We start from the raw sequence: 57,671 nt of genomic DNA on the forward strand, positions 1-57,671 counted from the left end.
AATGCCCTTGTCGAGCAACGAGGCGAACTCGCCGTCATCGGTCTGGCCGTTCCGGTTCACGTCCAGCCAGATGCCCAGCGCGGCAAAGGCCGGATCGGAGGCATCCAGCTTGCCATCGTGGTTGATATCGAGCCACTGCAGGCTGTTGCGCGCATTCGCTGCAGCCGCGTCAGGGTCATTGGTCAGGATCTCACTCTGGCCGATGATTCCATCGCCGTTGACATCGATGGACAGAATGCCCTGGTTGGCCTGGACCCAGTCCGTCTGCTCGATGTAGCCGTCCAGATCGACGTTCTTTCCGATGCGGCCGGTTCCGACGCCCGGCGGCAGTTCTATCTCCACGGTCAACGCCGTGAAATGCTGGCGGATGCCGTCCGCGTCCTGCTCAGGCATCCCGGCTTCGGCAGCAGGACTCTGCCATTCCTGGTTGGACAGTTGCTGCGCGACGCGCGCGCGGTTCTCGTCAACCGATCCGCTCGCCGGCCACGTCAACGCATCAGTCTCGTTCATGGCGGCAAGGATGGTTTCGGCTTCCCAGGCCGGCACCACCGCCTCAAACGCATGCACCAGGAACTCCTGCATCAGCGTCGCTTGCCCCGCTTGCCCCCGATTGCCCGCCCCGTCGAAGTAGCGGGTCTGCTCCCGGCCATTCTCGTCAATCCATTTCAAGTACAAATGACCGGGGGCGCCGTCAAAGCTTGCGACATTGCCCAGGTAGCTATCTGGATGGTAGGCGTAGCCGATGGTCGGCAGGCGCTGGGGGATGATCGCGTAGACCGGGTTGCCATTGGCATCCACTTGGGCGGACAGCGACTTCTGCAGTTCATCTACCAGGCTCTGAAGCATCCTGGTGGGCGTGCCACCGCCTTGCTCGGTATCGACCGTGGTCAGCACATGGATGCTGCGATCCGGATTCCATACCGCAGTGGCCTCTCCTTCCAGCGTCGGGATATCGTCGTCGGTGAACGCCGCGCCAATCATCGCCACGGCAACCGCAGCGAAGGCCAGCGGCGGGCAGTAAGACGTGTATCCAGCAACCGCAAATCCAGCGGCAGCGGTACTCAGCGCCGCGCTGGCAATCTGATAGCCATTCCCATCCTCGATCGCCATTACCAGCGACACGATGCTCGCCACAAGGGCAAGTCCGCCTGCCACCTGTCCCATGGTGCCGGCCGACTCCATCAGGCTGTTGCCCGCGGTGGTCGCACCGGCCTGGTAGGCCGCAATGCCCTCGTCCTTGAGCATATTGGCGTAGATGGTCGCCGCCTGGCTACCCAGGTTCAGGCTGGACGCCGCAATACGCAGTCCATCGCCGTCCTGGATGGCATTGAACAGGTTAATGCCTGCCGCCAGCGCATTCAAACCAACTCCGACGCCATCCGACAGCAGCGTTCCGCCACCAGTTCGATCCAGGTTGGCCAGCATGGCCGCGCTGGCCGCCACGATAGCCTTGGTATCTCCCGATTCGATCGCCTGGACCAGCGACAGCATGCTTTGGATGCTGCCGAGGGTGTCCACGGGGGAAACTGACTCCGACGCCGCTGTGACTGATGCCTCCTGCTGCATCGCGTGCCCATCGAATGGCAAACCACCGATAGTTGGTTCAGTCACCGCCAGTTCACCACGCGCCCCAACTGAGACCACTTCTCCATGCAAACCAATCAGGCGAACATCGCCGTCGTCGGTTGCTACTGTGGCGAGCACGTTGCGCTGCCCATCCACCAGCGTCCTTGTTCCATCGCCTAGGGTATAGATGGAGACATCCTTACCGTAGAGGCGCTCAATAGTTCCCTGCCATTGGGCGGCACGCTCAACAAAAGCCTGTTGCTGAGCGGCAAGTGCCTCCCCTGCGCCGGAATGGGTTCCGCCGATGTCCGCAAGAGAAACGCGTTCTCCCCCAAGCCTTGCTAGCGCGTTGCCGACTCCTGTAATACCGCTGGCGTCCGAGAATGGCAGCTTGTCGAGCAATTGCTTGAATTGATCCTGGACATGACTGCCAGTTTCGCGCAGGGCATTGGCCGCGTCCACTCCCATGGATTCAAAGAAGCCTGCCTTGTCAATTCCGGCGATGGCATCAACAAGATTCAGTAATTCCTTTCCAGACGAGACGCCCGGTGCCTTTTGCAGCCAATCATTGGCCATTGCCCGGACCGACGGATTGGACGAGGTGGAAGCGCCGTACATGAACGCCAGGGTGGCGGTATTTGCCGCGAGAGCGTCGACGTAGCCACCGCCCGTGTCGCGCAGCATATTCCAGAACTGCTCGACTTGCGCAGGGCCGCCCATCTTTTCCATGAGGCGGAAGGGGGTATCAAGGGTCCAAGCCTGAGGGGGGAGGCCATTGTCCTCAAAGACCTTGCTGTGAAAACTCCACACCTCGCGACTATCAATATCGCGCGTGACGGGCAGACTACCATCGTTCGTTTGTTGGTACAGCGCGTCGAGATAGCCTTTCGCCATGTCTAACTTAATCTGCTCAACCTGTGCCCCGGTTAGCGGCTTGCCTAACTCCTTGGCGGTATTTTGCATGTAAGTCAGCGCCGACGCCCCAGCGATGGTGTTAGCATCAGCCACACCGCGGGCCCATCCGGCGTATCTATAGCCATGCCCTTCAAGCTGACTATAGACCTGAGACGGCGTAATCTTGCCTGCGTTGAGTTGAAATCTAATTTCGCTCAACGATTGAGCCGAGATGGACTTAGGCATGGATGAAAGTCTTTATTGTTGTTGAAGCGCAGGTATGGCGGTTGCATTGCCAGGCTGCACGCGGAAGCTCAAAATCAACTCGCGTGCCTTGCGTTCGTACTCCATCCACTGGCCTAGCGTGCGGGCGTCATACTGGAGAGATACTTCAGCTTTTATTGATGGGTACAGAGAAAACCGGTGCGTGCAAACATTGCGACGGCTTCCTTCGAACGGCTCTCCATTAGCGTTGCATTCAATAAATGTCGCGTCCTTGCCATAGCTATTGAAAAAGAATAGTCGCTCCCTCTTCACAACAGGGCCACTCGGATAATGCACAATTTCATCGGATCTGTACTCCACCAGTCCATAGAGCTTCTCAGCTTGCCGCTCATATCGCTTATTACGGAACTTGGACAGTCCATCAATTCTCTTCTTCTGATCGTATGGGTTTCCCCGTACCAAGTTATCCTCATGTAAATAAAATGACCGACCGGCACTCACCCCGATGTGCAGCCACTCAACCGGCTCCTCGACCGATTTTTTCGCCCGGTAATAGCTTGCCTCGTTCTCGGGCGTCTTTGGTAAAAAATCGGGCAAATGCACCATCAGAGGCAGAGAGTTGATCTTCGATGCAAAAGTACGCGTCGGGGCCTTCCAGTTCCGGCGCTCTGGATCAAACACACTCGGATCACCGTCGTACTCGGTTATCAGATGCGTGTAGTTGAGCGGCACCGATACCGGCACGCCACCGAGATCACCAATGATCGGATCGGCGCCCCGAGGCAGCCCAAAGGGGCTGCCCTGAAGCTGCTTCGCTTTCTCATGGCCGGGCGGCGGCAAGTCGTGCCGCTCCTGTGCATAGACGTAGAGGCCCGCCCCGCCTAACGCTATAAATGTCAGCGCTACCGCCACTGACATACAGACCGTCCCTAATCGTTTTGCCATGTGGCTCCCTTGCATTCGAACATTCCGGCAAGACGCTTCGCTCTCTGCTGGCAGCCCGCCGCAAACAATGACGTTTGGTGCTTCTCATATTGCCGTGAGGGCTGAAAGCCTCGTGAAAGGCCGAGGCTATGACATTTTCTCTACGGCCACAACCTGCTCGGGGTCACGAAAGCAACCTCAGTTTTTCGATTTTGACAATGCGCAATGAAAGGCCGCGATAGTGAGAACTGACGCCATCGGGATATCGGACAGAAAGACGAAGAACTGCAGTTGCCGGGCCAACGACCAGCCAAGCCATCAATGCGGCATGCTGACCCGGAGGTAGGCACTCACATCCCAGGAGGTCTACATTCAAGTCGCACCCTTCAAGCAGGACCTGCATGTAGGCGAACAGTCCTTGCAGGAGTCAGAAGAGACGAATCACGCGTTATCGCCTCTTTGGTCATCGCACCACAAGACGGTACCCGTTGACACGTAGCAGGTCGCTCAATTGATCCGCGACACAAGATTCGCTCTTGTCACTCGGGGAAGACCAAATCTTCTCAAAAAAAATCTAATTGAATCAACGGCTTATCCTGAATAACGACTTGATATCGCTCAGAATTCGCCCTCCCCCTACCCAGGAACCGTTGCTAACCCGTTGATTCTGTTAGTACCACCGAAGTATCAAGTTCCGCCGTCATTCCCGCGCATACCCAAAGGGCACGTGGGCGGGACAATGCGCGGATACGCATTGGACGTCTGGAGGACGGCCCGAAGGGTGAGCGACAGCGAGCAATCCAGCGTCTTTGAAGTCCCCCGAAGGGGGACAAAGCGCCACTGGGTCCCCGTCTGCGCGGCGACGACAACCGACGGTTACTGGAAGGCAAGCCGGCACGTGCAAGCGTGCGATGGTCTCTCCTCGAGGGAGAGGGAAGAAAACCCGCCTGCCATCAGGCCGCCAGCCTGAACGTCGCCACCGCCTCCTTCAACCGCTGCGCCTGCTCCTCCAGCGAACCCGCCGCCGCGGCCGCCTCTTCCACCAGCGCGGCGTTCTGCTGCGTGACCGTATCCATCTGCGTCACCGCCTGGTTCACCTGCTCGATCCCCGAGCTCTGCTCCGCCGACGCCGCGCTGATCTCGCCCATGATGTCGGTCACGCGCTTGACCGCCGCGACGATCTCTTCCATGGTCTGGCCCGACTGCGTCACCAGCATGGAGCCCTTCTCGACGCGATCGACCGAATCCCCGATCAACGCCTTGATCTCCTTGGCCGCGGTCGCGCTGCGCTGCGCCAGGCTGCGCACTTCGCCCGCCACCACGGCAAAGCCCCGGCCCTGCTCGCCGGCGCGCGCCGCTTCCACCGCCGCGTTCAGCGCCAGGATATTGGTCTGGAAGGCAATGCCCTCGATCACGGCGATGATGTCGACCACCTTCTTCGACGCGCCGTTGATCTCTTCCATGGTCTCCGCCACCTTGCCCGCGACTTCGCCGCCCTTCTCGGCGATATCCGAGGCATTGACCGCCAGCGTGCTGGCCTGGCGCGCATTGTCCGCGTTCTGGCGCACGATGCTGGTCAGTTCTTCCATGCTGGCCGCGGTCTGCTGCAGCGACGAGGCCTGTTCCTCGGTACGCTGCGACAGGTCTGTGTTGCCGGCCGCGATCTGGCTGGTGCCCGACACGATCGACTCGGTGCCCGCGCGCACCTGGCGCACGATGCGCAGGATATTGGCGTTCATGTCGGCCAATGCCTGCAGCAACTGGCCGGTCTCGTCGCGGCTGTCGACATCGATGCGGCTGGTGAGGTCGCCGGAAGCCACGGTGCGGGCCACCGCCACGGCGCGATGCAGCGGGCGCGTGATGCCGCTGGTCAGCCAGACCGAGAACGCAATGCCGATCCCCAGCACCACCACGCCCAGCCCGATCAGGCTGTTGCGCGCATTGACATAGATGCTGTTGATCTCACGCGCGGTGGCATCGATGCTGGTGCGCTGGATGTCGAGCAGCTTCTGGATCTCGGCCAGGTAGGCGTCGCCGGCGGGGACGAACTCCTTCTCCAGTACCTGATTGGCTTCTTCGGTCAGGCCTTCCTGCTTGAGCCTGGTGATCTTGTCGCGGCCGTTGTTGTACGGGTCGCGCACGCTCAGTATTTTCTGGAACGCGGCCTTTTCCTGCTCGGAACTGAGCATCGGCTGCAGCTTGTCGCGCAGCTGCGCAATGCCTTCGATCGATGCCTTGGTCTCGGCGGCAAAGAACTGGCCCAGCGACGGGTCGGCGCTGCGCGCCACCGCGGTGGTGCGGCGCACGCTGGTGTGCATGAGCCGGTACCAGTCGCTGACCAGCCGTTCCTTGGTCAGCGGCTGCTGCATCATCGCATGGGTGCGCTCGGCCACCTGCTGCAGGCGCAGCATGCCGAATACCGTCATGAGCGCCGACAGCAGCAATACCACCCCAAAACCGATGCCGAGGCGTACCCCGATACCTAGATTCTTCATGTCTTCTACCTGATTAGGATTGGTCATGGCGAAGTGCCGGCGCTGGTGGGCGCAAGCGTTCTCCGCTCTCGTCGTCCGCGGGCGGGCCCGATGGGCCGGCGCACGTGCGGGCTATGGATGGCAACGGCATGGGGGGCCGAAACTTTAGGGTCTTCCTCGATTGACGGCTAGAAGCGTGCGGATTCCGGCTATAGTGGAGTGGAATCCGGCGCAGGGCCGTCCCGCGGCCCGCTCCACCCCTGCTCACCCTTCCCCCACCAGGAGATCCAGCATGGCTACGCCTCCCAATCCTTTCGCCGATTTCACCAAGCTGATGGAACAGTTCCGCGTGCCGGGCCTCGACATGAACGCCGTGATCGAGGCACGCCGCAAGGATATCGAGGCCCTGACCGAGGCCAACAAGCTGGCCTACGAGGGCATGCAGGCCGTGATGCAGAAGCAGCAGGAAATCTTCATGCAGACCATGCAGCAACTGCAGGCCGCGGCGCAGCAGTACGGCACCCCTGGCAACCCGGCCGAGGCCATGGCCAAGCATGGCGAGCTGGTGCAGCAGGCGCTGCAGCGGGCGTTCGAAAACATGCGCGAGCTGGCCGAGACCGCGCAGAAGGCACAGGCCGAGGCGCTGACAGTGATCGGCAAGCGCGCCGAGCAGAACGTCAAGGAGGCCGGCGAACTGTTCCAGCAGCCGGGGAAAAAGGGCTAGCGGCCGGCCGTGGTGTCGGACGGCCTGCCGGAGCGACCCCGAAACCTGCTGCGCGCCACGCTGGCGCGCCTGATGCGAGGCGCCGCCGAGCTGCTGCATGACCGCCGCACCGATTTCGGCGTGGACCTGCAGGCCGGCGTGTCGGTGGCCGCGGTCAGCCTGCCGATCAGCGTGGCCTATGCCCAGCTTGCCGGCTTCAGCCCGGTAGTGGGCCTGTACAGCGTGGTATTGCCGATGCTGGCTTATGCGCTGTTCGGTTCGTCCCGCCAGATGATCGTCGGGCCCGACGCTGCCACCTGCGCCATGATCGCGGCGACGCTGTCGCCGCTGGCGCTGCCCGACAGCGAGGCCTACCGCGCGCTGTCGGTTTCGCTGACCTCCTGAGGGTCGCGCCGGCGGCCGGCATTGCACCGGCCGCGTCCGGGCCAGATCGTCAGATCACCCCTTGCGCCAGCATGGCATCCGCCACCTTGACGAAGCCGGCGATATTCGCGCCTTCCACGTAGTTGATATACCCGCCCGCCTTCTGCCCGTGGTGGATGCAGTTCTGGTGGATGTCCTTCATGATCGCGTGCAGCTTCTCGTCGACCTCGGCGTGGTGCCACGACAGGCGCATCGCATTCTGCGACATCTCCAGGCCGGAGGTCGCCACGCCGCCGGCGTTGCTGGCCTTGCCCGGCGCATAAAGGATCCTGGCGTCGACGAAGCGGTCGACGGCTTCCAGCGTCGACGGCATGTTGGCGCCTTCGGCCACGCAGATCACCCCGTTGCCGAGCAGGGTTTCGGCATCGTTGCCGTCGAGCTCGTTCTGCGTTGCGCACGGCAGCGCGACGTCGGCGGGCACGTGCCAGGGGGTGCGGCCAGCTTCGAAGGCCATGTCGTGGCGGGCGGCGAAGTCGGCCAGGCGGCCGCGCTCTTCGTTCTTGAAGGCCATGACTTCAGCCAGCTGCCCGGTGGTCATGCCTTGCGGGTAGTGCAGCACGCCGCCGGAGTCCGACAGGGTCAGCACCTTGGCGCCCAGTTCGATGGCCTTCTCGGCCGCGTACTGCGCCACGTTGCCCGAGCCGGAGAGCAGCACGCGCAGGCCGTCGAACTCGCGGCCGCGGCGGTGCAGCATTTCCTGTGCGAAGTAGACGGTGCCGTAGCCGGTGGCTTCCGGCCGCATCAGGCTGCCACCGTAGGCCAGGCCCTTGCCGGTAAAGACGCAGGCGGACTGGTTCGACAGCTTCTTCATCATGCCGGCCATGAAGCCCACTTCGCGCGCGCCCACGCCGATGTCGCCGGCCGGGATATCGGTGTCCGGGCCCAGGTGACGGTACAGCTCGGTCACCAGCGCCTGGCAGAAGCGCATCACTTCGGCGTCGGACTTGCCCTTGGGGTCGAAGTCCGAGCCGCCCTTGCCGCCGCCCATGGGCAGCGTGGTCAGCGCGTTCTTGAAGGTCTGCTCGAAGCCCAGGAACTTCAGCACCGACAGGTTCACGGTCGGGTGGAAGCGCATGCCGCCCTTGTACGGGCCGATCGCCGAGCTGTGCTGCACGCGGAAGGCGCGGTTGACCTGCACCTGGTTGCGGTCATCGGTCCAGGCCACGCGGAACTGGATCACGCGCTCGGGCTCGACCAGCCGCTCGAGCAGGGCCTGGTCGGCATAGCGCGGATTGCGCTCGACGAACGGCCAGAGCGTCATCATCACTTCCTTCACGGCCTGGAGGAATTCAGGTTGATTGGGGTCGCGGCGGGCGACCCCCGCCAGGAATGCGTCGAGGGAAGGAGCGTTCACGATGTCTCTGCTGTGCTGGTGCTGTGTCTGGATCTGACGGCCCTGCCGGCTGGTGCCGGTCTCTGGAGCCGCCTGGCGTTGCGCCGAGGGGAAGGTGGGTGGCCTCCGGTTGTCCAGACAGGCACGGCATGCCGCGCCTGTCTGGCAACCCGAAACTTTAGCACCAGCATGGGGCATGGGGCAGTCAAAACACCTGTGACTGCCATGTAAAGGCTACATTTTGGTGCGAACAGCGGGGACTTTCGTGCGATCAGCGCACAAATGCGCCGAAAATCCGACTTGTCGGCGCGGCTAGGCGATCAGCAGCTTGGCTCCGCGTTCCTTGAGCGCCGCGCCCAGTTCCGGCTCGGGCGCCATGTCCGTGATCAGCCAGGCGGCCAGGTCGAAATGCTTGATGGTCACCCCGGTGTTGCGGCCGAACTTGGTGTGGTCCGCCACGACGCAGGCGGTGTCGGCGGCCATCAGCATGCGGCTGCGCAGCTCGGCCGCCGAGCGCGAGAAGTCGCAGATCTCGCCGCGCGGGGTGACGCCACCGATGCCGATAAAGGCAAAGTCGGTGTGGTAGCGCGACAGCTGCTCGATGGTGTCCCAGCCGTGGGTTGCGTCCTCGTTGTCCTGCAGTTCGCCCCCGAGCACGATCACGCGGTTGCCGTTGCGCCGGCCCAGCAGCTGGGCAATGGCGAGGTCGTTGGTGTAGACCAGCAGGTTGTGGTGGCCGTGCAGCGCCTGCGCCACCGCGTGGGTGGTGGTGCCGTAATCCAGGATCAGCGATGCCCCGTCGCGCACCAGTTCCGCGGCGCGCACGCCGATGGCGCGCTTGCCTTCGGCATTGACCGCGGCGCGGGTCTGGGTGTCGGGTTCGGTGCGGTCGGAGGCCAGCGCCCCGCCGTGCGTCAGCACCAGCAGGCCGCGGCCCGCGAGCGTGTTCAGGTCGCGCCGGATGGTCTCGCGCGAGACGTCGAGCTCGGCCACCAGTTCGCTGATGGCCAGCGCGCCGGTGGCGGAGAGCTGGTCGAGGATGTATTTCTGCCGTTGTTCGGCGAGCACGGGGACTCCGGGAGCGTGGGGGGATGGGCGGTGATTCTAGCGCAGCGGGGTCGCCCCCGCCCTTCCGATGACCGACTGGGTGCTCCCTCTCCCGCGCGCGGGAGAGGGGAGCAAACCAGCGGTCAAATCAGCTCTCCTGGTACCTCACGCCCACGGCAACGTCACCGTCTTCAGATTGGTAAAGCTCTTGGCCGCCTCCTGCACGCCTTCCTTGTAGCCCAGCCCCGAATCCTTGATGCCGCCGAACGGCGTCAGCTCGATGCGGTAGCCCGGCACTTCCCACAGGTTCACCGTGCCCACATGCAGCGAGTTGGCGATCTTCGTGAACGCCTCGATATCGTTGGTGCAGACCCCCGACGACAAGCCGAACGCCGTGCCGTTGGAAATCCGGATCGCATCATGGACATCGCGGAACGTGATGATGGGCGACACCGGCCCGAAGGTCTCCTCGCGCACCACCGTCATCGCCGGGTCGACGCGGTCGATCACCGTAGGCGCATAGCTGGCGCCGTTGCGCTGGTTGCCGGCCAGCAGCCGCGCGCCCTGTGCCACCGCCTCGTTGACGCGCGCCTCGAACAGCATGGCGGCCTCTTCGTCGATTACCGTGCCCATGTCGACGCCACGGTCCATCGGGTCGCCATACTTCCACGCGCGGGTCTTCTCGACCACCAGCTCGGTGAAGTGCGCGGCGACGGCCTCGTGCACCAGCATGCGCTTGACCGCGGTGCAGCGCTGGCCCGAGTTCTTGTACGAGCCCTGCACCGCGAGGTCGGAGGCGCGATCCAGGTCGGCGTCGGCCAGCACGATCAGCGGGTCATTGCCACCCAGCTCCAGCACCACGCGCTTGTAGCCGGCCTTGCTGGCGATGTACTTGCCGATGGCCACGCCGCCGGTGAAGGTGACGAGGTCGACCGCGGGATGGGTGATCAGCTCGTCTGCGATCTCGCGCGGGTCGCCCGTGACGACCTGCAGCATCTGCGGCGGCAGCCCGGCCTCGTACAGCAGGTCGGCAAGGAAGTACGCCGACAGCGGGACCTTCTCCGATGGCTTGAGCACCATGCGGTTGTTGGTAGCGATCGACGGCGCCACCTTGTGCGCCACCTGGTTCATCGGGTGGTTGAACGGCGTGATGGCGCAGATCACGCCCAGCAGCGGCTCGCGTTGCGTCATCACGCGGCGCTTCTTGCCATGCGGAGTCAGGTCGCAGGAGAACAGCTGGCCGTCGTCGCGCAGCGCCTCGGTGGCGGCGAAGCCGAGCACGTCGGCCACGCGGCCGATCTCGTACAGCGAGTCCTTCTTCGACAGGCCGGACTCCAGCGTGATCAGGTCCGACGCTTCCTCGGTACGCTCGCGCAGCAGCGCGGCGGCGCGGTTCAGGATGGCGGCGCGCTCGTAGCGCGTCAGCGTGGCACGGTACGCCCGCGCCACGTCGAAGGCGCGGCGCACGTCGTCGAGCGTGGCCTTGGGCACGGTGCCCACCAGCGTGCCGTCATACGGGTTGCGCACCTCGATCACGCGCTCGCGCACGATCTTCTGGCCATCGATGCGCAGGGCCTCGGCGCGAAAGTGCGGGCTGACGGTGCCTGCAGGGAATTGGGGGGCGTTCATGGGATTCCTCCGGTCAGTACAGGTGCGGCGGCTCGTTGCCGGGTGTCAGTGCAGGTGTCAGTGCAGGTGTCAGTGCAGGTGATTCAGCGCCACGTCGAAGATGTCGAAATTGCGCATCACGGGCTTGCCCGGGATGCCGGCGGTCGGGCGGTTGAACAACAGCGGCACGGTCTGCTCCGACACGCCGCCGTGCGAGCGCAGCGGCGCATCGAGCCCCGACAGGTCATGGCGGCTGCGGCTGGTGCCAAGCGCCACGTGCTTGTCCCCGGTCACCACCAGGTCGCCCACGCGGTCGGACGGCAGCTCGAAGCGCGCGCAGGCTTCGGCGTTGTCCAGCACGCTTTCCACGCCCTGCAGGCCGGACAGCCGTGCCCTGAGCGCGTCGCGGTCGGCATCTTCCGGCAGGTAGACGGTGGCGTACGAGCCGAGCGCGCCGTGGTGGACCACATAGGGATCGGTAATCGGCAGGATCACGCGCGCCCCGCCCTCTTCCACGCCGCGGCCAAGCCATGCATCCAGGTGGTCCTGCAGGTAGATCACGTTGGGCGCCTTGGTGGCATCGTCGTGCTTGGCGTTCATGCCGTGGTCGGCGGTCAGCGCCACCACGCAGCCAAGCTCGTCCAGGCGCGCCAGGTATTTGTCCATCATCGCGTAGAAGGCGTTGGCGCCGTCCGAGCCCGGCGCGAACTTGTGCTGGATGTAGTCGGTGGTGGACAGGTACATCAGGTCGGGGCGGCGCGTTTCCATCAGCCGTACGCCGGCGGCGAAGACGAATTCGGACAGCTCGGCGCTGTAGACGTCGGGCACCGGCATGCCGACCAGTTCCAGCACGCCGTCGATGCCGTTCTCCGCCACCGTGGCCTGGTCGGCCTTCTCGGACGAGAAACAGATGCCGCGCATGCCGTGGCCGAGCAGGCGGCGCAGCTTGTCCTTGGCGGTCACGACCGCGACGCTGGCGCCGGCGTCGGCAAACGCAGCCAGGATGGTGCCCGCGCGCAGGTACTTGGGGTCGTTCATCATCACTTCCTCGCCGCGGCCCTCATTGGCACTGCGGTCGAAGAAATAGTTGCCGCAGATGCCGTGCACCGCCGGCGGCGCGCCGGTGACGATGGAAAGGTTGTTCGGGTTGGTGAAGGTGGGTACCACGCACGCGCCGCGGAACGACGAGCCGCTGGCGAGCAGCTGCCTGAGATAAGGCGCGCGGCCGCTGGCGGCGGCGGCTTCGAGGTAGTCGAACTCGCAGCCGTCGACACAGACCACCACGACGGGCTGCTGCATCCAGCGGTAGCTGCGCTGGTTGACGGTAATGGTGCGGGCGGGATCGTTGGTATCGGGCATGGTGGCGGTCCGGTGTGCGGGGTTCGGGAATCGATGGTTGTAGGTCAGGCGGCCGCGCCGGTGCCGGCGTTGCCGGGATCGACTGCGGCATGCATGCGCGCGCGCCCGCGCTCGACGTGTTCGCGCATCAGCCGCGCCGCCAGCTCGCCGTCGCGCGCGGCGATGGCCGAGACGATGGCGCGATGCTCGCGGGTGGAATCGGGCATGGCCGCGTTGCTGCCGGACAGCGCCTCGCGCCGGAACAGCGTCAGCTCCTTGACCAGGCGCCGGTAGGTGTCGAGCAGCTTGCCGTTGCCGGCCAGCTCGACCATGCGGTCGTGGAAGGCGAAGTTCAGGCGTGCGTATTCGTCCAGGTCGCGGGCAGCGCTGGCGGCGCCCAGCGCCTCGACCAGCGCGCGCAGTTCGCGCAACCCTTCCGCCGTGATGCGGGCCGCCAGTTGCCGGCCGACGAATTCATCGAGCACCGCGCGCAGTTCATAGATTTCGTCGGCTTCCTGCACCGAGATGGCACGCACGAAGACGCCGCGGTTCTTTTCGGTGCGCAGCAGGCCCGCTTGCTCCAGCGCGCGGAACGCTTCACGCACCGGGCCGCGCGAGACCTTGAGCTGGCCCGCGACTTCGATCTCGTTGAGCTTGGCGCCCGGCGGCAGTTCGCCGGACATGATCCGCAGCTCCAGTTCGCGCTGTACCAGCGTGGTCAGCGACTGGCTCTGCAGGATGGTGATTTCGCTCGCCAGCGGCGCTTGGCGTGACATGAAAACTCCCATTTGTGACGGATTCAGCAACATCGAAAAACCTTATTGCGATTAAAGCAAGTGGTTTGTATATTGTCAACAATCAAGACATCAGCGGCGCTGACAGGGTGACGCAAGAACCATCAAAAACAGGGCATATGTCTTGCAAGTGTTGTAGTACAAGGGTTTCAAGGTGATTCGATGTTGTGCAACGCAGCGCCACACGTTGCCACATATTCACCAGATTGACACATATCTCCACCTACAATGCCGGAAAACGGAGGCCCCATGAAACTGTCCATCCAGTCCACCCTGCAAACCGCCGCCGCCCTGCTCGCACTGGGCGCCGCCAGCACCGCGCTGGCCCAGAAAACCACCCTCACGGTCTACACCGCGTGGGAGATCGAAACGCTGAAGCCATACGCCGAAGGCTTCGCCAAGGTCGCGCCCGACATCGAACTGAAGTACGTGCGCGACTCCACCGGCGTCATCACCGCCAAGGCGCTCGCCGAAAAAGCCAACCCCCAGGCAGACGTGATCGCCGGCCTGGCCGCATCCAGCCTGGAGGTGCTCAAGCAGGAAGGCATGCTGACGCCCTACACTCCCAAGGGCTTCGAAAAGCTGACGCGCCACTACAGCGACAAGGCCACGCCGCCGTCGTGGGTGGGCCTGGATGTCTGGGGCGCCACCGTCTGCTTCAACACGGTCGAAGCCAGGAAGCGCAACCTGCCCCGCCCCGAGAGCTGGAAGGACCTGGCCAAGCCGGTCTACAAGGGCGCCATCGTGATGCCCAGCCCGGCGTCGTCCGGCACCGGCTTCCTCGACGTGACCGCGTGGCTGCAACTGTTCGGCGAGCAGGAAGGCTGGAAGTACATGGACGCGCTGCACGAGAACATCGCCCAGTACACGCACAGCGGCTCCAAGCCGTGCAAGCAGGCGGGCGCGGGCGAGTTCCCGATCGGCATCTCGTTCGAGCTGCGCGCGCACAAGACGCTGGCCTCGGGCGCGCCGATCGAGATGATCTTCCCCAAGGAAGGCCTGGGCTATGACATCGAGGCCGCCGGCATCGTCAAGGGAACGAAGAAGCAGGAGGCCGCGCAGCGCTACATGGACTGGCTGGCGAGCAAGGAAGCGGCGCAGCTGTTCGCCAGGGACTGGGCCATCGTGACCTACCCGGGCGTGGCCCGCAAGGTCGACACCATCCCCGCCAACTACGAGCAGATGCTGGTCAAGAACGATTTCAGTTACATCGCCAGGAACCGCGAGCGCGTGCTGAACGAGTGGCAGAAGCGGTACGCCGGCAAGTCGGAAAAGCAGTAGCCCGGGAACGCGCCGGCCCGGGGCGCAAGCACCAGGCCGGCACCACGACAACTTCGCCGAGGACCCCACGCCATGCAATCCTCCACTTCCACGGCCGAGACCTATCTCAGCCTGAAAGGCATCCACAAGCGCTTTGGCACGGGCGCAAGCCCTTTCGTCGCGCTGCATCACATCGACCTCGAGGTGCGCCGGGGCGAGCTGCTGTGCTTCCTGGGACCGTCAGGCTGCGGCAAGACCACGCTGCTGCGCATCATCGCCGGGCTGGAATCGCAGAACGCCGGCACCATCCACCAGGGCGGGCGCGATATCTCCACGCTGCCGCCGATGGAGCGCGACTACGGCATCGTGTTCCAGTCCTATGCCTTGTTCCCCAACCTGACGGTGGCGGACAACGTCGCCTACGGCCTGGTCAACCGGCGCATGCCGCGCGAACAGCGCCGCGCGCGCGTGGATGAACTGCTGACGCTGGTGGGCCTGCCCGACCGCGGCAACCAGTACCCCGCGCAGCTCTCCGGCGGCCAGCAGCAGCGCGTCGCCATCGCGCGCGCGCTGGCGACTTCGCCCGGCCTGCTGCTGCTGGACGAGCCCCTGTCAGCGCTCGACGCACGCGTGCGCGTGCGGCTGCGCAGCGAGATCCGCGCGCTGCAGCAGCGGCTCAATATCACCACCATCCTGGTCACGCACGACCAGGAAGAGGCACTGTCGATGGCCGACCGCATCGTGGTCATGAACCAGGGAGTGATCGAGCAGGTGGGCACGCCGGCGCAGGTCTACCAGCGTCCGGCGACTCCGTTTGCCGCGGACTTTGTCGGCAAGACCAATATGCTGGGTGCGCGCGTGGGCAGCGACGGCGCGCTGCATCTGGGCGGCGTGCGCATGCACTGCAACGCACCGGCCGGCTGCGGCGTGGAGGAAGCCGTGCAGGTGTTCTTCCGGCCCGAAGACGTCTGCGTGCGCGGCATCGAGCAGCACGGGCCCAATGTGCTGGAGGCCACCGTGGACAAGATCGAGTTCCTGGGCGCGTTCTCGCGCCTGACACTGCGGCTGCCCGATGCCGCGTCGGGCACGCTGTGCGCCGACCTCTCGCTCAATGACCTGCACGAGCTCCGCCCGAACACCGGCGACCGCCTGCGCCTGGCCATTCCCGCTGACCGCCTCCGTATCTTCCGCCACGCATGCGCCTGAGCCTCTCGACGGCGCCGGCCACTGCGCCGGCTACCGATACCGCCCCGGGCGCCGTGCCGGCCGGGATCCCCGGTTCCGGCACGAAGCCTTCCCTGCCGGCGCCACCCGCGCTCGTTGCCACTTCGGTGCGCGCGCACTGGACCGACAGGCTCGCGCACCTGCTGCTGGCACTGGCCGCGATTGCCCTGCTCTGCTTCGTGCTGGCCCCGATCGCGATGATCCTGGCCAAGAGCGTGCAGAACCGCGACGGCACGCTGGCCGGCATTGCGCACTTCCGGGCGTACTTTGAATCGCCGGCGCTGCTGCGCTCGGTGTGGAACAGCCTGTGGGTCTCCGCGCTGGCCACCTGCATCACCGTGCCGATGGCCTTTACCTTTGCCTACGCGCTGACGCGCAGCCGCATCGCCTGCAAGGGGCTGCTGCGCAACCTCGCGTTGATCCCGCTGCTGGCGCCGTCGCTGCTGGCCGCCATTTCCTTTATCTTCTGGTTCGGCAACCAGGGACTGTTCAAGCCGTGGATGGGCGGCACGCAGATCTACGGGCCGCTGGGGATCGTCGCCTCGCTGGTGTTCGCCACGTTCCCGCATGCGCTGATGATCCTGGTCACGGCGCTGTCGCTGACCGACGCGCGGCTGTACGAGGCGGCCGATGCGCTGGGCACCTCCACGACCCGCAAGTTCTTCACCATCACCTTGCCGGGGGCGCGCTATGGCCTGGTCAGCGCGGCGATGGTGGTGTTCACCTATGCGATCTCCGACTTCGGCATCCCCAAGGTGATCGGCGGCAACTTCCACATGCTGGCCACCGACATCTACAAGCTGGTGATCGGCATGCAGGACTTCTCGCAGGGCGCGGTGGTGTCGCTGATGCTGCTGGTGCCGGTGGCGGTCACCTACTGCGTCGACGCGCGCGTGCAGAAGCGCCAGATGGCGCTGATGTCGGCGCGCTCGGTGCCGTACGTGCCGCGCCGCAGCCGCCGCTTCGACCTCGCCATGGCGGCGTTCTGCTGGCTGATGGCGGCGCTGATGGTGGCGGTGATGGGCATGGCGATCTACGCGTCGTTCGTCAAGCTGTGGCCCTACAACTTCTCGCTGTCGCTGAATCACTACCGCGTCGGCCTGGTCGAGGGCGGCGTGGTCGACTCCTACCTGAACAGCCTGCGCATGGCCGCGCTGGCCGCCGTGATCGGCCCGGTGTTCATCTTTGCCACCGCCTACCTGCTGGAGAAAACGCGCGGGCTGGACTGGCTGCGCGGCTTCGTGCGGCTGATGGCGGTGCTGCCGATGGGCGTGCCGGGGCTGGTGCTGGGGCTGGGCTACATCTTCTTCTTCGTGCCGCAGGCCAACCCGCTGCACGGCCTGTACCAGACGCTGGGCATCCTGGTCCTGGTGACGATCGTCCATTACTACGCGTCGTGCCACCTGACCGCGGTGACCGCGCTCAAGCAGCTCGACAGCGAGTTCGAGGCCGTGTCCGCGTCGCTGAAGGTGCCCTTCTACAAGACCTTCTTCAAGGTTACCGTTCCGGCCTGCCTGCCCGCCATCCTGGAGATCTCGCGCTACCTGTTCATCAACGCCATGACCACGGTGTCGGCAGTGGTGTTCCTGTACGGCGCCGACACCAAGCTAGCCTCGGTCGAGATCGTCAACCTGGACGAGGCCGGCGACATCGGCCCGGCGGCGGCCATGGCCACGCTGGTGGTGGTGACCTCCGCGCTGGCGTGCCTGCTCTATTACCTGCTGCAACGCGTGCTCGACCGCAAGACCCAGGCATGGCGCCAGGGCCAGGCGAGCGACTGAAATCCCCCCAATACGCAATCTCCTTCCCAATCGCCTTCCCAACGAGGAGCTCACCATGATCCGCGGCAACGACCCGATCCTTCTGACCCCCGGCCCCCTGACCACCTCGCTCGCCACCAAGCAGGCCATGCTGCGCGACTGGGGATCGTGGGATGCCAGCTTCAACAGCATCACGCGCAGCCTGTGCGACGACCTCGTGCGCATCGTCCACGGCGAAGGCACCCATGTGTGCGTGCCGATGCAGGGCAGCGGCACCTTCTCGGTGGAAGCGGCCATCGCCAACGTGGTACCCCGCGATGGCAAGGTGCTGGTGCCGCAGAACGGCGCGTACTGCCAGCGCATCCTGAAGATCTGCAAGGTGCTGGGCCGCGCCAGCGTGGAACTGCCGATCCCCGAAGACCAGCCGGCCACGGCCGCGCTGATCGAGCAGGCGCTGGCGCGCGACCCGTCGATCACGCACGTGGCGCAGGTGCATTGCGAGACCGGCGCCGGCGTGCTGAACCCGCTGCCGGAGATCGCCGCGCTGTGCCAGCGGTTGGGCAAGGGACTGATCGTCGATGCGATGAGCTCGTTCGGCGCGATCGGGATCGATGCGCGCACCATGCCGTTCGATGCGCTGGTGGCTGCCACCGGCAAGTGCATTGAAGGGGTGCCGGGCATGGGGTTCGTGCTGGTGAAGAAGGATGTGCTGGAAGCGAGCCAGGGCAACAGCCATTCGCTGGCGCTCGACCTGTACGACCAGTACGCCTATATGCAGAGGACCACGCAGTGGCGCTTCACGCCGCCCACGCACGTGGTGGCGGCGTTCCGCGCGGCGCTTGACCAGTTCCTGGAGGAAGGCGGGCAGCCGGTACGCGGGGCACGCTATCGCGAGAATTGCGCTGCGTTGATCCAGGGCATGGGCCAGCTCGGCTTCCGGCCGTTCCTGCCGGCGGCGGTGCAGGCGCCGATCATCGTCACCTTCCATGCGCCGGCGGATGCGCGCTATGACTTCAAGACGTTCTACAGCAAGGTGCGCGAGCGGGGGTACATCCTGTATCCGGGCAAGCTGACGCAGGTGGAGACGTTCCGGGTCGGGTGCATCGGGGCGATTGACGATAACGAGATGCGGAATGTGGTGACGGCGGTGGGTGAGGTGTTGAAGGAGATGGGAATCGACATGCACGCGCCGCTGGCGCAGGCGGCGTAGTCACGATTGACTACCGGCTCTTGCAGAAGGCTCCCCTCTCCCGCTTGCGGGAGAGGGGTGGGGGTGAGGGCCGGCATTTGCAGGAACCATGGCGAACGCATTGCGACGCGCGCAGTCCAGGCCGTCGCACCGCACATGTCTTCGCCACTCCCACCGCCCGCCCTCACCCCCGGCCCCTCTCCCGCGCGCGGGAGAGGGGAGCAAACAAGCGGGCTCGCTAAAGGGCTCGCCAAACGCGTCGAACATCTTCTCCCCCATGCCCCTGCCCCCAGACTTCCACGGCCTCGCCTTCGCCGCCGTGATGCTGTCCGCGCTGATGCACGCGTCCTGGAACGCCATCGTCAAGATCGGCGGTGACCGCCTGTCGTCAATGGCGCTGATCGACACCTTCTGCCTGCTGGTGGCGATCCCCTTCCTGTTTTTCGTACCCCTGCCCGCCACGCAGGTATGGCCGTTCCTGCTGGCCACCGTCGCACTGGAGGTCGGCTACAAGCTGTCGCTGGTAGCCGCCTACAACCGCGGCGACTTCAGCCAGGCCTACCCGCTGATGCGCGGGTCCGCGCCGATGATGGTGGCGGTCCTGCTGTTGCTGACCGGCAGCGAGCGGCTCGGCCCCGGCGGCTATGCCGGCATCGCCCTGATCTGTTGCGGCCTGGTCAGCCTGGTGCGCTGGCGGCGGCAGTCGCCTGACCTGCTTGGCTTTGCGCTGCTGGCCGGCGCTTGCCTGGCGGCTGGCACGGTGATCGACGGCACGGCGGTCAAGCGCTACGGCGAAGTCTTCACCTACATCGTCTGGCTGCAAGCGATGTCGCACGTATTCATGCCCGGCTATGCCTTCAGCCGCCGCGGCACGGCGCTGCTGACACTGCTGCGCACCGAATGGAAGCGCGCGTGGATCGGCAGCATCAACCGCGTCGGGTCGTATGGGCTGATGCTGTGGGCGATGACGCTGGCGCCGGTGGCCAAGCTGGCGGCGCTGCGCGAGTCCAGCGTGATCTTCGCCGCGCTGCTCGGCCACTTCCTGCTGCGCGAGCCGTTCGACCGGCGCCGCCTGGCCGCCACCGCGCTGGTGCTGGCGGGCATCCTGACGCTGCAGCTCGCGCGCTAGGCGCCTCCCCGGGGCAACGCTGCCGCACCCGGGACCGGCACACCCCATCCCGCGCCAACGCGCAAGTCCCTGATTTTCCCCGCCTTCCGGTGCCGGCAGCGGGGCCATCGCGCCCCACCCCTTCCCCTGCTCCCGGGCGCGCTGCCGCCTGCCACAAGGCCTGGCCGCCCTGGCCCGGATGTTGCGCAACAGTGCGGGAACCCAGCCCTATCCGCGACGGCTCCCGATATGGTCGATACCTCGGTCTCAGGCCTTGACCCCCGCGCAGCCGCCGTGGCGATGCAGGTCACCGGGTATGTACGCCGCTACCCGAAGGCAGCCGACACCTGCATCGGCATCGCCCGCTGGTGGCTGCCGGCCGGGTCACAGGCCGATCCCGCGGTGGTATTGCGGGCCCTGGAGGCGCTGGTGCGGGACGGCGTGCTGCAGGCCAGGCGCCTGCCGTCAGGTGAATGCCTGTACAGCGCCGCCGGCCCGGACCATGACAGCGAGCAGCGGAACGAGAACTGAGCGATGAAGACAGCGATACGCGATGCCTGCCAGAGCCTGCGCCGCCATATCGAGCAGGCTCTGCGCGACGACCCGGACCTGTCGCCGTACTTCGACCCGGCCGACCCGATGCCGGATGCGATCGGCACCATGATCGTCTCGCTGGACACGCCCCAGGAACTGGAAGAGCGCGACCGCGAGGGCCTGTCGCTGTGGCTCTACCTGGTCCAGCGCGAGGAATTCACGCTCAACCGCCCGCCGCGCCGCAGCGCCGCCGACCGCATCGAACGCCGCCCGCTGCCGCTGCGCCTGCATTTCCTGGTCACGCCGCAGGTCGCCGACGAGCGCGAGGACGCGACCGACCTGGAGCACCTGATCCTCGGCAAGATCCTGCAGCTGTTCCACGACGACCCCAGCCTCAGCGGCGCGCGCCTGGCCGGCACGCTGGCGGGCTCCGGGCTGGAGTTCTTCCTGCGGCTGGAGCCGCTCTCGCTGGAAGAAATCACGCGGGTCTGGGACGCGCTCGACAAGCCCTACCAGCTGTGCGTGTCGTTCGAGATGAGCATCGTGCCGATCGCGTCGGGCCACGATCCGGAGCAGGTCACGCCAGTGGACTCGGTGCTGTCCGAGCATGGCATCGCCAGCCTGCGGGAGCCGGCGTGATGGACTGCCGTCCGGAACACGCCGGCGCCGCCACCTGGCACCTGTGCCCGGACCCGCTGCAGGCCCCGGGCGTGCGCCTGCGCGCGCTGGTGCAGGCGCGGCTGGTGGACGAGATCACGTTGCGGCCCATCGTCGCTGACGTCGTCGAGACCCCCGACCTGCGTTTGGCCCTGCACGTAGCTCCGCGCATCGGGCGCGACGGGGTGGCCGGGCTGGCCGGCCGGCCCGCGAGCCTGTTCCCCGGGCTTGCGCTGGCCGCCGCGGCCGTGCCGATGCATGTGGCCGCGCGCGGCTACCTGCCGCTCGACCTCGACGGCATGCTCGGCCCGTTTGCCGGCTTTCCCGGGGATTTCACCGCGCTGGACCACGGCGACGTGTTCCTGCACCGCGCGGGCGTGGCGCTCAAGGGCCGCGTCGTGCAGCGCGGCACGCCGCAGAACCTGCCGCTGGCCGGTGCCACGGTCGAGATCGATGGCCTCTGGCCGACCTTCCCGCCGCCCAACGTGATGCCGGCCGCGGTGATGGTGCCGGCCGACGTGGTAGCGCTGGCGCCCGGCTTCTATCGCGGCCATGCCACGGCCACGCTGTCGCGCTGCGACGTGGTCGACGACCTGCCGCAGGCCAAGCGCCTGCTGTTGCCGGCGGCGCCGGGCACGCGCCGGCTGCGGCTGGACAACCGCGACACACTGGCCGCCGGCATGCCGCTGCGGATCGACGCCGACGATGGCGCGCGCGCCGAAGTGATCGGCATCCAGTCCGTCGATACCAGCCTGTCCGCCGACCAGCCGGCGTGGATCGAGCTCGACCACCCGCTCAGGCACCTGCACCGGCGGCAGGCGCTGGTGGTGCCGGCCAGCATCCCCGCCACGCATGACCCGCGCAACCTGTCGCGCGCGGCGCAAGCCGGCGACGCCTGCGCCTTCCTCGCCGCTGCCGCGCCGTGGGCCGCGCTGTCGCTGGTGCAGGTGGACGACGGCGTCAACCCACCCGAATACCAGCGCATCGACCACTACGCCACGACCGCCGATGCCGACGGCTATTTCCGCCTGCCGCGGATCGCGCGGCTGGCCCTGTTCCGGCTGCGCGCCACCCACCCCGCGCCGCCGCAACCGCTGCTGCTGACCATCGAGCCCGACTACGGGCTGGCCGAACAGGTGCTGGCGGTGGCGTTCGAATGACGCGAATGAACGCCGCACTCTCGCTCCGTCCCGCAACCGCATAGGGGAACCAATATGCCCGAATATCTCGCACCCGGTGTCTATGTCGAGGAAATCCAGGCGAGCAACAAGCCGATCGAGGGGGTCAGCACCAGCACCACCGGACTGGTCGGCGTGACCGAGCGCGGCCCGCTGGACGTGCCGCAGCTGGTCACCAGCTTTGGCGAGTTCCAGCGGCTATTCGGCGGCATGCTGCCGCCGGACGCGTTCACCGGGCCGGGCGGGCGGGTCCACAGCTACCTGCCGCATGCGGTCGAGGGCTTCTTCCTCAACGGCGGCAAGCGCGCCTGGGTCACGCGCGTGCTGCCCGAGCAGGCGGAGCGCGCGCGGCGCGACATGTTCCACCTCGACCTCGCCAATGCAGCCATGGGCGGCAGCGTGCTGCTGCGCCCGGCGCTGCAGGACACCGGCACGGCCATCAACCTGCCGCGGCTGTATGTGCTCGATCCCGGCAACTTCGGCGTCGGCGACTGGGTGCGCGTGGGCGACGGCAGCCGCGCCGACTACCGCCAGGTGCAGGCACTGGGCGCCGCGCCAAGCCATACCTCGCTGACGCTGCCGCTCTATTTCTCGCATGCGGCCGGCGCGCCGGCGCGCGATGTCGCCGTCACCGTGGCCGCCACGCTCAGCCCCTTCACGCTGCGCGACAACACAAGCGCCGGCGCCACCGAACTGGTGCTCAGCGGCACCGCGGCGCTGATCACCAACCTGCTGCCGCTGACGCACCAGCTGCTGCAGGTCGACGGCGCCGAGTATGTGTTTGCCGCCGCGGTGGTCGGGCTAAGCGCCACCGAGGCGCGCGTGCTGCTGGAAACGCCGCTGCGGCTGCCGCATGCGCGCGGCGCGCAGGTCGACGGCCTCGACATCCCGGCCGGCGCCAATGTGAACCTGGAGGTGGCGGCCAGCGCCGGCGACCTGCTGCTGTTCGGGCCAAGTTTCAGTACCGCGGGCAACCTGGTGGTTGTCGGCGTCGGCAGCGCGCAGGAAGAGGTGCAGCGCGTCGGCACGCTGGCGCAGCTGCCGCTGGACGTGCCCGCCTATGCCGCCTACCCCGCCGGCACCGTCGGCCAGCTGGTCACGCTGGCCGACGACGCGCGCACGGTCACGGACCTGCCGACAAATACGGTGGTGCCGCTCGATACCGTGGCGGGCATGAGCGCCGGCATGACCTTCACCTTCGGCGCCAACAACCAGGTGGTGGCGGCGGTCAACCCGGCCCTCGGCCTGGTGCGTCTGGCCGCGCCGCTGCCGGGCCCCGCGCTGGCTGCCGGCGACGCAATACAGGTGGGCGCGGTGGCGGCCAACGTGGTGGCCTATCCGACCGGCCGCGTGGTCCCGCTCGACAGCGTCAACGGCGTCGAGACCGGGATGACCTTCGACAATGCCGGCGACACCGCGCTGGTTGCCACCGTGCTGCCCGACCTGCGCGCGGTAGTGCTGGCCACCGCGCTGGCGGCCGCCCCCGCCCCCGGCACCGCGGTCACGGTCGGCGGCAATGCCAATACGGCACAGGCCCTGCTGCGCGCCGACGTGATCCCGCTGGACGATGTCGACGGCCTGGCGCCCGGCATGTCCATCACCATCGGCGCCGACACCGCCACCATCAGCGCGGTCAACACCACGGTGGGCGCGGTCGCGCTGCAGGCGCCGCTGCCCGCGGCCCCGGCGGCGGGCAGCACCGCCAGCTTCGCGCTGCGCCACACCACCCAGGCCACTGGCGCGGGCGCCGCAACGCTGGCACTGGACAACCGACTCGGCCTCGATGCCGGCGACGTGCTGCGCGTCGGCGTGGCCCCGGACGAGGAATACGCGACCATCGCGCGCGTGCTGGGCGAGCGCGGCGTCTCGCCCGACGCCGGCGTGGTCCAGCTCGCGCATCCGCTGAGCGCGGGCCATGCCAGCGGCGTCGAGGTCGCGCGCCAGGACGTGGCGATCGACACCACGCGCCAGCCGGCCACGCTGGTGCTGTCGCCCGCGGCCGGCAGCGAGCATCTGCTGGTCGGCGACGGCACCACCTATGGCGCGGTGCTGCCGGAAGTGGTCCGTTTCACCACCGCGGACGGCATCGCCTATTTCCACCGCCTCGACGGCGCGGCGGCCAATGCCAACCCGCTGGAGATCGAACTGGACGACCGCCTCGATTTCAGCCACGCCGCGGGCGCGGTGGTGGCCGAGCGCAACCGGCTCTTCGCGGTGCAGGCGCTGGATGCCGGCGGCTGGGGCGACCGCCTGATGATCGCCGCCGCCGACGAAGCCAGCAGCCTGGCGGCCAATGCCAATGTGCTGGCTGCCAACCCGCCACCGGGGCCGGGCATGTTCTCGTCGCTGCAGCTGGCCACGCTGACCGGCATCGAGCCCGGCACCATCCTGGAGCTGCTCGAGCCCGATGGCACGCCGGTGGCCGGCGCCCCGCTGCTGAAGGCACGCGCGGTCGACCGCGCCAGCCGGCTGGTGCTGCTGGACCCGCCGGGGCTGCAGGCGGTGCACATGAACGCGGTCAACAATGCGCTGATGGCCGGCCTCAATGCGCGCGTGCGCTCGCGCGAGTGGAGCCTGACGGTGTTGCTGCGCCAGCGCCCCGACCCCGCCGTGCCCACGCGCAACGACCACCTGCTGGACCAGGAGAGCTTCCGCCAGCTGTCGATGGACCCGCGCCACAGCCGCTATTTCGAGCGCGTGATCGGCGCCACCTTCACGCCGGGGTCGCCCGCCGACGACGCAGGCAACCCGTTGCGGCGCTGGGACCGGCGCTCGGAGGGTGCATCGCACTACATCCGCGTGCTCGACCTGGAGCCGGTGATGGCCAACCGCACCGCGATCCGGCTCGGGCCCGAGGCCTTGCTCGACGTGCTGCCTTCCGGCCTGGTGCGTCCGGCGCGCCTGCCGCTGTCCGGCGGCAGCGATGCCGTGTCGCTGATGGGCGACGCGATGTACGCCGGAACCGACAGCAACGAGCCCGACCAGCGCACCGGCCTGCACGCGCTGAAGAACCCGCAGAACATCTCGCTGGTGGCGATTCCCGGCCAGACCACGGCGGCGCTGCAGCAGGCTCTGATCGACCAGTGCGAGGCGATGCGCTACCGCTTCGCCGTGCTCGACGGCCCGCCGCCCGACAACGACACGCTGGCCGACGTGCAGGACCTGCGCAGCCGCTACGACTCGCGCTATGCGGCGGTCTACCATCCGTGGCTGACCATTCCCGACCCGTTCCCGCAAAGCCTGGCCAACCTGCGGCAGGTGCCGATCCCCCCGTCGGGCCACATGCTCGGCATCTATGCCCGCGTGGACAACGAGCGCGGGGTGCACAAGGCGCCGGCCAATGAAGTGGTGCGCGGCATCGCCGGGCTGACGCGCTACTTCAGCAAGGGCGAGCAGGACATCCTCAACCCGTACCCGACCAACATCAACGTGGTGCGCGATTTCCGGCCCAACAACCGCGGCCTGCGCGTGTGGGGCGCGCGCTGCATCACCTCCGAGAGCGAATTCAAGTACCTGAACGTGCGCCGCCTGCTGATCTTCCTGGAAGACTCGATCGACCGCGGCATGCAGTGGGTGGTGTTCGAGCCTAACGCCGAGGAACTGTGGGCGCGCGTGCGGCGCAGCATCACCAACTTCCTGACCACGGTGTGGCGCAACGGCGCGCTGGAAGGGACCACGCCCGAGCAGGGCTTCTTCGTCAAGTGCGACCGCACCACCATGACCCGCGACGACATCGACAACGGGCGCCTGATCGTGGTGATCGGGGTGGCGCCGGTCAAGCCGGCCGAGTACGTGATCATCCGCATCGGCCTGTGGACGGCCGACGCGGAACAATGAACGAACGCTGAGGAGCGAGGCCATGGCTGCCACCGACATCCGCATCGATCCCTTCCCGGTCTTCAACTTCCGCGTCGAGCTGGACGGGCTGGTCGTGGCCTCGTTCAGCGAGGTCAGCGGCCTGACCGCCGACGGCGACGCGATCGACTACCGCGAAGGCAAGGACCCCACCAACAACGTGCGCAAGCTGCAGGGCCTGCGCAAGTACACGCCGCTGATGTTCAAGCGCGGCTATGTGCAGGACGACACGCTGTGGCAGTGGTACCGCCGCATCGCCGACGGCGCCAACGAGCGCCGCAACGGCAGCGTGATCCTGATGAACGAGGCGCACCGCGATGTGCTGGGGTGGAACTTCGTCAACGCCTGGATCAACAAGATCGAAGGCCCGAGCCTGACCGCCACCGGCAACCAGGTGGCCGTGGAAAGCATGGAGCTGCACCACGAAGGCCTGACCATCGAGATCATCAGCACCGCGCCCTGAGCACGGACCCACGAGCCGGAGACCGCCATGCGCCATGGCATGCCCGCAGTCAGCATCGAACGGACCGACGCCGCCGGCGCCGCGCCGGTGGTGCTGCGCACCGACATCGCCGCGTTCATCGGGCTGGCCGAGCGCGGCCCGCTCGACACGCCGGTGGCGGTGGAGTCGTGGCGGCAGTTCCAGGCGCATTTCGGGCGGCCCTTCGGCAGCGGCTACCTGGCGTGGGCGGTGCGCGGCTTCTTCGACAACGGCGGCATGCGCTGCTGGGTGGTGCGCGTGGCGGCGCGCCAGTTTGGCGAGGGCGACAACGATGGCGACCAAGCGCCCGGTGGCGGCGCACGCAGCGCCGGCGTGCTGCTGCCGGACACCGCGGGCGTGCCGCGCTGGCGCCTGTCCGCCACCTCGCCGGGCAGCTGGGGCAATGAACTGGCCGTCGCGTGGCGCCGCGAGCGGCCGCTGACACAGCGCGCCTTGTCGGCCGACGCCACCGGCGCCCGGCTGGCGGCCGTGGCCGGCTTTGCGGCGGGCGAGCTGGTGCGGCTGGCGCAGCCGGCGGCGAGCGCGCATCGCGTGCTGGCGCATGTCGACGCGGCGGCCGGCAGGCTTGACTGGGTCCATCCCGATCCGCGCCAGCGCGGCGCCGACCAACTCGCCTGGAGTGCGCTGGACCCCGCCCAGCCGCTCACGGTGGAACGCGTCGCCTACACGCTCGACGTCTGGCGGCGCGACGCCTTTGCCGCGCAATACCGCGACCTGCACCCGTCGCCGCAACACCCGCGTCACTTCGGCACCGTGCTGGCGCCCGCCTACCGCAGCGGGGCCGAGCGGCTGCGCCTGCCACTGGTGAACCCCGGCGCCCTGCCCGCGCCGCCCGGACTGGTCGAGATCACTGACCTGGCCCCCGCGCTGCCGCCGCTGCCCCTGGCTGCAGCGTCCGGCCAGCGGCTGCCGCTCGCACATGGCGCCGACGGCCTGGCCGCGCTCAGCGCCAGCGACTTCCTCGGCGAGCCGTACGCAGCGCGCGAGAGCGACTTCGCCCGCCTGCGCAAGGCGCGCGGCCTGCAGGCGCTGGCGGAGATCGACGAGATCTCGCTGGTCGCCGCGCCCGACATCCTGATCCGGCCGCAGCCGGACCCCGACTACGAGCCGCTGCCGCCTGACACCGGCGATCCTTGCCGACCCTGTCCGCCGCCAGCGCCGCCGCGCCGCGTCCACCAGCCGCGCGCCATCGCCGAGCTGCCGCCAGCCTTTGTCGAAGCCGACATCCTGCGCGTGCAGACCGCGCTGATCGCCGACTGCGAGGCGCGCGGCGACCGCTTTGCCGTGCTGTCCGCGCCGTTTGAGCGCGCCACCGGCCGCAGCCGCGGCATCCGCGCGCTGACGGAGTGGCGCCGCATGCTGGTCGGGCAGCAGCCGGCGCGCGCCGCCGCGCTGTATGCGCCATGGCTGGCGGTGGCCGAAAACGATGGTGCCGCGCCGCCGGTCGCCGGCAGCGTCGCCGGCGTCAGGGTCGTGCCCGCCTGCGGCCACGTTGCCGGCGCCATCGCCAATACCGACCTGACACTGGGCGTGATGCGCGCGCCGGCCAACGTGCCGGTGCAGGGCGTGGTCGACGTGCGCAGCGCGGTCAGCGATGCCCAGCACGGCGAGCTCAACGATGCCGGCATCGACGTGCTGCGCGCCGAGTTCGGCCGCGTGCCGATGCTGCTGGGCGCGCGCACCGTCAGCGACGAACCCGAATGGCGCTACGTCAGCACCGTGCGCATGCTGATCGCGCTCAGGCGCGCGTGCGACATCGCGCTGCGCTGGGCCGTGTTCGAGCCCAACGACGCGCCCACGCGCGCCGCCGTGGCCACCACGCTGATCGCCATCCTGACGCTGTTCTGGCAGCGCGGCGCCTTTGCCGGCGCCACCGCGGCGGAATCGTTCTTCGTGCGCTGCGACGAGGACACGACCGGCGCCGACGCGCGCGAGCACGGCCAGCTGATCGCGCTGGTCGGCATCGCGCCGGTGGCGCCGGCCGAGTTCATCGTGCTGCGCGTGGGCAGGCAGGACAACCTGCCGGTGTTCTCGCTGTTCGAACGCAAGGAGTTCGCATGAGCCTAGCCACTCGCCGCGACCCGCTGCTCGGCTTCAACTTCCTGGTCACGCTGTACGACTCGACCGCCTCCACCGGCTCGGCCGTGACGCGCATCGCGCTGTCGCCGCTGATGCCGGCGCCGGTGGCCGGCTTCAGCGAATGCAGCGGGCTGGAGATGACGATGGAGACCGACGACTACATGGAAGGCGGCCTCAACGGTACCGTGCTCAAGTTCCCCAAGCGCATCCGCAATACCGAGATCGTGCTGCGCCACGGCGTGACCAGGAGCACCGAGCTGTTCGACTGGTTCTACGCCTTCACGGCGGGTGCCGGCAAGCGCAAGGACGGGCTGATCACGCTGTGCGACGCGCGCCACAAGCCGCACACCGTCTGGGGCTTCCGCCGTGGCCTGCCGACCAAGTACAGCGGGCCGCAGCTCAATGCCCAGCAAAGCGCGGTGGCGGTCGAAGCCGTCACCATCACCCACGAAGGCCTCTACCAGCTGGGCGGCGCGGCCGCGCTGGCCGGCGCCATCGGCGAGGCCGCCGAAGCCATCGGGAGCCTGTTTTGAGCGACGTCATCATCGAAAGCGTGGTCAGCCGCGTGCGCATCGTCGACGGCGCCGGCGGCTTGTCCGAGCAGACCGTGCGCAGCATCGTCGCGGCGATCCTGCCAGCGGTGCAGCAGATGCTGGCCCACCAGCGCCAGGTGGCCAGCGAGACCTCGACCCGCAACGGCTACCTGGACTGGATGGAAGGCGAAACTGGGTCTGGCGGGTCCGGCGCATCCACCGGTGACTGACGGAGCCACGCAATGACAATTCCGGCCAAGGGCAAGTTCAAGGTGCAGGTCGGGCCCAAGCCCGCCAACACCATCACCTACCCGGTGCAGTTCAACCCGACCGAGTTGCAATTTGACAAGCAGGTGCAGCTGGCCGAGATCGGCATTCCGGGGCTGGACGCGCCGCTGCAGCAGTTCGTGCGCGGCAATGCCGAAAAGCTGACGCTGGAGCTGTTCTGCGACAGCACCGACAAGGGCATGGGCATCGGCGCGGAGTCCGTGACCAGGGAGACCGACAAGTACTACCAGTTGGTCAAGCTGATTCCCGCGCTGCATGCGCCCCCCATCGTCACCTTTATCTGGAACGACCAGTTCCCGGGCAACGAGCTTGGCAAGGCCTGGGGCGGCAGCCAGCGGCGCACCAGCTTTACCGGCGTGGCCGAAAGCGTGCGCAGCCGCTTCACGCTGTTCAGCCCGGAAGGCATCCCGCTGCGTGCCACCGTCAACCTGGTGCTGCGCGAGTGGCGGCCGATCGAGCAGCAGCTCGGCAAGCAGAACCCAAGCTCGCCCGACCGCAGCCACGCCCACGTGCTGCAGCGGGGCGAAACGCTCAGCGCGGTGGCCGGCGACTACTACGAGCGCGCCGGCGAGTGGCGCGCCATTGCCGACGAGAACGGCATCGAGGACCCGCGCCGGCTGGCGGCGGGATTGCGGCTGACGGTGCCGTCGATCCGCTAGCGCCGCCCGTGGACGCCGACAGATCATGGACGCCGACGAATACCTGACCCTCGCGCGCGAATCGGCCCGCACCGGCATCGCGGGCTTCCGCGTGCCGCGCTTCGAGCTGAGCATCGACGGCGTGCGGCCGGAGAACAGCGTGCTGCGCGACATCGTCGACATCACCTACCGCGACAACATCGACCAGATCGACGGCTTCGAGCTGACCGTGGGCAACTGGGATCCGGCGCGGCGCCGCTACAAGTACATCGGTTCGGACGACAGCAAGAGCGCGGCCGACGCCACCATGCATGAGCTGGAGACACTGTTCGAGCCCTGCTCCAAGGTGGTCCGCATCCGGATGGGCTATGCCAGCGAAATGGTGGAGATGCTGACCGGCAACTTCACCACCATGGAGCCGACCTTTTCCACCGGCGGGCCGCACACGCTGGCGGTGCGCGGCCTGAACCGGCTGCACCGGCTGCGCCGCAAGCGCTACGACGGCAACTGGCACGACACCACTGACAGCGCCATCGCGAGGAGCTTCGAGGGCCTGACCGATCCGGACTGGCGCAACAGCGGCCAGGACGCGCGGCGCATCCCGATGCCGATCCGCACCGATCCCGAGCAGGAGCCGCAGCTGGTCTTTGTCGGGCAGAAGAACGAGTACGACATCGACTTCCTGTGGCGGCGCGCGCGCATCCGCGGCTACGTGGTGACGGTCGAGCAGGATCCCGCCGACGGCAGCGACCGGCTCTACTTCGGCCCGTCCACCAAAGGCGGCCCGACCCCATACCGGCTCGACTGGGGCGCGGGGCTGATGGACCTGAAGGCCACGCTGACCACCGCGAACCAGGTCAAGAAGGTGACCGTGCGCGGCTGGGACCGCGCCGGCCAGCGCGCCATCGAGGAAACCGCGGACCTGGAAGACCCGCGCTTCCTGCGGCGCAACCCGCGCCTGCTGGAGATCGTCAAGCAGTGCGACCCGCGCGAGGAGCGCGTGGTGACGCGCCCGGTCTCGACCCGCAATGAAGCCCGGCAGCTGGCGCTGGACATCCTGACGGGCCACGCCCAGGAGCTGGTCAAGATCCAGGCCAGCGTGGTCGGCCTGCCGCGGCTGCGGGCGGGCTCGCACGTCAGCATCCAGGGCATCGGCGCGCGGCTGTCGGGCGAGTACTTCGTCACCGAAACCACGCACACGATCAACGCCAGCGGCTATGTCACCAAGTTCACGGCGCGCCGGGAAGACCCGGACACCGGCCAGCAACTCGCCCCCGGAGGCACCCCATGAACCGCAGCGAACGCAGTGCAGGCATCGTCATCGGTAAGGTGATCGCCGTGCGCGACCCGGAGCGCCTGGGCCGCATCCAGGTCAACTACCCGTGGCTGTCCGGCCCCGAACAGCGCTGGGTGCCGGTGGCCGCGCCGATGGCCGGCGGCGACCGGGGCGCGTTCTTCATGCCGGAGGTGGATGACGAAGTGATCCTCGCCTTCGACCAGGGCATGTGGGACCACCCGTACGTGATCGGCTTCCTGTGGAACCCGCGGCAGCGCCCGCCGTCGCCCGACGAGCGCCAGCGCATGATCCGCTCGCGCAACGGGCACGCGCTGCGCATGGTCGATTCGACTCCCGCCGCCGGCAACAAGGGCGCGCTGATCATCGAGGACGCGCATGGCAATACCGTGGTGATGACCAACACGCACATCAGCATCAACACGCGCGGCGCGCTGGCGCTCAACGCGGTCGGCAGCGTGACCATCAACGACCGGCTGGTGCGGCCCACCGGCGGGCCGATCTGAAGCGCGGCACATTCACATCCGGCACATCCGGCACACACGACACCGCGAGGCAAGCATGGACGTCCCGATCGAGGTACCGCTGCCTGATTCCCTGCAGAAGGCACTGCAGAAGCCGATCTGCATCCCGCTGCCCAAGCCTGGCAGCGCGCAGATCCAGTTGCCCACCGGCGGCACGCTCAAGGGCATCGTCGACATCACCAAGGGCATTCCGGACGACTGCTCGCTGAACTTCTCGCTGGTGCTGCAGCTGGCGCCGGTGATGGCGAGCATCGAGTGCCTGGTGAAGGTGCTCAAGCTGATCAAGCCGCTGATCGACGTGGTCAAGGCGCTGGGTCCCCCCGACCCGCCCACGCTGATCAAGGTGGTGCCGGAATTCCTGCAGGCGGCCGAGGCCGTGCTGCCCTGCCTGGCGGTGCCGACCCCGGCGGTGATGATTCCCTTCGTGCGCGACATCCTGTTGCTGATCATCAAGCTGCTCAAGTGCATCGTCGGCCAGCTCAAGAGCATCCTGGCGGTGATGGGCGGGCTGGCGCTGCAGATCTCGTCGGCGCAGGCCGAGGGCAACAGCGAGCTGATGGCGGCGCTGGAATGCGCACAGGCCAACGCCAATGCCTCGGCCCAGCACATGATGTCGGCGATCGACCCGGTGCTGGTGCTGCTGGCGCTGGCCGAGCCCTTCATGGGCATTGCCGGCGTGGACCCGATCAAGACGCCCGCCATCGGCTCGGCCGAGGACATCGAGAGCCTGCAGAACGTGGTCACCACCCTCGACGAACTGACCAAGGCGCTGCAGCTGGTCGCCGACGCGCTGGGAGGCTGACATGAAACCCGACTTCCTCGGCACCGGCCTGGCCTTCCCGCTCTCGGTCACGCCGCGCGGCAGGCTGGCGCTGGCGCGCGCCGGGCAGCGCATCGAAGAATCGATCTACCTGATCCTCGGCACCCGGCTGGGCGAGCGCGTGATGCTGCCCGCGTTCGGCTGCGCCATCCACGACCTGCTGTTCGCGCCCAACGACCCCACCACGCGCACCGAGGCGGTCGACGCCGTGCGCGAGGCGCTGGCGCTGTGGGAAGCGCGCATCGACGTACTGGCCGTGACGGCCGACTTCGACCCCGCGCAGCCGAGCCTGCTGCTGATCCGCATCGACTACCGCATCCGCGCCAACAACGCGCTGGCCAACCTGGTGTACCCGTTCTACATCAACGAATCCTACGTCTAGGGCCAGCATCATGCCGCTCAGGAACGAATACCCGGTGATCGACGACAGGCGCTACGCCGACCTGGTGGCGGAGGCGCGCGCGCGCATCCCGCGCTACACCCCGGAATGGGACGACGTCAACGACAACGAGCCCGGCATGGCGGTGGTGCAGCTGATGGCGTGGATGAGCGACCTGCTGATCGCGCGGCTTGGGCGCGTGCCCAAGCTGAACTACCTGAAGTTCCTGGAGCTGCTCGGCATCGAGCTGCTGCCGGCGCGGCCGGCCCGCGCGGAGCTGAGCTTCCCGGTGCAGGCGACCTACGCCGAGCCAACGCTGATCGTGCCGCTGCACACGCAGGTTGCGGCCGAAGTGCCGGGCGAAGAGCGGCCCGTGGTGTTCGAGACCGAAAAGGCACTGATCGCGCTCAGCGCCCGGCTCGACGCGGTGCAGGTCGACCTTGGCCTGCAGACCACCGATGTCAGCGCCGCCAATGCGGAGGTGCAGGCCGGCTTCCTCGCCTTCGGGCCGGCGGTGCGGGTGGGCAATGCGCTGATGCTGGGGTTCGACTCCCCGCTGGACTTCCCCGGCGTGCCGATCGACCTGGCGGTATGGATCGCCCGCCGCGACGCGCGCGCGCCCTTCTATGTCGACAGCCCGCTGGCCACCGCGCCGCCCGCGACGCTGGCGTGGGAATACTGGAACGGCAAGGACTGGTACCCGCTCGACACGCTGCGCGACGACACCGCCGCCCTGACCCGCAGCGGCCATGTGCTGCTCGGCGCCGCGCCCCGCAACGGCCCGCAGCGCGCGGTGCTGGGCAAGGTGGCCGCGCCGCGCTACTGGCTGCGCGCGCGGCTGGCCGGCGGTGCCTACCAGCGTCCGCCGCGGCTGCTGGCGGTGCGCACCAACACGGTCCCGGCGATCGCCGCGCAGTCGGTCGATGCGGAGATCGTCGGGCGCAGCACCGGCATGCCCGACCAGGTGTTCCAGCTCGCCCAGCATCCGGTGCTGGCCGGCAGCCTGGCGCTGGAGGTCGACGAAGGCGACGGTCTGCAACCGTGGCAGGAGGTAGCGGACTTCCTCGCCTCCGGGCCGGACGATGCGCACTACGTGCTCAACCGCACCACCGGAGAAATCCGCTTCCACGGCATCGGCGGCCGCATCCCGGTGGCCAACCCGAACCGGCCCGCCAATATCGTCGCGCGGCGCTACCGCGTGGGCGGCGGCGCGCACGGCGATGTCGGCGCCGGGCTGATCTCCACGCTGCGCGGCAGCCTGCCTGGCATCGACACCGAGGGCGTGGGCAACCTGTTCCCCGCCTTCGGCGGCGCCGATGAAGAGACGCTGGAAGCCGCACGCGATCGGGCCGCGGCCACGCTCAAGAGCCACGAGCGCGCCGTCACGCGCGACGACTTCGAGCTGCATGCGCGCCAGGTCGGCGGCGTGGCGCGCGCGCGGGCGCTGCCGCTGTTCCATCCGGCCTTCCCCAATGTCGAGGTGCCGGGCGTGGTCAGCGTGGTGGTCGTGCCCGAGGCCAGCGACCCGCAACGGCCGCTGGACGACCCCGCGCCGCAGCCTACCGAAGGCCTGCTGCGCGAGGTCTGCGCGCAGCTCGACCAGCGCCGTCTCGCCACCACCGAACTCTACGTGCTGGCGCCGACCTATCGGCTGCTCAGGCTCTCCGCCACGCTCACCGTGGCCGGCGATGCCGACCTGGCCGCGGTCAAGCAGGCCGCGCTGCTGGCGCTGCGGCGCTACTTCCATGCGCTGGTCGGCGGCGAAGACAGCAAGCCGGACGCCGACGGCAGCGGCTGGCCGTTCGGCGGCGACATCAACTATTCGCGCGTGGTGCACCGGCTGCTGCTGCCCGGCGTGGTCAGCGTCGACGACCTGCTGTTCCGGCTCGACGACACCGACTACCCGGCCTGCGCCAACGTCCCGGTCGGCGGCGGCGCGCTGCTGCGGCTGGCCGACGACGCGCTGGCGCTGAGCGTCCGCTACGAGACCAGCGAGGTGGATGCATGAACCAGCCCTGCACCCTGCCCGCCAGTGCGCCCGAGGCCGGGCCCGCCTCGCATGCGGCCTACCTGCCGCCGGTGCCGCGCCCGCCGCACGATCCCTACACGCTCGTGCTCAACGGCCGGCTCGGCTGGCGCGCGCTGCCGGAAACGCTACCGGGGACGCCGCCGGCCGCCATCGGCCCGCTCGGCGAATGCGGCGCGCTGACGCTGCTGCCGCTGCCCGGCTCCGGGCGCACGCTGGCGGAAGCCAGCGGCAGCTTCGGCGGGCTGATGCTGCCGCGGCACCTGGCACTGGCTACGCTCGGCCCTTGCCAGCAGGCGTTGCTGCTGTTCGATGCCAGGGGCCGCCGCCTGCTTCGCTTCGACCCCTGCGCCTGCGCGTTCACCGACGCCTTCTGCCTGCGCCCGCAGGATCCGCGGCTGCCCGCGGGCCCGGCCACGCTGGCCGCGAGCTGCGGGCGTCTCTACCTGGCCGATCCCGCGGCACGCCGCGTGGTGGTGCTCAACGCCGCCACCGGCGCCGCGCGCGGCGTGTGGCGCGCGCCGCTGGCAACGCCGCCGTGCAACGCCGGCAGCCGGCTTGACGACTGGCAGCCCGCGGCGCTGGCGGTGGCGCCCAATGGCGACCTCTGGGTCGGCGACCGCATGCACGGCGCGCTGCTGCGCTTCGCCGCGTCCGGCTGCGTGCTGGAGCGCCACGACGGCTTTGGCGCCATCGCCGCGCTGGCCGCCACCTGCGACGGCAGGCTGCTGGTCGCCACGGATGGCGCCGAAGCGGTGGTGTTCTACGAACCGGCCACGCGCAGGCGGCTCGATCCGCCGCTGCGCCCGGCCGACCTCGCCGGCGCCTTCGCGCCGCTGCCGCTGACGGTGCATGCCGATGGCTCAGTCGACTTGTCCGCGCTGTGCAGCCCGCCGTGCGCCGCGCCGTGCGTGTTCGACCTGTCCGGCACGCTGCTGGATGCGCCGCCCGACGATCCTTCCGATGCCTGGCCCGCAACCGGCACGTGGCACTCGCAGGCGCTCGACAGCGGCATCTCGGACTGCGTGTGGGACCGCATCGTCCTCGGCGCCAGCCTGCCCGCGCATACCCGGCTCGCCATCGACGTGCTCACCGCCGAAACCGAACTGCAACCGGCCGACCTGCTGGAAGGCGGAGACTGGCAACCGGCGCTGGCGCTGCATTCCGAGCCGGACGGCAGCACCGCCTTCGATGGCATCGACTACATGCTGCGGGCCCGCCCGGGGCGCTTCCTGTGGCTGCGCCTGCGGCTGGACGGCAACGGCACGGCGACGCCGTCGCTCGCCTGCCTGGCGCTCGACTTCCCGCGCATCGGCTGGCGCCGCTACCTGCCGGCAATCTTCGGCGCCGAGCCGGTCAGCGCGGAGTTCACGGATCGCTGGCTGGCGCTGTTCGACCGCCAGTTCCGCGACATCGAAAGCCAGATCGACGGGCAGGCGCGCCTGTTCGACCCGCTCTCGGCCCCTGCCGGCGGACGCCAGGACTTCCTTGGCTTCCTGGCCGGCTGGCTCGGGCTGGGCAGCGGCCTGTCGGCGCTGCCGGTGGCGCGGCAACGCGCGTTCATCCGGCACGCGGCGCGCGCGTTTGCCTGGCGCGGCACGCCGCGCGGGCTGACGCACACGCTCTACCTCTTTCTCGGCCTGCAGCGCTGGTGCGGCTGGTGTGGCTACAGCGGCGCCGGCGCGGCGCCCTGCGTGCCGTGCGCCACCGACATTCCCGAACGCTTCCGCTGGCGCCCGCCGCGCCTGCTGCTGGAGCACTACATCCTGCGGCGCTGGCTGTTCCTCGGTTTTGGCCGGCTGTCAGACAACGCCAGGCTCTGGGGCGAACGCATCGTCAACCGCAGCCGGCTGGGCGCGGGCGCGCCGCCCATCGCCACGCCGGGCTGCGCGCTGCCGGCCCTTGCCGGCAGCGAAGGCGGCGATGACTGCGAGCCCTGCGTCGGCCGCGCCCATGCCGGCCGCCACGGCGCCGCCAGGCCGGACAAAAGCGCGGACGAAAGCGCGCGCCTCGGCGTGACGCAGCTCAAGACCGCGCAGGACCCGTGGCGCGATCCCTTCCATGTCTATGCGCACAAGCTGTCGGTATTCGTACCCGCGGCCTGCGTGCGCGAACCGGCGCTGGCACGCGCGCTGGCGCAGCTGCTCAAGGCCGACGTGCCGGCGCACGTGCAGGCCACGCTGGTACCGGTGGCGCCGCGCTTCCGTATCGGCGTGCAGGCCATGCTGGGGCTCGATGCCGTGATCGGCTACCGGGCCGCGCCGGTCACGCTGGATGCGATGAAGCTGGGGCGCGCCACCGTGCTGGGCGGTGCCGACCGCGACGGTGGCGCGCGCGCCTTGCGCGTCGGCACGCGGCGCGTGGGCATGGACACCACCATGCAGTAGCGGCCGCCGTAGTAGCCACGACAGCGGACCAACGACGAGAGGTCTCAACCATGGGCAACGCAATGCATACCCCGACTGGCTGCTGCGACGCACCCTGCCCGGGCTGCGAGGTGCAGACCCCGCTGCGCAACCATTACTTCTTCGGCAAGCTGATGGACGTGCCGGACTTCGATGTCGAGCAGGCCTACGTGGTGGAGAAGTTCCGGCGCCACCACGCGCGGCTGCACGGCACCGGCGTGATCTGCGGGCTGGAGGTGGTGGCACACCCGAACCCCGCCTGCCGGGACCGCTACGTGGTGGTCAGGCCGGGCGCGGCGCTCGACTGCTGCGGCAACGAAATCCTGGTAATCGACGAGGAAACGCTGGACATCACCTGCTTCCCGGCCGTGCGGGCGCTGATCGAGCAGCCCGACGGCGCGGACCACCTGTTGCTGCTGTGCCTGCGCTACCGCGAGTGCCCCACCGAGGAAGTCCCGGTGCTGTACGACGAATGCGGTTGCGATGACACCCGCTGCGCGCCCAACCGCATCCTGGAAAGCTATGAATTCGACGTGCTGGTCGATCCGGACCTGCCGGCGGTGCCCCCCGCGCAGCCCCAGCCGCCCACGCTGACGTGGCAGGCCAGCGTCACGCTGGACGGTGCGCGCGCGGTGGCGCTGCACGAGGCCAGCCAGCGTGCCTACCTGGCCGCGGACCTGGCTGGCGGGGGCGGCACGGTGCAGCAGCTGTGGCTATCGAACCAGGCCTATATCGCCACGCACAACTTTGCCACCGCGGTCTTCGGCATCGCCGCAAACGGCGACGGCACGCGTCTGGTGGCACTGGTGGCCGGCGCCACCGCGGCCGACCCGGCGCGGCTGGCGCTGCTCGATACCGCATCCGCCGGCGCCTTCGCCGGTGCCGAGGACGCGACGCTCGACCTGGCGGGCACGGCCGGCGCCACGCAGGCCTGGGTGATGGCGATCGGCGCGAACCGCGTTGCGGCGCTGGTGGTCAGCGGCGGCGACAGCCTGCTGTTTACCGTCGATGTTGCGCCGGGCACGCTGACGGCCGTGCTCGACGCCACGCTGAGCGGCTTTGCCGCGACCGCATGGGCGCTCGGCAGCGACGGCAAGACGCTGTATCTGGCGCAGGCCAACGGCGCCATGCAGTCGGTCGACCTGACGGCGGCAGCGCTGGCGCCGTCCGCGCTCGGCCTGTCCGGCACCAACGTCAGTGCGCTGGCCACGGTCAAGACCGATGCCCTCGACCTGCTCGCCTGGACCGACCAGGCCGGCCAGCGCATCGCCCTGTCCAAGCCGGACGGCACGCTGCTGCACCAGGATCCGCTGCCCGCGCCGCCCGTGGCGCTGGCCGCCGAACCGGCAGGCCGCTTCGGCTACGTGCTGATGCAGCCCGCCACCGGCAACAGCCGCATCGTCGCGGTGGACCTGCGCCGCATGCAGCAGGGCCAGCCGGCGCTGCTGTCCAACGCGCTGGAGATCGGCCCGGGCGGCGACGCGCTGGCGCTCGCCGGCGAGCGGCTGTGGGCGGTCTATGACGACGGCGCCGCGATCGCCGCCATCGAGGCCACCCATTGCGAAGATTCCCTCGATCCGCATCCCTGCCCGGCCTGCCCCGCGCCGGACTGCGTAACGCTGGCCACGATCGCCCAATACCGCCCGTCGCGCAAGCTCGAAGACCCGGCCGTGCCGCCCAGCGACCCGCTCGCCGACGCGGCGGCCAACATCGCCCGGCTCGACATGCTTACCTGGCGCGCGACCGTGCCCAGCGTGGCCGACCTGGCACTGGCGGTGCGCTGCATGCTGGAGCACTGCTGCGGCGGCACCAGCGCCAAGGGCGAGCAGGGCGATCCCGGGCTGCCCGGACAACAGGGTGAGAAGGGTGAGAAAGGCGAGAAGGGAGACAAGGGAGACAAGGGAGATAAGGGTGACAAAGGCGACCAGGGCGAGCCAGGCAAGCCTGGCGACGGCCTGGACTGGGCCCTGCCCCACATCTGCGACATCAACTGGAAGCATGCCGAGCACATCCCCTTCGACGCCATCGCCAAGGGACTGGTGGTGGCATTCGACACGCCGGTGATGGCCGCCGACCTGCATGCCGACGCCATCCACCTGCAGGTGCAGCACGATGAACGCCTGATCGAGCTGCCGCTGCGCTGCTGGTGCGACCTGCCGCTGTCGCGCGAAGACCTGGAGCCCGGCCGGCTGGAACGCGACTGCGATGCGCAGACCCAGTTCGACCCGGGCATCGACGCCAACGGCATGGCCACCGCGGTGCGCATCGGCCAGCAGATCCTGCCGAAGCTGGTCGAGACCATGCAGGGCAAGCCGGCCAGACTGCGGCTGCTGGTCAACGGCGACTTCATCCGCGGGTTGCACCACGACACCGGGCAGCTGCGCGCGCTCGATGCCGACCACATCCCCAAGCTGGTCCCGCCGTCGCCGCCCAATCCGCCGCAGCCCGGCAATGTGCCGGAGTGGCTGCAGCCGCAAGACGAGCGCGTCAGCGGCGATGGCATCGAGGGCGGCACCTTCGAAAGCTGGTTCACCGTAGAACGAGGATAGGGAGCACCAGGCGATGAACACCGTGAACGACCTCTATCGCAAGCGCCAGGGCCAGAGCCCCACCGCCTGCCCGCCCGAACCCTGCGTGTGCGGCACCTGCGGCATGCTGGAATGCCTGTGCCGGCCGCGCTTCTTCGCCGGCCAGGTGCTGACCGCCGACGACCTCAACCGGCTCGACGGCTATATCCGCGGCAAGCACCGGCTGCACAACCGGCAGTTGCATGGCTGGGGCGTGGTCAACGGGCTGGAGGTGACCTGCAACCCGTGCGGCGACGGTGTCGCGGTCGGCTGCGGCTATGCGCTCAGCCCCTGCGGCGACGACATCGTGGTGTGCGAGGCGGTCAGCGTCGATGTATGCGAGCTGATCCGGCGCTGCAAGGATGCGGAGCACCGCTGGCAGCAGTGCGAGCCGATGAAGCATCCGTCGCCGCAGCAGTGCGACGCCGGCGAAGAAGAGTGGATCCTGGCGATCCGCTACGCCGAAGCGCCCGCGCGCGGCGTCAGGCCGCTGCGCCCGGCGCCGGACTGCACCGCCAACAGCTGTGCCTGCGGCGGCAATGGTGGCAAGTGCGGCTGCGGCGGGGCCTGCGGCGGCATGAAATGCGGTTGCAACGGCGGCGGCTGCAACGGCGGCGGCGGCGCCACGCTGGCCAGGCCACGCGGCGCGCCGGTGCAGTGCGAGCCCACCGTGATCTGCGAGGGCTTTGCCTTCGAGGTCTACCGCAAGCCGCCCGACAAGGCCCCGGATCCTGTCGGGACCACCGACAGCACCGTCGGGGGCGCGGCAGGCAACAACCAGGCCTTCAACCCCGACTCCGAACTGATGCAGCGCTTCCGCTGCTGCATCGAGCTGCTGGCCACGCAGATGCCCAAGCTGCCCGGCACGCTCAAGGTCCCCGCCACCGCCGCCGAGGCACAGGCGTGGTACCAGTGGATCGGCGCGGCGCGCATGCAGCTGCGCCGCTATTTCGCCAGCCACGGCAGCTACAACTGCGACCTGATGGCGCAGTTCAATGCCATCTCCTATCCCGCTGCGGGCACGCTCGCCAATGCGGGCGCCATCTACCTGGCGATGGTGCTGCTGATGATCGTGTGGCTCGACGCAGTGCTCGCCTGCTTTTGCTCGGCGCTGCTGCCGCCGTGCCCGGCGCCGACGCGCGAGGTGCGCGTGCCGCTGGCGTCGCTGCATGTCGCCGGCGGCTGCGGCGCCCAGTCCTGCCGCGTGCTGCGCGTGTGCAACTGGACCGTGCACCGCAAGTTCGCCACCACCTTCCCGTCGCTGCAGTACTGGCTCGGCATCCTGCCGTTCGGCAAGCAGCTGCGGCAGCTGCTGGAAAACCTGTGCTGCTTCGATATCGGCGGCATCCTGCCCGACACGCCGCCGCAGGACACCGTGCCGGGCGCGCAGCCCGGACTCTTTGCGATGCGCAGGGAGATCGCACCCGGTGCGGCACCGGACGTTACGCCTGACGCCGCGGCCGGGAACGGCAGCGGCAACGCCGACATCAAGCTGGCCGATGCGGCCTACCAGCGCGCCAACGACCTGCTGAACCCGGCCGTGGCCGAGCCCGGACGCATCGCCGGCGCCACCGGGCTGCTGCGCGCCGCGCTGGCGCGCACAGGCAAGACGCTGGAGTTCAGCACGCTGGCGGAAAGCATGATGGGGCCCGGCAGCCCCGGCAACGGCCGGGACCGGCTGTCCCCCGCGGAGACGGCCAACCTGCCCCAGTTCGTGATCGCCAACCAGCTGATGCGTCCGGCCGTCACGGCCGCGATCGCACCGCTGCTCGACGCCGCGCTGGGCCTGTCGCTGCGCGCCACCGCCTTTGCCGGGGCAACGCCGCAGACAGCTGCGCCCGACGCCATGGCCGCCCTGCGCACAGAGATGGACGCGCTGCGCGACAGCGTCAAGGCGCAGGCCGCGGAGATCGAACGGCTCAAGGCGGTGGCCAAACCCGCGCCCAAACCCGCCGCCAAGCGCAGCGGCCGCAAACCCGGCTAGGAGGAAGGCGCCATGACCACCGAATTCGCCGAGCGGCCGCGCTTCTTCGAGGGCCAGTACCTTGGCGCCGAGGACCTGCAGGCGCTGCTGCGCTACTTCAGCACGCTGCTGGCGCGCCATCACCTGGCCAGCCACAGCTGGGGCATCGCCTCCGGCATCGAGCTGGTCTACCAGGACTCGCCGCAGGGCACGGTCGAGGCCTACCTGACGCCGGGGTTGGCCACCGACGGCTATGGCCGCGCCATCGTGGTGGCCGAGCCCTTCCCGCTCGACGCCGGCCTGTTCGCCGGGCAGCCGGCCGGCCCGGTGAACGTCTGGCTCCGCTATGACGAGGCCGCCGGCCAGGGCGTGCGCCCGGGCTTCGAGGTGTGCGGAGCCAGCGATGCCTATGCCCGCGTGGTCGAGTCGTTCCTGGTCGAGGTCGGCGAGCGCAAGACCATCGAGACCCGCCAGAGCGGCGTGGCGCTGGGCGACGACAGCTACGGCGACGCGCGCGAGGCGCCGGGCGCGCTGCTGCCGCTGCAGCCGGTCGCGCCGGATGGGTCGGTGCCGGCGCAGCGCTTTCCCGGCGCTGACGATCCCAGCCTGTGGCTGATCCCGGTCGGGCGCGTGCTATGGCAGGGCGGCGCGCTGCAGAAGCCGACACCCGCCAGCGCCACCCAGTCACGCCTGTTCCGCCGGCATTCGGGCTGGATCGGCGAGGCGCTGCACGGCACCGGCGGCCTGCTGCGGCTGCGCGGGCGCTGGATACCGCGTGCGGGCGCCACGCCAATCGAGCAATTGTGCGAAGCCGACCAGCCCGCCGCCGCCGACCTGGTGTTCTGCGCCAGCGACCCCGACACGCCGCACTTCCGCGAACCGGTCTGGCTCGACGCCGATACGCGCGCGCGCGGCCACCTGCGCTACTACGGCACGCGCGCCGAGTGGGTCGATGCCGGCGGCACCGATTACCTGGCACAGGGCACCGTCACCGCGCTCCAGCGCGCCGCGCCCAGTGCCGTCGACGGGGTCGACCTGCAGGTGCTGCTGGGCCAGCCGCAAGGCACCGCCGGCCCGACCCGGCTCACCCTCGGCGCCGCCACGCCGACCGGCACCGATCCCTGCGCAATCGGCTTCAGCTATACCGCCGGCGTGTCGATCCAGCACGACGGCCGCGTCGGCATCGGCAGCACCGACAAGGCGCTGGCCCTGCCGCTGACGGTACGCGCGATCGCCGCCAACGGCGGCCTGGTCGCGCTGGAAGACACCGGCGGCGCGCTGGCGTGGCAGATCAACCTGGGGCCGGCCAAGAACGGCCTCAACGTGACCCAGGGCGATCCCACGCTGAGCAACCTGTTCATCGAGGCGGCCAGCGGCAATGTCGGCATCGGCACGCTGACGCCGGGCGCGCGGCTCGACATCCAGCAGGTGCCGTCGCCGCAGGGCAATGCGGTGGGCAACGGCAAGTGGCTGCAGATGGGCAACAGCGGCGCGCCCGATGCCGGCCAGGCCTGGTTCCAGTACGGCCCGCAGCTGGCACCGCTGCTGGTGCTGAGCGACCTCGACGAGCCGCCCCGGGTCCAGTTCCAGCAGGTCGGCAACGGCAACGAGGCAGCCGCCCAGTTTTCGAGCTGGATCGGCCAGGCGCGCAGCAACTCGCCCGACCTGGCGCTGTTCGGCGGCAGCGTCGGCATCGGCACGCTGACGCCGTCGCGCACGCTGCATGTGGTCGGCAGCGAGATCCACAGCGGCGGCGGCGGTGCCGGGTTTTCGTTCGAGAACCGCGAGACCGGCGCCTTTATCGGCAGCCCGGGCAACGGCGAGCGCTGGGTCTGGTACGCCAGCGGCGGCAATGCGCGGCTGTGGAGCAACGGCGACAAGCTGACCGTGACCCCGGCCGGGCGCATGGGCCTGGGCACCGCCGCGCCGGCCAGCACGCTGGAAGTGCGCGGCGCGATCCGGCTTGGCGACAACGGTGACTATTTCGCCGTGGGCGGCCTGGCCGAGATGCGCATCGTGGCCGGGCAGGCCAGCGCGGGCGGCGGCTCCGCCGGCACCGGGTGGAGCGTGACGCGCACCGGCACGGGCCAGTACACCGTGAGCTTCGCGCCGGCCTTTAACGCGACGCCGGTCATCGTCGCCAGCCTGGTCGACTCGGCCAACGACGACCAGGTTTGCACCGTGCGCAACGTAGGCCCCGGCGGTTTCACGCTGGTCGCCCGCGACGTCACGGCACCGTCGGAAGGCAGCTTCGTCGACAACGCCTTCCACTTCGTCGCCTACGGGCCCCGCACCTGAAAGGAGCCGCCATGGACCACGCCACCGCCAATGCGCCCGCGGCATCCGCCGCGCCCATCGAACGCAGCCTGCTGCAGGCGCGCCTGGCCACGCTGCGCAGCGAATACAGCGCGGGCCAGCGGCTGCTGGCCGAGGCCGAGGCGCGGGCCGCCACGCTGCGCGAGCAACTGCTGCGCATCGGCGGTGCCGCGCAGGTGCTGGAGGAGCTGCTGGCCGTCGACGCGCAGCCCGCTGCCGCGGCCGCCACAGCTGTCACTACGCAGGCATAGCCATGGCCCACCTGCGCATCCGCCACTGGCACAACGCGTACACGGTGCCTGCCGCGCACCCCGCGCCGGCCGCGCTCGGCCATCAGCTGGACGGGCTGGCGCCGAAAGTGGCACAGGCGCTGGCGGACCAGCTCGACGCCCTCGGCCTGGATGACGATGCCGTGGTGCTGTTGCCGCGGCTGGAGATCGACTGCGAGATCGACACCGCGTGCCCCGGCGAGCAGATCGTGCGCCACTGGTCGCGCCAGCTGGCGCTGGCCGTTGCGCGCGCAGTGGCGGACCCCGCCGGCGACGCCATGCAGATGCCCTCGCGCGCGGCCTACCATGCGCGCTTCATCGAACGGCTGCTGCGCGGCGACGGCTGGGACAGCTGGCTCTTCCACCGCTTTGCCGGCCTGCGCATGCTGCCGGCAGCGGCGGCCATCCGCACGCTGCTGACCGAAGACGCCGCCACCGGGCGCGCCACGCTGGCGCTGCTGGACGGGGCAAGCTGGCCCACGCTGCTGGCGGCGCTGGGCGAGCGCGAGGCGGTGCGCATCCTGTGCCGCTGGCACGAGCAGGAGAGCCATGGCGCCGATGCAGGCCACCTGGACCCCGCTGCCGGCGCATGGCGAGCGGCCTCGCCGGGCCGCGTTCCCGCGCCGCTGCTGGCGCTGTGGCTGCTTGCACACGGCGGTGCGGCGCAACCAGCCGGCATTGGCGCGGTTTGCTGGCTGGCGGCCTTGCTGTCGATGCCTGACGACATGGCCGCCGGCGAACTGGCGCGGATGGCAACGCGCGGCGTGATCGCCGTGACCGACAAGGGGCCAGCCCTGTCCACGGATGCGGACTGGCTGCTGCTGCTCGCCACCACGCCGCAGGCCGTGCGTGCAGCGATGGCGCCGCTGGCGTCGCAGGCGAGGCAGCTCCGGCACGACCGCGTGCCAGCCACAACCGACGCTGCGCCGGAGCAGCTTGACGCGCCATTCGGTGGCCTCGCGTGGCTGCTGCCTGCCCTGCACGACCTGTCCGACCGGCACGACCTGCACGACCCGTGCGACCCGTGCGACGCCGGCTGGGCCACCGCACTGCCCCCGCCTCCAGCCGGGGCCGGCAGCGCGCGCGACCTTGCCGTGCTGCTGGCGCTGTCGATCGCTGCCGGCCATCGTGGCGAACAGGTGTGGCGCGATCCGTTCTGGCGCACCTTCCTGCGGGTGGCACCGGGCGTCGCGTTGCCGGCGCTGCACGACTGGCTGGCCGCCGCGGACCCCGGCGCGCCCGCCCTGGCGCTGGCCACCACGTTGCGCCGCTGCGCCTTCACCGGCGCCGCGCGACTCCGGCTGCCGGCCGGCGCGACCCGCATCGAGGTATGGGTCGAGCCCGGCAGCGCCTGCCGCCTGCATGCCGCGACGCCACCGGCCAACCTGGCCGACCTGGGCGACCTGGCCGAGTCCGCCCCGCTGCCCTTCGCCATGCGGCTGCGCCTGACGCGGCTGCTGCGCCAGGATCTTGCGCTGCTGCGCGCCAGCCCGGTGCTGGCGGCGCTGCCGCCGGCCTGGCAGGACACCTTCGCCACGCTGGCGCAGGCCGCGCTGCGGCGCACTGCCTTCCGCATTCCGGGAGCGGCCTGCTGCACCTTGCCCTACCTGTTCCACAACGTGCTCGACACGCGCGGCGAAGCCCGGCGCGAAGACTCCACCGCCGCGGCCTGGACCCTCCTGCTGCGCCGCCCGCCGCTGCATGTGCTGCTGAGCCTGAACGGCATGGCACGGCTGCGGCTCACCTGGCCAGGCCAGCGCCAACTGGCCTTGCACTGCACGGAGTGAGGCGATGCGCCGCGATCTCGACCCGCTCATCGCCGGCGGCCCACAGGCACCGATGCCGGCGCCATGGCCGCAGGCACACCCCTTCGGCAACGAACGGCTCTGGCTGGACTGCCTGGTCGAGCGCGAAATCCTGCGCCTGCGCGCGCGCTACGAACTGTCGCTCGACGAACTGCGCGGCCTCTATATTTCCGATCGCCAGGTCGATGCGCTGCTGCGCCAGCAGGCCGGGCAGGACGGACAGCCCGATGCCGATCCCGCCGGCGCGCTCACGCGCCAGGCCGCGCAGTGGCGCGAGCATTTCAACGCGGGCTCGCCGCTGGCGCTGCTGGGCGAGCGGCTGGCGCTGGCACCGGCGGATCTGGAGCTGCTGTTCATCGTGCTCGCGCCCGAACTCGACCTGCGCTACGAGACGCTCTACGCCTACCTGAACAACGACATCACGCGCAAATTCGCCACCGTCGACATGGTGTGCCGGCTGCTCGGCGCCGACGGCGTCCCGCATGACGCCGCCGCGCTGCGCGGCCGCATCGGCACGCTGGCCGCCGCCGGCATCCTGGTGCTGGCCGACGGCGCGGAGCAGCGCAGCGCGCTGGGACAGGGGCTGGCACTGGTTCCGCCGGCGGTGCGGTTCCTGCTCGGCATCCCGCCTCCCGCCCAGGAAATCCCCGGCACTGACGAACCCTGGCTGGAAACCGTGGCCGCCGGCGACCATACCGCGCCGCACACGCGGCACACGTCGCATGCCTCGGCCGAGCTGATCGCCTGCCGCGGCGACGACGCCGGGCGCCAGGCCGGCTGGGCACGCCAGCTGCTGGCATGCCGCGGGCGCCACGCGCTGCACCTGGCGCCCGCCGCCCTGCTATCCGGCACGGCGGCGCTGCTGTGCGCGCGGCTTGCCGGCGCCGCGCTGGTGCTGCACGAGGCCGCCGGCCGCGACCCCGCCGCCGACGAGCGCCTGGCCGGCGCGCTGCGGCATGCGCTCGACACCGGCGTCGACGTGCTGTGGCTGGTGCCGCCCGGCTGGCACCCCACGCCCGCGCTGGCGCGCCTGCCACTGACCAGCTTCGCGCTGCGCGCCGCCAGCAGCGCCGAGCGCGCGCGGGACTGGGCGGATGCGCTGCACGACGCCGGGCCTGGCGATGGCGGGCCGGCCGCGCAGGCCATGGCGGGCATGCTTGCCGGCCGCTTCTCGCTGTCGGGCACGCGCATCCGGCAGGCCGCGCGCGCGGCGCGGGCGCTGCGTGCCGCCGATCCCGCCATCGGCCCCGACGAAGCCCTCGACCGGGCCGCGCGCCAGCTCGCCGCGCAGGGACTGGCGCAGGTGGCGGAGCTGGCTACGCGCCCGCACCGCTGGCCGCAGCTGGTGCTGCCCGCCACCACGCTGCAACTGCTGCACGAGATCGCCGCGGCCATCGCGTGCCGCGAACAGGTGTTCCGCGAGTGGAACATGCAGGGCCGTACCGGCCGCAGCGCGGGGCTGATGGTGCTGTTCGCCGGCGCGTCGGGCACCGGCAAGACCATGGCGGCGTCGGTGCTTGCCAACCACGCCGGCCTGGACCTGTTCCGCGTCGACCTGGCCAGCGTGGTGTCGAAATACATCGGCGAGACCGAGAAGAACCTGGAGCGCATCTTCAGCGCCGCGCGGGACGCCGACGCGATCCTGCTGTTCGACGAGGCCGATGCCCTGCTCGGCAAGCGCGCCGAGGTCAAGGACGCGCACGACCGCTACGCCAATATCGAGGTGGCATACCTGCTGCAGCGCATGGAAACGCACGACGGCGTGGTGATCCTGGCCAGCAACCTGCCCAAGAACCTTGACCCGGCCTTTGCGCGGCGCATGCACTACACGGTCGAGTTCGGGCGGCCCAATGCGGCGCTGCGCGAGCAGTTGTGGCGCGGCATGTTCCCGCCGGGCGTGCCGCTGACGGGCGACATCGACTATACGTTCGTCGCCGGGGAATTCGAGCTGACCGGCGGCGACATCCAGACCATTGCGCTGGAAGCGGCCCTGCTCGCCGCGGGCGAAGGCAGCGCGGTCGGCATGGCGCAACTGATGCGGGCACTGTCGCGGCGCCAGACCAAGCATGGCGATCCCGGCGCGGCGGCGCGCTTCCGCGCCTACCAGGACACCGTCGAACGGGGGCGCGCCTGAGGCGCGGCGACGGCCATGGCGCACTATGCCCGCCATGCCTGGCGGCAACGGCCCGCGGGCGAACCGCCGCAAGGACCCGGCCGGCAGCACCACCGGCCCGGTGCCGGCGGCGCGCCGGCGCGGCTCGACAACCAGGCCGCCCAACGCTACCGGCCCGGGACCGGGACCGGCCGCCACGATGTCGCTGCCATGCTCGCCAGGCTCGCCGCCCTGCCCGCGCGCAGGCTGGATGCCCGCGAGCGCGAACGCCTGCCCGCCGCGGTGCGCGAGCCGGCCAGGCAGGCCCTGCTGCACACCGGCCCCGAGGCTGCCGCCATGGCGCTGGCCTTGCGCGCCCGGGCTTTCACGGCCGGTCGCCACGTTGCCTTCGGCGAGCTCCAGTTCGCGCCGGGCTCGACAGCTGGCAACCGGCTGCTCACGCACGAGCTGAGCCACGTCGGCCAGCACCGCGGCGGCGACCTCCCCAGCCATGGCGAAGTGGCCCCGGCCAGCAGCGCGCCGGAGCAGGAAGCCGCGCGGGTGGCGGAGGGCACCGCGCCTGCCCTCGCCGCCCCCGCGCACGGCGGCATCCTGCGCGACGAAGACCGGACCTCGAGCCGCGACGACCTGATCGCGCGCTTCCGCGCCGCCGTGCGCTATGGCCGCTGGGAAGAAGCGGCTGTGCTGCTCAACGGCTTCAGTGACAAAGACATCGACATGCTGCTGGGCGAGCTCTCGCGCAAGGACCGCGAGCTGCTGCGCAACGGCGCCGCCAGGGGCATGCCCGGGTGGTCGAAGCGGGTCACCGATCCGATCGAGGGCATGGCCTTTGCCGACATGGAGCAGGACCGCATCCGCCAGTTGCGGCAGGACTACGACAACGCCGTCGCCAAGGGCAACTGGGACGACGCGGCCCTGCTGCTCAACGGCTTCAACGACGCGGACATCGCGGCACGCACCGCGCAGCTGGGCCCCGAACAGCTCGACGCGCTGACCCAGGCCGCGGACCGCAAGATGCCGGGCTGGGGAGACCGCGTGATCTTTCCCGCCCAGGCCAGCCTGCTCAACCAGGTGCCGCTGCTGTTCCCCGGCGGCGGCGCGCCGCGCAACCCGCTGGTCAACTGGAACGCGGGCAACCTGCGCGGCCTGCCGGCGGAAGACATGGTGCTGGTCAACAACTATGCGGGCGCGGTCAAGCTGCCGCGCAACTTTCCCGGCGTGGATTTCATCGAGGGCGGCACCGCCACGCCGATCACCGGCCTCGGGCGGCAGGGCCTGCCCTTCTCCGGCCAGAGCGCCAGCATCGAGGGCGGCGGGCTGATCCAGCTCAAGACGATGAAGAACTCGCTGGACTTCTACCAGCAGCCCGACACGATGTACAAGGAACTGAGCAAGGGGCTGGAAAAGCTCGCCAACTTCGAGCCCGGCACCGGGCGCAGCGAGAAGATCGGCAACGAATGGTTCCGCATCGAACACCAGGGCACGCCGCAACGCCGCATCCTCCATATCGAGCTGGAGGTCGCGCCGACGCCGCAGCAGCAGGCGCAGCTGGCCCGGCTGGCGACCGACGCGCAGAGCTACGGCGCCTTCGGCGCGGGCAACAAGGTCGAGGTGGTGGTCAAGACGCCGCCGCCGCAGAGCAAGGCCGGCCCCTATGCCAGCTGGGGCGCGGGCACCTTCAACATCGCGCTGTTCGCCGCGCAGACCATTGGCCGGCAGAAGAAGATGGCGCGGGACCTGGAAACCAAGGGCTACGCGCCGGTGGGCCCGCTGGCCTACGCCGACCAGCCGTGGTACGTCAGGCTCGGCAGCTTCCTGCGCGGCGACTTCATGGAGCGCTTCGGCGATGTCGGGCCGGTCAATATGCCCGTGTGGCGCGCCAACGTCCGCGGCAAGGCGAACGCCAAGCGTCCCGGTGAAACGCTGGTGGTGAGCTGGCAGTACAAGGACCCGCTGGATCCGCTGGGCTTTATCCAGGACGTCGACGTCACCTACCAGAAGAAGCAGGATGGCAGCTGGGAAGTGAAATCGGTCGAGGACAAGCCAGATGGCTTTACGCCGCCCAGCCTCGATACGATCCTGGATCCCCAGGTGACGGACCAGGGCGTGGAACTCCACCTGACCTGCTCCGCCACCCGGTGCGCCTGAGCCGCCGGAGAACGCCATGCAGACCCGAGCCCACGCTGACCGCACCGCCAACGCCGCCGGCACCGACCGGGGCGACCGGGCCGGAAAGCCTGCCAGTGCCGGACGCCAGCAGCGCGGCGGCGCCGACCCCGCCGGCACCCGCCTTGCCGGCGCCGCGCAGCCTGGCAATTTGGCCCTGCAGGACCTCTACGCGCGTGGCGAGATCCGCGCCAGGCACACGGTGGGCGCACCCGGCGACCCCGAAGAAGCCGAAGCCGACCGCATGGCCGATGCCGCGCTGGCCGGCAAGCCCGCCGGCTGCACCTGCGCGGCCGGCCAGCCGCCGTGCCCCCATTGCCGGGCCGCGGCGCACGGCACCGTGCGCCGCAAGCCGCGCGGCCATGGCTTGCCTGCCGGTTCCTCCAACCTGTCGCTGGGCCATGCGAGGCATCTCGGCGACAGCGAGCGCAGCTTCTTCGAGGCGCGCTACCAGGCCGACCTGTCCGACGTCCGCATCCACGACAATGCCGACGCTGCCGCCAGCGCGGCGCAACTGGACGCCCGTGCCTTCGCCCTCGGTTCGCACATCGCCTTCGGCGCAGGCCAGTACCGGCCGCACACCAGCGATGGCAAGCGGCTGCTCGGGCACGAACTCGCGCACGTGCTGCAGGACGGCCGTCGCGCGCAATCCGCGCCGACGCTGCGCCGGGATCCGCTGCAGTCCTCCTCGGCGTCAACCTCGTCCACCTCATCCACCTCGTCCACCTCATCCACCTCATCCACCAGCCAGGCCTCTTCCCCGCTGAGCCTGGCGCCATCCGCCGGCGAGCCCCAGGTCTGCCGCGCAGAAGCCCCGGCCGCGCCGCAGATGTGCGTGGCGCCACCCGACCCGGCCAACCCGACCGTGCTGAACCTGACCGGCTCGCTGGACGAGCGCGTGTCGTCCTTCAAGGAGCTGGTGAAGACCACGGCCATCCACCGGTTGCTGGCGAACAAGCGCAATCTCGGCATGTGGTCGGAGCTGGTGGACGAAGTCATTCCCAGCGAAGACCTGGCGGCAATGGGGATGACGCAATCCGGCGCGTCGCGCCCCTACTTCGAGCTGCAGGAAATGCGCGACCCGCTGATGCGCGAGCTGCGCGCGAGGCAGGCGTTCGGCGAGTTCCGGGCCTGCACCGGCTGCCACCTGGAAACGCAGATCTCCGCCTCGCGGACCGAGCGCGAGGCGCGCAGCTTCGGCAGCTGGGCCACCCCGACCGAACTGCGCGCGGGCATCCGTCCGCCGTCGCGCTTCGACACGCCGGCCGGCCAGTCCCTCCTGCCTGACCTGGGCGCGCTCTACGGCCTCGCGCCGGCGCCCGCCACCGGCGCGGCGACCCCGACCATCGCCGGCGGCAGCGCGCGGCCCAGCCTGTACCGCCCGCCGGCGGGATCGGCCGAAGCCGAGCTGCACCAGATGTTTCCCGATCCCGCGGCGACCCGGCAAGCGCTGGCCCGGGTCGGGCCGATCATGCAGGCACTGGGACCGGAGGGCTACAAGGTGCTGCCGGAGGGCATGCTCGACACGCTGCGCACCGGCACCGCGCTGGAGATACGCGAACAGATTATCTCGGCCATCACCACGCGCCGCGGCAACTACGACGAACTGATCAGCAAGATCCGCGCAAACGAGGTCGGCTACGAGCATTTCGGCCCTGTCATCCGGAGCCTGCTGCCGCTCGCCGACCCGGAGGTCCGCACCGCCATCCAGGATGAGATGGACCGCAACGCGTTCTGGGAGAAGGTCGAGTCAGTCGTCGTGGCCGCCCTGTCGGCACTGGCGCTGCTGCTCGCCATCTTCCCGCCGACCTCGGCTGCCGGCATCGCATTCTTCGCCGCGCTGGAAATCTCGCTTGGCGTCTATGGCGTGCAGAAGGGCCAGGAATCGATGCGCATCGGCTCCGCCTACGCGCTGGCCACCGGCGCGCACGACGTCTTCACGCCCGAGCAGCAGCGGGCCGGCGACGCGATGGTGCTCGGCGGCTTCATCAGCGTGGCCACCGGCTACCTGGGCATTTTCAGCGGGGCCTTCCGCATGAGCGCCGCCCTGCCGCGCGCAGCGCCGCTGGCGGAAGGCACCACCGCGCTGGCCGGCCGCGGCACGACCGCGGCCCGCACCATCGAGCGTGGCGAGTACGTCATCACAATCGGCGAGGACGGCGCCATGTTCGTGACCGTCGCCTCTCGCCCCGACCTGGTGATCATGGTGCGCGGCGAAACCGCGACGCTGTACCAGCTGCTCGAAGGCGGCGGCATGCGGGTCGCCGCCACCGCGACCGTGCCGTCACGGGCAGCGGGCCCGGCGCCGCTGCTGCTGGGCGCGGGCACCGAAACCGGCGCGGCCAGTACCGCGCTGGTACCAGCGGGCACGCAGTCGCTGGTCGCCCCGGCGTCGGGTGCCACGGGCCACGCCCCGCTAATGCTGGGCGCCGGCAGCGAAGCAGGTGCCGCCAGCACCGCCCTGGTGCCGGTCGGCCCGCAGGCGCTAGTGCCGTTTGCGCCGGCGTCGCCCCTGTCGACCACGGGCCCGCTGTCGCTCGGCACCGGCCAGGCCGGCCGCGTGCTGATCACGCCGCCGCCACGCGAGCCCTTGATGCTCGGGCCGGGCAATGCCACCACCTACACCTGGGACGAGATCAGCCGCATGCGCCAGCCCATGCTGTGGCAAGAGCGTGAGACGCACCTGCAGCAGCTGTACGGCGCGCCCGGGCAACAGCATTTCCCGGTGCCAAATACTGGCGGGCGCTACGTGGATGTGCCCGTGCCGCAGGCCGGCGGCGGCGTGCTGGCGGGCGAAGCCAAGTCATACACGCGCTGGATCGGCGTGCCCGGACAGCGCGGCGGGATTGCGAATCAGGTCGAACTCACCGACCGCATCCGCGAACAGATCCAGCGCGACGTCTGGCTGCGCAACAACGTCCCGGGCTATGATCCACGCTGGATGTTCACTGACGCCCCGCCTTCTGCGGCTTTGCGGCAGGCACTGCGGGACGAGGGCATCGTCTTTATCGAGTACCGCTTCTGACCGACTTGACCGACTTGACCGACTTGACCGAGCCCGCCCAACCCCTCCCTTCGCTGGCCGCCCGCCGCGCCTGGCTGGACACGCTCAAGGCGCGCCAGCGCGACATGCTGGGCGAACTCGCGCAGGTCGCCGGCATCGTGCCCCACAGCGCCCTGTGGGACGATCCGCAGGGCCAGTTCGCGCGGCTCGCGGCCTTTGTCGATGGCACCGACCTGCGGCCGGCCACGGACGATGCGCGCACCTGGCTGCTGAACCGGCTCGGCCTTTACCTGGCGCACTACGTGATGGCCCGCCACGGCGGCCAGCTCACGGTGCAGGACAATCCGCAGCAGCGCTTCTATCTTGCCTTTGTCGTCAGCGGCATGGACGCGCCGGTGCCGGCCGGGGCCAGGCTCGACCCGTTCGCGCTCGCTTACGACGCGATCCACGCACTGCCGCGCATCCCGCTCGGCACGCTGCTTGCCACCGCCGAACACGCGCTCACCTGAGTCGACCCATGAATCGGCCCGCATCGGCCGCATCGCAAGCGCGCCTGCAAGCCGGCTAGGAGAACTCGGCCCGGTCGATGCCGTGCTTCTTCAGCAACCGTCCGAAGACCCGTCGCTCCTTGCCCGCTTCACGCGCCGCCGCGGACACGTTGCCGTGGCTGCGCGCCAGCGCCGAGCGCAGGTAGGCCGCCTCGAATACCGCCAGGGCCTGGTTGCGCGCCTCCTTGAATGGCTGCATGCCGGGCGCAGCCTCGCTGGCCAAGTCGACCGTGCAAGGCGCCGCCGGGCAGCCTTCGGCATGCACGACGCGCCCCTCGCACGACAGCAGGCAACGCTGCACGAAGTTTTCCAGCTCACGCACGTTGCCCCGCCAGGGCTGTGCCAGCATCCACGCCAGCGAGTCCTGGTCGAACCGGCAGCCGGGCCAGCCATAGCGCGCGCAGAAGCGGGACGCGAACAGCTCGACCAGCGGCGGGATGTCTTCGGGGCGTTCTCTGAGGCTCGGCATGCGGACGTTGGCGACGTTGAGCCGGTAGAGCAGATCCTCGCGGAACCAGCCTTCCAGCGCGCCCTGCTTCAGTTCGCGGTTGGTGGCGGCGACGATGCGCACGTCGGCGCTGCGGCTTTGCGCGGCGCCCAGCGGCCGGTAGCGGAAGTCCTGCAGAAAGCGCAGCAGCGCCGCCTGGCTGCGCAGGGACAATGCATGGATTTCGTCGAAGAACAGCGTGCCGCCTTCTGCCTGCGCGACCAGGCCGGCTGCATCGCGGCGCGCATCGGTATAGGCGCCGCGCACGTGGCCGAAGAGCTCGCCTTCGAACAGCGTTTCGGGCAGCGCGCCGCAATCCACCGGGACGAAAGGCCGGTCTCGGCGCCGGCCGCGGTAGTGCAGGCTGCGCGCCACCAGTTCCTTGCCGGTACCCGTCTCGCCCAGGATCAGCACGGGCACCTCGACGCGGGCCAGCCGGGCCACCATCGCCATCGCCTTGCGGAACACCTGGCTGGATCCCAGCAATCCGCCGGGGTCCTCGCCCTCCGGCATGGCGCCGTGCTCCCCCGCCTGCGCGATGCCGGCAGGCGCGATTTCTTGTTTCGGAGACATCTTTTTCTCCCCCGGCGCCGGCAGCGCAGCGACAACCATCACGCGCCACAGGTCCAAATGCCTCACCCCGCGCCTTTGTGCAGGGCAGCAGCAAAGAGGCGGGATGGCTACACACTAGCCCATGGCGGCCGAAACGCAATTAAGTTCGCCGCAGATCAGCTTTCATGCGCATTTGCTTTTTGCTTTCAACGCCTTAGGCATTTGGCGGGGCGATTTCCCAGCGCAGGTATGTTGCATTTTGTGTTGTTAATTGGCATTTTGTGGAATAACATCAAGACTCGATCCGCGCCCCCACTGAGACCCGCCATGCCTCTCACGCCTCCCACCCAAACCCGTGTCGTCATCATCGGCGGCGGCATCGTCGGCTGCAGCGTTGCCTACCACCTGACGAAGCTGGGCTGGAAGGATGTGGTGCTGCTTGAGCAGGGCCAGCTGTCGTGCGGCACGACCTGGCACGCAGCCGGCCTGGTCGGCCAGCTGCGCTCGCAGGAAAGCATGACCAGGCTGATCCGCTACTCCACGCAGCTCTACAGCGAACTGGAAGCGGAAACCGGCCTTGGCACCGGCTGGAAGCAGTGCGGCTCCCTGTCCGTGGCGCGCACCGCCGAGCGCATGACGCAGCTGCGCCGCACCGCCGCGGTGGCGCGCGCCTATGGCGTGGCGTGCGAAGTCATCTCCCCCTCCCAGGCGGAGGAGCTGTGGCCGGCGATGCGTGCCGACGACCTGCGCGGCGCGGTCTGGCTGCCTGGCGACGGCAAGGCCAACCCCACCGACCTGACGCAGGCGCTGGCGCGCGGCGCGCGCAGCCGCGGCGCCATCATCGCGCAGGACACGAAGATCACCGCCATCCATACCGCCGACGGCCGTGCCACCGGCATCAGCTGGCGCAACAAGAACGGAGACGAGGGCCGGCTGGAAGCGGAGATCGTGGTCAACTGCGCGGGCCAGTGGGCGCGGCAGGTGGGGCTGATGTGCGGCGTGACCGTGCCGCTGCATTCGGCCGAGCACTACTACATCGTCACCGAGCGCATCGCCGGCGTGCATCCCGACCTGCCGGTGATGCGCGACCCGGACGGCTTCATCTACTTCAAGGAGGAAGTCGGCGGGCTGGTGATGGGCGGCTTCGAGCCCGACGCCAAGCCCTGGGGCATGCAGGGCATACCGGAGCCGTTCGAGTTCCAGCTGCTGCCCGACGACTGGGACCAGTTCCAGGTCCTGATGGAAAATGCGCTGGTTCGCGTGCCCGCCCTGGAATCAGCGCAGGTCAGGCAGTTCTACAACGGCCCGGAATCCTTCACGCCAGACAACAACTTCATCCTCGGCGAAGCGCCGGAGTTGCGCAATTTCTACGTCGGCGCCGGCTTCAACTCGATGGGCATCGCCTCCGCCGGCGGCGCCGGCATGGCGCTGGCGGAATGGATCGCCGCGGGCGAGCCGACCATGGACCTGTGGCCCGTCGATATCCGCCGCTTCGCCGGCTTCAACGGCAACCAGAACTGGCTGCACGACCGCATCAAGGAAACGCTCGGCCTGCATTACGCGATGCCGTGGCCGAATCGCGAGCTGGAGACAGCACGCCCGTTCCGGCGCTCGCCGCTGTATGCGCACCTGCGCGAGGCCGGTGCCAGCTTCGGCAGCAAGATGGGCTGGGAGCGGCCCAACTTCTTCGCGCCGCCGGGGGCATCGCCGCGGATCGAATATGCCTTCGGCCAGCAGAACTGGCTGCCATGGAGCGGCGCCGAGCACCGCGCGTGCCGCGAAGGCGTGGCGCTGTTCGACATGAGCTCGTTCTCCAAGTATCTGGTCAAGGGTGCCGATGCCGAGGCGGTGCTGCAGTATGTGATGAGCAATGACGTGGCGGTGCCGCCGGGGCAGAGCGTCTATACCGCGATGCTCAACGAACGCGGCACCTATGAATCGGACCTGACCGTGACGCGGCTGGCGCACGACCAGTACCTGGTAGTGACCGGGTCGGCGCAGGCCACGCGCGACTTCAGCTATATCGAGCGCCTGATCCCGGGCGACAAGCGCTGCGTGATCGTCGACGTCACCGGCCAGTACGCGGTGCTGGCGGTGATGGGACCGCGCTCGCGCGAGCTGCTGCAGACGGTGTCGCGCGCGGATTTCTCCAATGATGGCTTTCTCTTCGGCAGCTCGCGCGAGATCGACCTCGGCTATGCCACCGTGCGCGCGACGCGCCTCACCTATGTGGGCGAGCTGGGCTGGGAACTGTACGTGCCGGTGGAATTCGCGGTGG

41 protein-coding genes (2 of these 41 cut by a window edge) are annotated in these 57,671 nt (G+C 69.3%); 32 read left to right on the forward strand and 9 right to left on the reverse strand.

Going from position 1 to position 57,671, the window contains the following annotated elements; all coding sequences use genetic code 11:
* The 3 genes from J8I34_RS06115 to J8I34_RS06125 form a co-directional block, all read right to left on the reverse strand.
* Positions 1-2,706, reverse strand: partial view of a tandem-95 repeat protein gene (locus tag J8I34_RS06115; RefSeq protein ID WP_209805616.1) — the start only. 4,587 nt of this gene lie to the left of the window's left edge; the window shows 2,706 of its 7,293 coding nt (coding positions 1-2,706); its start codon is at positions 2,704-2,706; the stop codon falls past the left edge of the window.
* A gap of 12 nt (positions 2,707-2,718) precedes the next feature.
* The gene (locus J8I34_RS06120) at positions 2,719-3,630 is read right to left on the reverse strand and encodes a hypothetical protein (protein ID WP_209805617.1); all 912 of its coding nucleotides are present in this window, start codon (positions 3,628-3,630) and stop codon (positions 2,719-2,721) included.
* 932 nt (positions 3,631-4,562) lie between these two features.
* Positions 4,563-6,104, reverse strand: coding sequence for a methyl-accepting chemotaxis protein (locus J8I34_RS06125; protein WP_209774941.1), 1,542 nt, complete (start codon positions 6,102-6,104; stop codon positions 4,563-4,565).
* A 271-nt stretch (positions 6,105-6,375) separates the two neighbouring features.
* Here J8I34_RS06125 and J8I34_RS06130 point away from each other — a divergent pair, with 271 nt between their 5' ends.
* Together J8I34_RS06130 and J8I34_RS06135 are read left to right on the forward strand one after the other, a co-directional pair.
* Positions 6,376-6,807, forward strand: a complete 432-nt coding sequence (locus tag J8I34_RS06130; RefSeq protein ID WP_029044863.1) for a phasin family protein — start codon at positions 6,376-6,378, stop codon at positions 6,805-6,807.
* Between the two features lie 9 nt (positions 6,808-6,816).
* A complete protein-coding gene (locus tag J8I34_RS06135; RefSeq protein ID WP_371748047.1) occupies positions 6,817-7,191 on the forward strand; it encodes a SulP family inorganic anion transporter in 375 nt (124 codons plus the stop codon).
* Between the two features lie 49 nt (positions 7,192-7,240).
* Here the strand turns inward: J8I34_RS06135 and gdhA are convergent, their stop codons facing one another.
* The 5 genes from gdhA to J8I34_RS06160 form a co-directional block, all read right to left on the reverse strand.
* On the reverse strand, positions 7,241-8,584 hold the full coding sequence (gdhA, locus tag J8I34_RS06140; protein WP_209805618.1) for an NADP-specific glutamate dehydrogenase: 1,344 nt from the start codon (positions 8,582-8,584) through the stop codon (positions 7,241-7,243).
* 291 nt (positions 8,585-8,875) lie between these two features.
* A complete protein-coding gene (locus tag J8I34_RS06145) occupies positions 8,876-9,631 on the reverse strand; it encodes a DeoR/GlpR family DNA-binding transcription regulator (protein ID WP_029044860.1) in 756 nt (251 codons plus the stop codon).
* Positions 9,632-9,775: 144 nt separating this feature from the next.
* On the reverse strand, positions 9,776-11,239 hold the full coding sequence (gene phnY / locus J8I34_RS06150; protein ID WP_209805619.1) for a phosphonoacetaldehyde dehydrogenase: 1,464 nt from the start codon (positions 11,237-11,239) through the stop codon (positions 9,776-9,778).
* A 69-nt stretch (positions 11,240-11,308) separates the two neighbouring features.
* Entirely contained in the window at positions 11,309-12,577 is a 1,269-nt protein-coding gene (phnA, locus tag J8I34_RS06155) for a phosphonoacetate hydrolase (RefSeq protein WP_209805620.1), read from the reverse strand.
* A 44-nt stretch (positions 12,578-12,621) separates the two neighbouring features.
* Positions 12,622-13,332: a phosphonate utilization associated transcriptional regulator gene (locus J8I34_RS06160; RefSeq protein ID WP_209805621.1), complete on the reverse strand. Its 711-nt coding sequence runs from the start codon at positions 13,330-13,332 to the stop codon at positions 12,622-12,624.
* 267 nt (positions 13,333-13,599) lie between these two features.
* Here J8I34_RS06160 and J8I34_RS06165 point away from each other — a divergent pair, with 267 nt between their 5' ends.
* The 29 genes from J8I34_RS06165 (at position 13,600) to J8I34_RS06305 (ending at position 54,315) form a co-directional block, all read left to right on the forward strand.
* The gene (locus J8I34_RS06165; RefSeq protein WP_209805622.1) at positions 13,600-14,631 is read left to right on the forward strand and encodes a putative 2-aminoethylphosphonate ABC transporter substrate-binding protein; all 1,032 of its coding nucleotides are present in this window, start codon (positions 13,600-13,602) and stop codon (positions 14,629-14,631) included.
* A 72-nt stretch (positions 14,632-14,703) separates the two neighbouring features.
* Positions 14,704-15,816, forward strand: coding sequence for a putative 2-aminoethylphosphonate ABC transporter ATP-binding protein (locus J8I34_RS06170; protein WP_209805623.1), 1,113 nt, complete (start codon positions 14,704-14,706; stop codon positions 15,814-15,816).
* A complete protein-coding gene (locus J8I34_RS06175; RefSeq protein WP_209805624.1) occupies positions 15,807-17,615 on the forward strand; it encodes a putative 2-aminoethylphosphonate ABC transporter permease subunit in 1,809 nt (602 codons plus the stop codon). Before J8I34_RS06170 ends, J8I34_RS06175 begins: the two co-directional genes overlap by 10 nt.
* Positions 17,616-17,670: 55 nt before the next feature.
* Entirely contained in the window at positions 17,671-18,804 is a 1,134-nt protein-coding gene (locus J8I34_RS06180; RefSeq protein WP_209774831.1) for a 2-aminoethylphosphonate--pyruvate transaminase, read from the forward strand.
* Positions 18,805-19,060: 256 nt separating this feature from the next.
* Complete coding sequence (locus tag J8I34_RS06185) at positions 19,061-19,912, forward strand: EamA family transporter (RefSeq protein ID WP_209774828.1); 852 nt, start codon at positions 19,061-19,063, stop codon at positions 19,910-19,912.
* 228 nt (positions 19,913-20,140) lie between these two features.
* Positions 20,141-20,422: a hypothetical protein gene (locus tag J8I34_RS06190; RefSeq protein ID WP_051320295.1), complete on the forward strand. Its 282-nt coding sequence runs from the start codon at positions 20,141-20,143 to the stop codon at positions 20,420-20,422.
* Positions 20,423-20,425: 3 nt separating this feature from the next.
* Complete coding sequence (locus J8I34_RS06195; protein ID WP_051320294.1) at positions 20,426-21,064, forward strand: Pvc16 family protein; 639 nt, start codon at positions 20,426-20,428, stop codon at positions 21,062-21,064.
* Positions 21,064-22,242: a hypothetical protein gene (locus tag J8I34_RS06200; RefSeq protein ID WP_209774825.1), complete on the forward strand. Its 1,179-nt coding sequence runs from the start codon at positions 21,064-21,066 to the stop codon at positions 22,240-22,242. Before J8I34_RS06195 ends, J8I34_RS06200 begins: the two co-directional genes overlap by 1 nt.
* Before the next feature lie 54 nt (positions 22,243-22,296).
* Positions 22,297-26,097 (forward strand): phage tail sheath C-terminal domain-containing protein, encoded by a 3,801-nt coding sequence (locus tag J8I34_RS06205; protein ID WP_209805625.1) that lies wholly within the window; start codon positions 22,297-22,299, stop codon positions 26,095-26,097.
* 22 nt (positions 26,098-26,119) lie between these two features.
* Positions 26,120-26,578, forward strand: a complete 459-nt coding sequence (locus tag J8I34_RS06210; RefSeq protein WP_029044858.1) for a phage tail protein — start codon at positions 26,120-26,122, stop codon at positions 26,576-26,578.
* A gap of 27 nt (positions 26,579-26,605) precedes the next feature.
* Positions 26,606-28,678, forward strand: coding sequence for a phage tail sheath C-terminal domain-containing protein (locus tag J8I34_RS06215; RefSeq protein ID WP_209774821.1), 2,073 nt, complete (start codon positions 26,606-26,608; stop codon positions 28,676-28,678).
* On the forward strand, positions 28,675-29,229 hold the full coding sequence (locus J8I34_RS06220) for a phage tail protein (protein WP_209774818.1): 555 nt from the start codon (positions 28,675-28,677) through the stop codon (positions 29,227-29,229). The genes J8I34_RS06215 and J8I34_RS06220 overlap by 4 nt, the downstream gene beginning before the upstream one ends.
* Positions 29,226-29,459 carry a hypothetical protein gene (locus tag J8I34_RS06225; protein ID WP_029044855.1) on the forward strand — a complete coding sequence of 78 codons (234 nt, stop codon included), beginning with the start codon at positions 29,226-29,228 and terminating at the stop codon, positions 29,457-29,459. The genes J8I34_RS06220 and J8I34_RS06225 overlap by 4 nt, the downstream gene beginning before the upstream one ends.
* Before the next feature lie 12 nt (positions 29,460-29,471).
* The gene (locus J8I34_RS06230; RefSeq protein ID WP_029044854.1) at positions 29,472-30,176 is read left to right on the forward strand and encodes a CIS tube protein; all 705 of its coding nucleotides are present in this window, start codon (positions 29,472-29,474) and stop codon (positions 30,174-30,176) included.
* A 25-nt stretch (positions 30,177-30,201) separates the two neighbouring features.
* Complete coding sequence (locus J8I34_RS06235) at positions 30,202-31,446, forward strand: phage late control D family protein (RefSeq protein ID WP_209774816.1); 1,245 nt, start codon at positions 30,202-30,204, stop codon at positions 31,444-31,446.
* On the forward strand, positions 31,443-31,955 hold the full coding sequence (locus J8I34_RS06240) for a phage baseplate assembly protein V (RefSeq protein WP_209774813.1): 513 nt from the start codon (positions 31,443-31,445) through the stop codon (positions 31,953-31,955). Before J8I34_RS06235 ends, J8I34_RS06240 begins: the two co-directional genes overlap by 4 nt.
* Positions 31,956-32,010: 55 nt before the next feature.
* On the forward strand, positions 32,011-32,775 hold the full coding sequence (locus J8I34_RS06245; RefSeq protein ID WP_029044852.1) for a hypothetical protein: 765 nt from the start codon (positions 32,011-32,013) through the stop codon (positions 32,773-32,775).
* 1 nt (position 32,776) lies between these two features.
* Positions 32,777-33,175 carry a GPW/gp25 family protein gene (locus J8I34_RS06250; RefSeq protein ID WP_029044851.1) on the forward strand — a complete coding sequence of 133 codons (399 nt, stop codon included), beginning with the start codon at positions 32,777-32,779 and terminating at the stop codon, positions 33,173-33,175.
* 10 nt (positions 33,176-33,185) lie between these two features.
* Positions 33,186-35,180 carry a putative baseplate assembly protein gene (locus J8I34_RS06255; RefSeq protein ID WP_209805626.1) on the forward strand — a complete coding sequence of 665 codons (1,995 nt, stop codon included), beginning with the start codon at positions 33,186-33,188 and terminating at the stop codon, positions 35,178-35,180.
* On the forward strand, positions 35,177-37,585 hold the full coding sequence (locus J8I34_RS06260) for a hypothetical protein (RefSeq protein WP_209805627.1): 2,409 nt from the start codon (positions 35,177-35,179) through the stop codon (positions 37,583-37,585). The genes J8I34_RS06255 and J8I34_RS06260 overlap by 4 nt, the downstream gene beginning before the upstream one ends.
* 62 nt (positions 37,586-37,647) lie before the next feature.
* A complete protein-coding gene (locus tag J8I34_RS34680; protein ID WP_245175793.1) occupies positions 37,648-40,152 on the forward strand; it encodes a hypothetical protein in 2,505 nt (834 codons plus the stop codon).
* A gap of 13 nt (positions 40,153-40,165) precedes the next feature.
* Positions 40,166-42,154: a hypothetical protein gene (locus tag J8I34_RS06270; RefSeq protein ID WP_209805628.1), complete on the forward strand. Its 1,989-nt coding sequence runs from the start codon at positions 40,166-40,168 to the stop codon at positions 42,152-42,154.
* A gap of 12 nt (positions 42,155-42,166) precedes the next feature.
* Positions 42,167-44,431: a hypothetical protein gene (locus J8I34_RS06275; RefSeq protein WP_209805629.1), complete on the forward strand. Its 2,265-nt coding sequence runs from the start codon at positions 42,167-42,169 to the stop codon at positions 44,429-44,431.
* 11 nt (positions 44,432-44,442) lie between these two features.
* Entirely contained in the window at positions 44,443-44,700 is a 258-nt protein-coding gene (locus J8I34_RS06280; RefSeq protein WP_051320289.1) for a hypothetical protein, read from the forward strand.
* Between the two features lie 2 nt (positions 44,701-44,702).
* Complete coding sequence (locus tag J8I34_RS06285) at positions 44,703-46,505, forward strand: hypothetical protein (protein ID WP_209805630.1); 1,803 nt, start codon at positions 44,703-44,705, stop codon at positions 46,503-46,505.
* Between the two features lie 4 nt (positions 46,506-46,509).
* Positions 46,510-48,657, forward strand: a complete 2,148-nt coding sequence (locus J8I34_RS06290) for an ATP-binding protein (protein WP_209805631.1) — start codon at positions 46,510-46,512, stop codon at positions 48,655-48,657.
* 15 nt (positions 48,658-48,672) lie between these two features.
* The gene (locus J8I34_RS06295; RefSeq protein WP_209805632.1) at positions 48,673-50,784 is read left to right on the forward strand and encodes an eCIS core domain-containing protein; all 2,112 of its coding nucleotides are present in this window, start codon (positions 48,673-48,675) and stop codon (positions 50,782-50,784) included.
* Positions 50,785-50,800: 16 nt separating this feature from the next.
* A complete protein-coding gene (locus J8I34_RS06300; RefSeq protein ID WP_209805633.1) occupies positions 50,801-53,827 on the forward strand; it encodes an eCIS core domain-containing protein in 3,027 nt (1,008 codons plus the stop codon).
* A 14-nt stretch (positions 53,828-53,841) separates the two neighbouring features.
* Positions 53,842-54,315: a hypothetical protein gene (locus tag J8I34_RS06305; RefSeq protein WP_209805634.1), complete on the forward strand. Its 474-nt coding sequence runs from the start codon at positions 53,842-53,844 to the stop codon at positions 54,313-54,315.
* Positions 54,316-54,370: 55 nt separating this feature from the next.
* On the opposite strand, the gene J8I34_RS06310 is transcribed toward J8I34_RS06305, so the two are convergent.
* Positions 54,371-55,414, reverse strand: a complete 1,044-nt coding sequence (locus J8I34_RS06310; RefSeq protein ID WP_245175794.1) for a sigma-54 interaction domain-containing protein — start codon at positions 55,412-55,414, stop codon at positions 54,371-54,373.
* 306 nt (positions 55,415-55,720) lie between these two features.
* On the opposite strand from J8I34_RS06310, the gene J8I34_RS06315 reads away from it, so the two are divergent.
* On the forward strand, positions 55,721-57,671 hold the 5' portion of the coding sequence (locus tag J8I34_RS06315) for a GcvT family protein (protein ID WP_209805635.1). Its footprint extends 536 nt past the window's final position; the window shows 1,951 of its 2,487 coding nt (coding positions 1-1,951); the start codon lies at positions 55,721-55,723; its stop codon lies beyond the right edge, outside the window.

This window comes from Cupriavidus phytohabitans (assembly GCF_017815025.1).
Lineage (GTDB): Bacteria > Pseudomonadota > Gammaproteobacteria > Burkholderiales > Burkholderiaceae > Cupriavidus.

Coding starts and splice junctions, on each gene's coding strand:
- J8I34_RS06250 (WP_029044851.1), top strand. CDS start 32,777: ATGAAACCCGACTTCCTCGGCACCGGCCTGGCCTTCCCGCTCTCGGTC.
- J8I34_RS06210 (WP_029044858.1), top strand. CDS start 26,120: ATGGCTGCCACCGACATCCGCATCGATCCCTTCCCGGTCTTCAACTTC.
- phnY (WP_209805619.1), bottom strand. CDS start 11,239: ATGAACGCCCCCCAATTCCCTGCAGGCACCGTCAGCCCGCACTTTCGC.
- J8I34_RS06130 (WP_029044863.1), top strand. CDS start 6,376: ATGGCTACGCCTCCCAATCCTTTCGCCGATTTCACCAAGCTGATGGAA.
- J8I34_RS06245 (WP_029044852.1), top strand. CDS start 32,011: ATGGACGTCCCGATCGAGGTACCGCTGCCTGATTCCCTGCAGAAGGCA.
- J8I34_RS06300 (WP_209805633.1), top strand. CDS start 50,801: ATGCAGACCCGAGCCCACGCTGACCGCACCGCCAACGCCGCCGGCACC.
- J8I34_RS06220 (WP_209774818.1), top strand. CDS start 28,675: ATGAGCCTAGCCACTCGCCGCGACCCGCTGCTCGGCTTCAACTTCCTG.
- J8I34_RS06255 (WP_209805626.1), top strand. CDS start 33,186: ATGCCGCTCAGGAACGAATACCCGGTGATCGACGACAGGCGCTACGCC.
- J8I34_RS06270 (WP_209805628.1), top strand. CDS start 40,166: ATGAACACCGTGAACGACCTCTATCGCAAGCGCCAGGGCCAGAGCCCC.
- J8I34_RS06240 (WP_209774813.1), top strand. CDS start 31,443: ATGAACCGCAGCGAACGCAGTGCAGGCATCGTCATCGGTAAGGTGATC.
- J8I34_RS06160 (WP_209805621.1), bottom strand. CDS start 13,332: ATGTCACGCCAAGCGCCGCTGGCGAGCGAAATCACCATCCTGCAGAGC.
- J8I34_RS06285 (WP_209805630.1), top strand. CDS start 44,703: ATGGCCCACCTGCGCATCCGCCACTGGCACAACGCGTACACGGTGCCT.
- J8I34_RS06170 (WP_209805623.1), top strand. CDS start 14,704: ATGCAATCCTCCACTTCCACGGCCGAGACCTATCTCAGCCTGAAAGGC.
- J8I34_RS06215 (WP_209774821.1), top strand. CDS start 26,606: ATGCGCCATGGCATGCCCGCAGTCAGCATCGAACGGACCGACGCCGCC.
- J8I34_RS06205 (WP_209805625.1), top strand. CDS start 22,297: ATGCCCGAATATCTCGCACCCGGTGTCTATGTCGAGGAAATCCAGGCG.
- J8I34_RS06290 (WP_209805631.1), top strand. CDS start 46,510: ATGCGCCGCGATCTCGACCCGCTCATCGCCGGCGGCCCACAGGCACCG.
- J8I34_RS06185 (WP_209774828.1), top strand. CDS start 19,061: ATGCCCCTGCCCCCAGACTTCCACGGCCTCGCCTTCGCCGCCGTGATG.
- J8I34_RS06275 (WP_209805629.1), top strand. CDS start 42,167: ATGACCACCGAATTCGCCGAGCGGCCGCGCTTCTTCGAGGGCCAGTAC.
- J8I34_RS06120 (WP_209805617.1), bottom strand. CDS start 3,630: ATGGCAAAACGATTAGGGACGGTCTGTATGTCAGTGGCGGTAGCGCTG.
- J8I34_RS06180 (WP_209774831.1), top strand. CDS start 17,671: ATGATCCGCGGCAACGACCCGATCCTTCTGACCCCCGGCCCCCTGACC.
- J8I34_RS06230 (WP_029044854.1), top strand. CDS start 29,472: ATGACAATTCCGGCCAAGGGCAAGTTCAAGGTGCAGGTCGGGCCCAAG.
- J8I34_RS06200 (WP_209774825.1), top strand. CDS start 21,064: ATGGACTGCCGTCCGGAACACGCCGGCGCCGCCACCTGGCACCTGTGC.
- J8I34_RS06235 (WP_209774816.1), top strand. CDS start 30,202: ATGGACGCCGACGAATACCTGACCCTCGCGCGCGAATCGGCCCGCACC.
- J8I34_RS06195 (WP_051320294.1), top strand. CDS start 20,426: ATGAAGACAGCGATACGCGATGCCTGCCAGAGCCTGCGCCGCCATATC.
- J8I34_RS06295 (WP_209805632.1), top strand. CDS start 48,673: ATGGCGCACTATGCCCGCCATGCCTGGCGGCAACGGCCCGCGGGCGAA.
- J8I34_RS06280 (WP_051320289.1), top strand. CDS start 44,443: ATGGACCACGCCACCGCCAATGCGCCCGCGGCATCCGCCGCGCCCATC.
- J8I34_RS34680 (WP_245175793.1), top strand. CDS start 37,648: ATGCATACCCCGACTGGCTGCTGCGACGCACCCTGCCCGGGCTGCGAG.
- J8I34_RS06260 (WP_209805627.1), top strand. CDS start 35,177: ATGAACCAGCCCTGCACCCTGCCCGCCAGTGCGCCCGAGGCCGGGCCC.
- J8I34_RS06310 (WP_245175794.1), bottom strand. CDS start 55,414: ATGTCTCCGAAACAAGAAATCGCGCCTGCCGGCATCGCGCAGGCGGGG.
- J8I34_RS06190 (WP_051320295.1), top strand. CDS start 20,141: ATGGTCGATACCTCGGTCTCAGGCCTTGACCCCCGCGCAGCCGCCGTG.
- J8I34_RS06175 (WP_209805624.1), top strand. CDS start 15,807: ATGCGCCTGAGCCTCTCGACGGCGCCGGCCACTGCGCCGGCTACCGAT.
- phnA (WP_209805620.1), bottom strand. CDS start 12,577: ATGCCCGATACCAACGATCCCGCCCGCACCATTACCGTCAACCAGCGC.
- J8I34_RS06165 (WP_209805622.1), top strand. CDS start 13,600: ATGAAACTGTCCATCCAGTCCACCCTGCAAACCGCCGCCGCCCTGCTC.
- J8I34_RS06125 (WP_209774941.1), bottom strand. CDS start 6,104: ATGAAGAATCTAGGTATCGGGGTACGCCTCGGCATCGGTTTTGGGGTG.